Source organism: Acidobacterium sp. FHG110202_01, assembly GCF_059115305.1.
On the sequence record NZ_JBZYWJ010000010.1, the window covers coordinates 227,018 to 284,688 of the forward strand.

Sequence of the window (57,671 nt, forward strand, 5' to 3'; positions counted from 1 at the left end):
GCCCGTTCTCAAAAAGGATCACGTCGATGTGTACCTGAACGGCCACGACCATAACCTGCAGGAACTGAAGCCAGAGGGAAGTGTCCACTTTTTTGTCAGTGGCGGAGGCGGAGCCGGGCTCTATGAGATGAATCCGTACGATCGCTCCGTCTTCCGGCAAAAGGTCAACGGTTTCACGGTTCTTGAGGCCGATGACAAGTCTCTCGCAATCAGCTTTGTAGGCACGGATGGAAGTGAAATCTATCGTCGAACACTCACCAAGTAACGGGCTCTTGAATAACGTGTGGCTGACGCGCCGCGGCTTTCTTTCCGGAGCGGCAGCGACTGTCGCTGAATTTGCTGCGGGCCCCGCATGGGCAACTCTGTCAGGGCATGACGCGGCGGCCGATGTAACGCTGCGCATTGGCAGGGTGGCAGTCGACGTCGCTCCTGGAAAGACGATCCACACTACGGGATATAACGGCAGCGTGCCAGGGCCGTTGATTCGCCTACGCGAAGGTGTTCCCGTCACCGTGGACATCTTCAACGACACCGATACTCCGGAGTATGTGCACTGGCATGGCTTTCCTTTTAGTGCAGCTATCGATGGTACGCAGGACGAGAACAGTTTGCCGGTGCCGCCGCACGGGCATATCCGCTATCGTATGACACCGCGGCCCGCTGGCTTGCGATGGGTGCACTCGCACGTGATGACGATGGACGATCTCACCGCCGGCTTGTACAGCGGTCAGTTCGGATTTGTTTATGTTGAGTCCAATGACAATCCCGGCCGTTATGACCAGGAGATATTTCTCGCCACGCACGAGTGGGAGCCTTTCTTCGTGGATATGGACGATGATGGTAATCCCTCTGCCGTAGAGGAGTTTGGTGAAACTGACTGGGGTCCCAGCATGGTCGAGGTTGGCTACCGCGTCGGCTCTATCAACGGTAAAGCGCTTGGTTACGGCGAACCGATTCGCGTCAAGGAAGGCCAACGTGTCTTGTTCCACATTCTTAATGCCAGTGCAACTGAAAATATTCAACTTGCTCTTCCTGGTCACGAGTTTCTTGTCACCGCACTGGATGGAAACCCCGTGCCGCAGCCTCGTAAAGTTCCTTCGCTCGACCTTGGTGCCGCTGAACGCATCGACGCAATCGTCGAGATGAGCCATCCTGGCGTCTGGGTCCTGGGCTCGACCGACGACGACGTACGCGGCGCCGGTCTCGGTGTTTTGGTCGAGTACGCTGGCCACAGCGGCGTCGCAACGAATGTGCGCGCTACTATTGCGCCGTGGGATTACGCGCAGTTCGGTCTACAGCAGCCGCAGCAACCTGCCGACATAACGCTGCCGATGATCATTGCGCGTATCCCTGCAGGCGAGAATGGTTTTGAGCGATGGACGATCAACGGCAAGAGCTATCGCGCGTCAGATCCGCCCGTGGTTCTGTGCAAGGGCGTGCGTTACCGGTTTGCATTCCACAACACCAGTTCCGATGCACACCCGCTGCATCTGCATCGCAGTTCGTTTGAACTGACGCGTATCGACGGAAGAGTCACCAGCGGCCTGATGAAGGATGTTGTGCTCATCGGCGCCCATCAGCAGATGGAAGCCGATTTGATTCCTGATGAGGAGGGCCTGATGCTCTTTCATTGCCACAACCAGTTCCACATGGACCGTGGCTTTCAGATGTTGTTTGACGTGAGGTAAGTGGCAGCGGTCTTTGTGCGTGATTCAGACATCGCGCGTCACAGGTCTTTTTATGCAAGTTGTCCTGGGAGAGAGTCAGAATGATTGTTGTTTTCCGTGCTGTTTGCGCCGCTGTCCGGCTCAGTTTGCGATCCATTACAGCTGCAGCGGCGATGCTTGCTTTAGCAGCTGCAGCCGACGGTCAGACAATGGCCACGCCAGACATTACAAAGATTCCTACGCTTTTCGTTGTCCCCTACGCTCATCTGGACACGCAATGGAGGTGGGAGTTTCCGCAGACCATCAACGAGTTTCTGCTGAAGACGATGCGAGTGAATTTCGATTACATGGATAAGTACCCGCACTATGTCTTCAACTGGACCGGCGCGAACCGCTACCGTTTGATGAAGGAATATTTTCCCGGCGACTATGCGCGCATCAAAGGATACGTCGCGCGTGGACAATGGTTCCCTGCGGGCTCTTCCGTGGAAGAAGGCGACGTGAATCTGCCCAGTGCCGAAGGAATCTTCCGGCAGGTGTTGTATGGGAATACGTATTTTCGACATGAGTTCGGCAAGGCAAGTAATGAATTCATGCTGCCGGACTGTTTCGGATTTCCTGCCTCGCTGCCCACAATTCTTGCTCATGCAGGACTCACGGGATTCTCGACGCAGAAGCTTGGCGGTCGCTGGCCGGCAAGTCCGGAAGTAGGTGGGCCCGATTCGCCCGAGCAGACACCGGACGGGGTACCCTTTAACGTCGGTGTCTGGGTCGGCCCGGATGGCAAGAACGTTGTTGCGGCGTTGCATCCTGGCGCATACGGTAGCAACGTCTACACCGACCTCAGTGAAGCACCCGATACGTCCATGGAGCAGACGCTCCTTAGCAGCGTGCAAAAGCCGCCGCTCGATCCGGAACAAGCCAGCGCGCTTCGCCGGCTTGCTGCACTCGATACGAACTGGGTGAAGCGCATCGATCTCGATGGCAAAGTGTCGGGTATATTCGCAGATTACCGTTACGTGGGCACGGGAGACACCGGAGGAGCAACGCAGGAGTTCACCGCCAAACTGCTCGAAGCCATCGTGACGAAGAGCGATACTATTCTGCCATCGCTGCCCAAGCTGAACGGAGCGCCGTCATTCCCCGCGCATTCTGTGACGGTGCGTGCAGGAGAAGGGCCGGTGCATGTGGTTGAATCATCCGCCGATCAAATGTTCAACGCCATCACGCCAGAGATGGCTGCGCACATGCCGCGCTATGAAGGCGATCTCGAGCTGACTGACCACTCCGCGGGCTCGCTCACGTCGCAGGCTTATCACAAACGCTGGATCATCAAGGATGAGAATCTTGCCGACGCTGCGGAGAAGGCTTCTATCGCCGCGCAGTGGCTTGGCGCACGCACCTATCCACAACAGAGGTTGAATGACGCATGGATGCTCGCGCTTTCCGGGCACTTTCATGATACGGGCGCAGGTACAGCGACGCCGCGCGCCTATCAATATGCATGGAATGACGATGTGATCGCAGCCAATCAATTTGCCGCGGTGCTCACCAGTGCAAGCGCTGCTGTCTCATCCGGCCTCGATACGCGCACGCAGGGCGTGCCGGTGGTGGTCTACAATTCGCTCAACATTGCTCGACAGGACCTCGTCGAGGCTGCGGTTGTCTTTCCGGGAGGCGCTCCGCAGGCTGTACGCGTCTATGGGCCTGACGGGCAGGAGTCGCCGGCACAGTGGGAAAACGGCAAGGTGATCTTCCTGGCGCGTGTTCCATCTGTTGGCTATGCTGTCTTCGATGTGCGCCCGGCCGCACGACCGGCGACGAGTAACGCGCTGCGCGTATCCGATCGTTCCCTCGAAAATCAGCGTTATCGAGTGCTGATCAACGAGAACGGTGATGTATCCAGCATCTATGACAAGAAGCTTGGCAGGGAACTGCTCTCCGCGCCTCTCAGACTGGCGATCTCCACTGATGTTCCTCGTAATTATCCGGCGTGGAATATGGATTTCGTACAGGAGCAGGCTCCTCCGCGTGCTTTTGTCGGTGGACCTGCGGACATTCGCATCAGCGAGAAAGGGCCGGCCCGCGTTTCACTCGAGGTGACGCGGCAAGCCGAAGGCTCCCGGTTTGTGCAAACCGTCAGTCTTGCTGCGGGCAGCGACCGGGTTGATCTCCATTATGCAATTGATTGGAAAACCGGGGGCTCTAATCTTAAGGCTGCTTTTTCGCTGAGGGCTTCAAATCCGAAAGCAACCTATAGCTGGGATATCGGCACCGTCGAGCGGACCAATTCACGGCCGCGACTGTATGAGATGGGCTCGCATCGCTGGATCGACCTGACAGATAAAAGTGGAAGCTATGGCGTGACTTTGCTGACCGATGTAAAGAACGGCTCTGACAAACCCAACGATCAGACGATTCGCGTAACGCTGCTGCGTTCTCCCGGAGCGAAGCCGACGGCTGATGGCCGTCCGGGCAACTTCAGCGACCAGACGACGCAGGACTGGGGGCATCACGAAATGGACCTCGGCCTCGCAGGGCACTCCGGCGACTGGCGCCAGGAGCAAACAGTGTGGCAGGCATATCGCGTAAACGATCCACTGATCTCGTTTACAACGGAAAAGCATGTGGGCAGGCTCGGCAGGAGTTTCTCCCTCGTGCATGTCAGCGATCCTGATATCCGAGTGCTCGCATTCAAAAAGGCCGAGGAGAGCGATGAGCTCATTCTCCGTATGGTGGAGTTGAACGGCAAGCCCGCGCCGAACACGCGCATATCATTTGCCGCGCCGATTATGTCGGCGCGAGAAGTCAATGCGCAGGAACAACCGCTTGGATCAGCAGAAGTCAGTCGCGGGGATCTGCTTGCATCCTTCACGCCGTACCAGCCGCGCACCTTTGCTCTGCGCCTCACACCACCGCAAGATCTGCTTGCTCGACCGCATGCGCAGCCCGTCGCATTGCACTACGATCTTGCCGTTGCCAGCAACGATGATATGAAGACAGACGGAGGTGGTATCGACGGGAAGGGAAATGCGATGCCAGCTGAAATGCTTCCTGGTGAGATCGATTACGGTCCGGTCAAATTCAAGCTTGCAGCAGCCAAAACAGGTGCCCTGAATGCCGTCACGGCCACGGGACAGACGATCGCCTTGCCTCCTGGCCGATTCAACCGCATCTATCTGTTGGCCGCAGCATCCTCCGCGGACGATCAGAAAGCGCTCTTCCGTGTCGGGAGTCGCGCCACCGAGCTGAACATTCAATCGTGGACCGGCTGGATCGGTCAGTGGGACACCCGCATCTGGAAAAATGCTTCAGACCGTGACTGGGCTGTCTCCGCCAATCACGCTGTGTGGCCTCCCCTCAATGCGCCGAACGAGTCCAGGCCGGCATGGCGCTATCCAGACGACTACGTTGGATTGAAGCCCGGATACGTCAAGCAGGCTGCACTTGGCTGGTACGCATCGCACCACCACACAGCGGAAGGTCTCAACGAGCCATACCAGTATTCCTATCTCTTCGTGTATTCGCTGAATCTTCCGCCGGGCGCTCGCACCCTTACGCTGCCAAACAATGACAAGATCCGCATTTTGTCGGTCTCTGCCGTCGACGACAATCCATCTTTGATCCCGGCAGAGCCACTGTTCGACACGCTGGATCAAGCGGAATCCAGGACGCGTTTGGAGCATTAAATTCGAATCCAACACGTCATTAGCCGTAATGGCGCACACCACAGGAGTACCGTTAAGCCGTTCCAAAGTATATGTCGTTGCCGAACGTGCCAAAATGGGGATAGCTATTATGGCGAACGAAAACAGTCCAGACATTGTCCCCGTCGTTTCAAACTCAGTAGAGCCTTCCGAGGAGCCGGTTCCATCCTTTGGTTCGGCTCTTTCAGAGTTCGAAGAACAGCACTCGCATCGACCTCAGTCTGAAAGAGGTGCCAGCCAGATTGAAGGCACCGTTGTCTCTATTTCTGTGGACTCAGTATTTCTGGATATTGGTTACAAAGTGGAAGGTGTACTGTCTCGAAGTGCGTTTGATAAGAATGCAGAGGGGGTTGCCGTAGGAGATAAGGTCCTGGTTTCAGTCAAGGGCCGCAACGAAGACGGTTATTATGCGCTGTCACGTCTTACGATAGCTCAACCAAAAGACTGGTCGTCACTGGAGGAAGCTTTTGCGCGGAAGTCTTCCATTGCAGGAACAGTGACAGGAATTGTGAAAGGTGGACTCACTGTTGATGTGGGTGTGCGCGCTTTTATGCCTGCCTCCCGGAGCGGGGTACGGGAGGCAGCCGATATGGAAAAACTGATCGGCGAAGAGATTACCTGCCGTATTGTGAAGCTCGAAGCCGCCGACGAGAACATCATTGTGGACCGCCGCATCATTCTGGAAGAGCAGGCGCGTAGTCTCGAGCAGCAGCGATATGCAGAGGTAAATGAAGGCGATGTCATCGAAGGCCAGGTGCGAAGCCTTACCAGTTACGGTGCTTTTATAGACGTTGGAGGAGTTGATGGGCTCCTTCACGTCAGCGACATGTCATGGAGTCGGGTGAACGCTCCGGAAGAAATTCTGTCAGTTGGGCAACAGCTTAGCGTAAAACTGCTCAAGATCGACCGCGACACCAGGCGGATTTCACTCGGGCTCAAGCAGCTGCAGCCTGAGCCTTGGGATTCTGCCTCCGAGAGATACATCGCCGGACAGCGCATTACTGGTGTTGTTACGCGCCTGACCGACTTTGGTGCATTTGTCGAACTGGAGCCGGGAATCGAGGGGCTCATCCATGTCTCAGAGATGTCCTGGGTAAAGAAAGTCCGCAAACCCGGTGATCTTCTTAAGGAAAAGGACACGGTTGAGGTTGTGATCCTTGCTTTGAACCAGAGCGAACGTCGAATTTCGCTTGGACTGAAGCAGGCGCTGGGTGATCCGTGGGCAGAGGTGATGCAGAAATTCCCGATCGGATCAGCAATTGAAGGTGCAGTTACAAAATTGACGAAGTTTGGCGCTTTTGTGCAGCTTGCAGAAGGTGTTGAAGGACTGGTTCACATCAGCGAAATCAGTGCAGAAAGGCACATCAATCATCCACAGGATGTGCTGCGAGCAGGCCAGTTGGTTAAAGTACTGGTGCTTGGCATTGATATGGAAAAACGCCAGATCAGGCTAAGCATAAAGCAACTGGTTCCAACTGATCTCGACCAGTATCTTGAAGAGCACGCGGTTGGCGACATTGTTTCCGGGCGGGTTGTTAACCGGTCATTAGACCAAGCGATAGTAGAGCTGGGAGAGGGCATTCATGGTGAATGCCGAATAGGCACCGTTGCTGAAGTGTCAGAAAATAAAAACGAGGCCAGGCCCGATCTGACCGCTCTCACGGCAATGTTGCATGCCCGCTGGAAAGGGGATGCAAAGCCAGCGACATCCCAGCCGGAATCGCTTCATATTGGAGAAGTCCGCAGCTTTCGGATTGTGAAACTCCATCCCGACACAAAAGAGATTGGTTTAGAGTTCGTCAGCGGATCTTGAATACCATCTCGCTCGTTCTGCGGGCTAAAAGTAAGCTCGACCCCCCGACGCCGGGCATTCTGGACAGAATATGAATTGCTGGCGAATACGATTGCCAGTCGTCGTAAACCTGAGGTAGAGTGATTCCGCAATAAAAACACCATTTCACTTTTAAAAATCGAGGTCGCTCTTGAATGACCTGCAGTTCATGCGATGAAAGCGGTTACACGTTCCCCATAACTTAGACAGGTCTCGTTGCAGAAGTGGAATGGTGAACTACCTCATGAGGTGACTGTCATGCTCATTGCACTCTCCCGCCGAATGCGCAGCAACTGCGAAAACCGTATCTCTCACAAGAAACAGCTACATGGTCAAAAACCTTCGCATGCTTTTCTCGTAGCAGCCGCGATGTTGATCCTCTCGCTTTCCATAACGGCTGCGGCGCAGGTAAACGGTGTAGGGAAAAAGCCATACCTGGGCTGGAGTACCTATAGCCAGCAAACAATTGTAAGCTCCAGCACTGTTATGAACGAGCAGAACATCCTGGCGCAGTCTGACGCGATGCGCGCATCTGGCCTGCAGGCTCATGGCTTTCAATACATCAACCTTGACGCTGGCTGGAGTGGCGACAACGACCAGTATGGCCGCACGCTTTGGAACACGACTGCATTCCCGCATTTTCTTGAAATGATCCAGCACATCCATGCAAATGGCCAGAAGGTGGGCATTTATCTCCTTCCTGGAATCGGTACATCGATCGTCTCTTCAAACCTGCCCATTTATGGGACGCAATACCATGCCCAGGACATCGTGGCGCAGCCGCTTACGGTCGGCAACGGATTCGGCTATGGCTATAAGATTGATTTCACAAAACCGGGAGCACAGGAGTACATCAACTCCATCGTTGATCTCTATGCCTCGTGGGGTATCGATTTCATCAAGCTCGATAGCGTGACCCCTGGCTCCTATAACGACAATCTCAACATCAATAACATTCCAGACGTGCAGGCGATGTCGAAGGCCATAGCACAGAGCCATCGTCCCATCTGGCTTACGCTCTCCTGGGCGCTGGATGAGGACTACCTCAGCGACTGGCAGCAGAACGCGAATGCGCGCCGCATTGAAGGCGACGTCGAATGCGAAGGCGACTGCCCAAATCTGACGGAATGGCAGCGTGTGCTGGTGCGTTTTTACGATCTGATCGGATGGGAGAATGCTTCCGGCCCTGCGCTTGGTTGGAATGATCTCGACTCTCTTGAAGTCGGCAATGCTACTGACGGCATCACAAATACCGAACAGCAGACGGCGATGACGCTGTGGGCGATGGCGAATGCGCCGCTATTTCTCGGAGGCGATCTCACCAGGCTGACCAGCTACGGCAAGAGCCTGCTTTTCAACGATGAAGTGCTTGCCGTGGACCAGTCTGGACATCCGGCAAAGCAGGTGACAGGAGGCTTCACTCCTGTGTGGGTCTCGAACCTCGGAAACGGGAGCTACTATGTCGCGATCTTCAACCTCAATGCTTTTCCCACGCGCGTGACTGTCGATTGGAATGACCTCGGCTTTACCGGAGCGAGTGCGGTGCGCGACCTTTGGAACCATGCAAACCTTGGGTCAAGCTCTCAATCCTACACGGACGTGCTTCCGGGACACGGAGCGCATCTCTTCAAAGTCACAGCAGTGGGCAAGTCTCCATCGCCGCCTTCTCAGATATATGGAGCGCAGACAGCCACTCTGTATGGAGGGACACAGCTTTCACAGTGCTCAACCTGCGCAAGCGGCTACAAGCTGACGTATCTCGGTATTGGGGCGGCCAACTATGCTGTTTTCAATGTCAACGTGAAGAAGGCCGGCGTGTACCGGATGGAAGTCGATTCGATGACACTCGGCACGCGGTCCTTCATCATTAATATCAATGACGGTCCGGACATCACGCTGAACCTGAGCGGTGGAAGCGGAAACCTGCCGTTTCCTACGACCATTCCTGTGCGCCTGAATGCCGGGCTGAACACTATCCAGTTTGGCAATCCGACGAGCTATCCGCCGGACATGGACCGCATCATTATCAGCGGGGATGGCAATGAACCGTATCCGGCCTCTTCAGTCTATGAGGCGGAGAATGCCACGCTGAATGGTTCGGCATCGGGGGGCTTTTGCGGAAACTGTTCCGGCCTGGCTTCAGTGGGCAACCTGGGCGGTTCTGCGCAAAACACTGTCACCTTCGAAGATGTAACCGTGCCGGCTACTGGCACTTACCTGATGGAGATTGACTATATGACGCAGGGGCAACGGTCATTCTTTATCTCAATCAACGGTGGTGCAGCGCAGGAGCTTGACCTGAACGGATACAGCTTCGGCACGCCTGCGAGCACGGTGATTCAGGTGCCGTTACAAGGCGGGTCCAATCAGATTGAATTCAGCAACCCGAACAATTACGCTCCTAACCTTGACTCTATCGTCATTTCACCGCTGAAACCTTGAGCTGTTTTTTCCAGCAACTGGCGCTGGGTTCCCACTTCTTCGTCTATGGCTGAAGGATGGGAACCCGGCGATAAGTTCATTTCCGGCTATCGCGTTTGTAACAGCACATTACGGATATCCTGAGCGACCTGCTTTCCTTGAATTGCTGACCCATCCTTATCGAAATGGACGTCATCCTGATATCGATCGGAATGTTGAGTCATCAATCCATGTTGATCGTCGATGGGAATGCCTGCTGGCTGGGCAAAAGATTGGGCGATACGATTGCGTTCATTGATGCGGCTATTGGTCGGCCCCGGAGACTTCTCGGCTCTTACTGGCGTCGTCGTGGCCCATATCAGAAGGGCACCTGGAGTTATCGTGCGAATTTTCGCAAGATAGTTCGGGAAGGCAGCCTTGTATTCAGCCTCCGAATAAGCCCATCCGTGCATTCCATTATTGAAATGCACCACTCGGAAGGGCACGGACTCCATCGCTGCAAATTCCGTCAACTGGTCTAAGATCCGGGAGTCCCCGATGCTTGCCGACGATGCGAACAGGTAGACGTTCGCTGTGCCAGTTAACTGCCGCTGCACTTCCGGATAGTAGTTTCGCGTGATTGAGTCACCTGCAAGCAAAACATTTGGCAGTTTTGGATCCGGATGAGGCGGCCGCACTTCCCACGTCCATTCGATCTCTTCCGGTCTTGAAGAATGTTCCTGAGCATAGGTTCTGAGCGATATTCCATTCCCTATAGCCAGAATCAGCAACAACGTAAATAAAGAAAGTTTCAATTTCACTCAATATTCCCTTTCCTCTGCCTGATTCGGCAGCGACGCAGCATTCTGCTTAGACGAAGTCTCTCGCGTGCAGTACGACGCGACGCCCTTTTCGCACATTTACATGTATCACTTTCGTCTTATACCTCACAGGAAATGCTTCCTCAGCATTGCCTTGAAGCGTGGCATACGTGAGCTTGCCTTGATCCCATGACAGCGAGACCTCTATTGCGCCTCTGGCGCGGAGGCCACTGATTCTGCCGCGCGGCCACGCAGAGGGCAGAGCAGGCAAGAGATGGATCTCTCCTGCCTGCGACTGAAGAAGCATCTCTGCAATTCCCGCTGCACCGGCACAGTTGCCGTCGATGGCAAAGATATTGCTTTCGGCGCCAGCCACGCCTCCGCGCGAATAAGTAAGCAGCGAGTCTTCCGTGGCTTTGGCAAGCAATCCCATCAGTTGCTTATGAGCGGCATCTCCGTCGAGCAGCCGTGCATAGAAGTTGATGAAATTCGCGCGAGCCCACTCCGCATCTTCCCAGTTTGGCTGGCTGATGCGCCGCTCTATGGTGACGCGCGCGGCCTGCGCCAGTGCAGGCGTAGTGATCGGCGAAATCTGATGCTGAGGATAGAGTGAAATCAGATGCGAGGTGTGCCTATGATTCGGCTGAGCTTCTCTAAAATCTTCCAGCCACTCCTGTAACTGACCGTGCTTACCAATCTGCAGAGGAGGCAGTTGCTCCAGCGTGTTTTTTGCTTTGGCACGGAAGTCTTTATCAATATTGAGAGTCGTAGATGCCTCGATACATGCGCTGAGAAGCGTATATACCAGCACTCGGTCGACTGTAGGCCCCATCGATTCACTGCAGGCTTTCCCGTCAGCATCGAGAAACCAGTTTTCAGGGGAAACAGATGGGCCAGTGACCAGCCAGCCATGCTGCGGGTGTCTCACCATGTAGGAAAAGAAGAATTCGGCGGCTTCCTTCAGCACCGGATAGGCACGGTGCTGCAGAAAGTCCTTATCGGCGGTAAAGCGGTAATGCTCCCACAACTGCAGTGATATCCAGACACCGCCTGTGACGAAAATTCCCCAGCCCAATCCCCCGCCAGGCGCGGAATATCCCCATGGATTTGTAACAACATGTGTTACCCATCCGGATGCGCCGTACATTTCGCGTGCGGTAGTTCGTCCTGACGCGCGCATGATGTCAATCAACTTGAATAATGGGGTCTGGCACTCGGAAAGATTACAGACCTCCGCTGCCCAGTAATTTTGTTCCGTGTTGATATCCAGATGGAAATCGTCTGTCCAGCCCATGCTGGATGCGAGACCGTCATTCCATATCCCTTGTAATGCGAGAGGCAGTGGAGAGTCCGCGCGCGACCCGGCAATTGTAAGATACCGGCCATATTGAAAGAACAATGAAGCCAGTCCAGGATCTTCTTCGCCATTCTCCACCGCCTTCCGCCTCTCATCAGTAGGCTTTTGCTCGGCGGCTGGATTCACACCCAGATCAATGTGTACACGCTTGTAAAGCGACTGGTGGTCCGCGATGTGTGTAGAGCGGAGCTGAATATATGTCCGCTGATTGAGCGCGGCCAGTGTACTTCTACAATGCGCCGCAGGATCGGCGCCGTGAAAATTCGTAGCTGCAACCACGTATAGAGTTACGGCATCAGCGCCCTTGATGTGGACGCTCGTGCTGTCCGCGCTTGCCGTTCCGCCTTCTATAACGGCACGAACACGAACCTCAAACTGAACGCCTTGCGCACCATTGCTATGCAAATGCTCAAAGGCATTTCCGCGGAGGACAAGCGTATTGTCGCCTTCAACGCTGACTGAGCCAGGCAGGACCAGCTTGCCAAAAGATACTTTGCCGTGAATGCTCTGTTTTTTGTTAGAAGTGATACGCATGACCAACGCGTTATCCGGATTGGAAGCAAAGACTTCGCGATGAAACCGTACATTGTCGCGTGTGTAGCTTACGTGCGCGATCGCTTCATCGATGTCTAGCGACCGCCGATAGTTCTGTACTGGCCCGGCATTGTCGAATGCCAGCTCCAGGTTCGCCATGGGCAGGTGTGTGCCGAACGAACCTCCGTGTCCAAGAAGATGTTTCTTGCACAGCTCGCCAGCTTCCGCATATTTTCCTGCAAACATCAGCTCGCGGATATGGCCGAGGTTTTCTAGAGCAGTGGGATTTATGTCATCCTTGCCAACAGCGCCAGACCATACTGTTGATTCTGTCAAAGCGATGCGCTCGATAGATGTACCGCCAAAGACCATCCCACCAATGCGGCCATTGCCGATGGGCACTGCTTCCATCCACCGCTCTGCTGGTTTCTTAAACCATAATTCAGTTTTGGGTACCGGGGATTTCTTCACGGCACGCGCCAACCTGGGAGAAAACATCACCAGGGCGGCAGAGCCTCTTAAAAATTCGCGCCTTGTTGTTGCCACTAAATACTCTCTTCTATGTTCTGAAGCAAAACAATGATGTGCTACTTATGGCGGAGCTCGACCAGTTTTGCTTCTGAGGGCTGTAACTCCACGGTGACTTTGCCCTGCGCAGACTGGAGCGCAGTCCCCGATGCCACATCGATCACTGGAATAGACGATGCCGCGGCAAGCGTTGGATCAATGCGGTCCAGTGAAATGCTGATGGTTTGCGAATGCTGCTGATCGTAATTGAATAAAGCGAGATAGGTTCCATGAGCCGATGATCGGATGAAAGCTGCAGCTGCCTTGTCACCGGTATCACCTTCTATGGGGCGGAATATCTTGCCTTCATTGGCCACAGCAAAAAGATTTCGGTTGTTGTAGATGGCTTGCGCGAACTCGCGTGCTTGTGGATCATCCGCAACTCTGCTGCTGTCCAGAATCATGCCTCCGCTGATGATCGCCGATAATAGACGGCTCTTGCCTTCGGTAATGTTGCGCGCCCCCTGATCGGCCTTCTCGCCTAGAACAACATGATCAGGATCTGCAATATAGAGGTTTTTGTTGGTCCACCAGCCGTATGTCAGCGAATTCAGCATGTATTCCGTCGTCTGATCGCCGCCGCTGATATGGCCTTTCGTGTCACATGAAAGGCGCCGCGCATGACCGTATCCGGAAGGGAAGAGCGGTGCGATGGAGAGACTCAGGAACATGCGGTTGCCTGTCTCGTCCACGATCTGTTTCATACCCGCGTTGTAAGCCTCGGTTCCGGTCTGGATTGCCGGGTCATAATGGGCGCCTTCGAGGGAGCCATGCGAGAGGAAATCGAGCTTCAGATACGTGAATCCCAGCTTTTGAAACTGATTCAGAAAATAGCTGATGCGTGCCTTCTCACCGGGATGAGATGGATCGATGGCTCGACCTCCATCCACTTTAGGAAGCAGGGAGCCGTCCGGCGCTTTGAGAAGAATGTCGCGGTAACGGTATTTCATCCCCGTACCCTCGACATAGGCATCCAGATCGTCGGACCAGTAGGCAAAGGGGGTCCAATAAATGCCAGGTTCAAAATGGACGCCGTCTGCTCCGTGCATGGACTTGATGTTGGTCACGGCATCGGCAAGCTGTACAGCGTCGAGATTCGACCAGAAGGCATCGAGGTTGATGTAAACCACTTTGTTCCTGCCGAAGCCCTGGGGCACGAGAGTGTCCTTCAGGAATTCGGCTGAGGCAAGATAACGATGATCGTTAATCTTCTCTCCGTAAGCAGCCCAGCTGTTCCATCCCATTGGCGCGCCGGCTGGCCAATGGGATGGAGGTTGCACCGCAGCATTCGCTGCTCCGTATGCTTCCAGGCCATTGCGCCAGTCAGCAAAGGAGCCTATGAAGATACGCGGCGAAACCACTCGCGTTCCATGCACGAGGCCGTGCGGTATTGTGTCATGCGTATCCGTTCTTACCCCTGTAGGAGAAGAGATGCCGCCGTAGATATCAATATTTGTCAGATGACCGTTGGCCGCCTCTGCTTCAACTGCTGTCTTCCATATGTCATGAGTTACGGAACCGAGTACGATCCCCTGGCGACTGGCATTATCGTAGATGGCTGTGACTTCTTCGCTCGCATACTTCTTGCCTGCTGCCATACCCGCAACCGTCATGCTGTTATAGCGGAACCACATGTCGTTGTCGAAAGGGACGTGCAGCACCCGCAATGCTGCATCCGGCTTGATCTGAACTGCGTCCGGCCCCTTCAGCACGACAGCGTCAAAATGTCTCGTGCCGATGGCGCTTGCATCAGGGTCCAGTTCGCATTCCATTGCGATCCATGGCTTACCCTCAAAGAACCAGATGTGTTGTGTAAGCGTGGGCTTGCCCGATTGGCCGCTGCGGATCGTATACTCGTGCGCTGCTGAACTGAGCGAGCTTGATGATTTTGCTTCTGTATTGGATTTATCCAAGTCGTGTTCTGAATACATGGAGGTGGACAGGGATCGCCCATCTTCGAGTTGTGCACCGCTGGTGATCCCGAGAAGCTTATGTCCATCGCGCCACAGGACATCCATTGCGCCTGTCTGACGGTGATAGCGCACGGTTACGAATTCACTCTGCAGTATGATTTCTCTCTTATTTACAGAAGAAGACGCCTGCGCAGAACTCATCAATGAGCTACACGCTATCGCACCCATGACCGTAGCGGCACGCAATGCCTTGAGACTGAACCGGAAATCTATGTGTTCCACAGGAACCTTTCGATGCTATTGGCAGATAGTCCAGGAGAAGATGGATGTGAGGCATCCACCTTCTCCTGAGGAAAGCTCTCAGAAGGAATATTTCAGTGAAAGCTGGAAGAACCGGGCATCCGGAGTATTGTTCTGGAAAGTCTTCGGGCTGGAAATCAAACCACCATTGCTGTTGGCAGATCCGCTTGGATTTCCCAGTGTTGGATGATTCAGGACATTGAAAGCATCAGCGCGGAACTGTATGAATTGCTCGCGCCATGTAGTGAAATTCTTGAACAGAGACATGTTCACCTGGTAATAACCCGGCCCATACAGCGTGTTCTGTTTCCCGCCGAGAAGAAGCAGTGCTGTGGCCTTGTCTTGCACCGGACCCTGGAAAAGGACTGGTACACCGTCCGGATTCACCGAGCCTACCGGATGCGTAGCATCTGAGATTGTTTCTCCTGGTAATGGATTGGCTATGGCGCAAGGGTTGATGTAATTCAGTTTTGTTTTAGCCTGCGCCGGGCAGGTGATGTCAGGATTTGTCGAGTTGGGTGTGCCGCCTCCTGAATACGGATCGCGCACAACGTAGGCTCTTGCAGAGCCACCCGCTGCAGTGCTGATGTTTGACTGGGCTGAGAACGGTGAGCCAGTCTGCGCGGCATAAGAAAGACTTGTGGACCAACCGCCGACAAGCTCATTCATCCAGCCCGTGCGGTTAAGAAATGCTCTGCCGCTGCCGAAAGGCAGCTCATAGTTACCATTGAGGGTGAAGCGATTACGAACGTCGAAGACGGAATTTGTGAACTCATCGATGAAAGGAATCAGCGCCAGATTACGATCGCCGATCGCACTGAAGTTGCCGGCTGCATCGCTCGCGTCATCAAGAGCATGGGACCAGGTATAAGTGGCAAGAAAACTCAGGCCGTGAGCATAACGCTTCTCCAGTTTCGCCTGCAGTGAGTTATAGGTGCTCACGCCGGCATAATGGATCTGCCCAATCCCACCGAGGTCTGGAAACGGGTTGAACGGCTGCGTATTCGTTCCCGGACGCCACAAACCAGGCGCCGTATTCGGAGCGCCATAGAGCGACAGGTGACGCGACACATTGGCAACATAGCTGATCGTGGCTGCAAGGTTTGGCGAGATAGCCTGCTGAACCGAGAAGTTGTAGTTGATTGTGTAAGGTGTCTTGATGTTGACATCTGTAGCGTGGAAGCTGGGATACGAAACGAAGTTCTGAAAACCACCGCTGACTTGTGGTTCTAAACCATTTTCCAGCGTAATTCCCTGCGAAGCAACCGATGGGCAATTGCCTGAAACGCAGTCTGGCGCGTAGAAGTTGGCTTGATTCGAAAACGGAAAGTTTGCTCCAAGGTTCGTATTGCCCTGAGCCATCAGGCCGCCATAGAAAATGCCGAATCCGCCGCGGAGAACAGTATTCGGATGCGCCTGATAGGCAAAGCCAATGCGCGGGGCAAAATTCGTCTTCTGTGGATTTGCCAGACGATCGTTACCCGTGTACTGCAGGGTCACATTGTCTTTCGCCAGTGTGTTGACGAAATTTGTGCCGAGATCGACATTCTTGGCTGCCTGCGGCAGTTGATAAATGCCTGAGCCGGTGCCAACGCCGAGCGGACCGGTCACGATGAAGTTGCCTTGTAATCCGCCGACTTCCTTATAGGGTTGATAGTAGTCATAACGCACGCCGAGATTCAGGGTCAGCTTCGGTGTGACCTTCCAGTCATCCTGCACGTAGGCAGCGTCGTACCATTGCGCGTCTTCGATATTCGGAGCGTTTGCAATATCGGCATAATTAGATTGATTGGCCAGGAAGTCCGCTACGCCGTTTCCAGTAAAGCTGACACCTGGTAATCCGGTGAATTGCCCTGTCGTGAAGTAATATTGACCGAGCGAAGCAGGCGCATACAGGTAGGAGAAGCGTAGCGCCTGGAACGAAACGCCAAACTTTACGGAGTGATTGCCCCAGATCTTGGTTACGTTGTCCAGAATCTGGTAAACATTTTGAGATTCGTTGTTAGTTCCGACCGACCCCCACTGTTGGATGGTGCCATTGAAATAACCAAGGGGGAGCCCATACTGGCCGGGGCCGAGACTCGGAACGCCGCCTAGTCCCAGAGCTGAAGCGATCGTGGGATTGTAGGCATTCGGCTGCTTGAACGCCGAATGGTCCCAGTTATATCCAAAGCGAAACTCGTTTGTGAGACTTGGAGTAAAGATGTGAGTTTCGCTCAACATAAAGTTCTGAGCGAAATTGAAATCTCTTTCTCCTCCGTACCCGCTGCCATCCAGGATGGGACCCAGAGGAAGCGCATTCAGAATGATTTCATGTAGATAGCTGTAGCGTGCATAGGCCTGATCCTTCGAGCTGATGTTCCAGTCCAGACGCTGGTCCCATTGAACGGTGTTATCGCTCTTCGAGACATTTTCGATCAGGTTATTGTAGGTTTTCCCGTTATTTGCATTGGGGGCGGGATACATGTTCAGAATTTTCTGGGCAACAGGATCTATCTGATTCGCGCAGAATGCATTGTTCTGGCCATTGCAGGTCAGCGGCTGGGCTGCGTTAGCGGAGTTTGGCTGGTATAGCTGAGTTGGCTGCGCCCCTGTCAGATTTGAATCGAGAAGCTCGGAAAAATTACCCTGCTTCATCAGGGCGGTCGGCACCGTCAGGACATTTGTCTGCCCGATCGAGATCCGGTTGGCTTCAATATCGCCGAAATAAAACAGCTTGTTCTTCCATATCGGAAATCCGAGTGTGGCGCCGAACTGGTTCTGATGATAGGGAGGCGTAGTAAGCGCGTTCCAGTTAATGGCGTCGAGGTTTGTGTTGCGAAGATACTCCCACATACTTCCATGAATCTGATTGGTGCCCGACTTAATGCTCGCATTCATGACTGCGCCGGCCGAGTGCCCGAATTCCGCGCTGTAGTTGCTGGTCTGCAGATTGAATTCAGCCAGGGCGTCTGGAGGAGGCCGCATGACAAAGCTCGAACCATTGAGAAAATCAACAAGGTTTGTGTTGTTGTCCACCCCATCCAGGATGAAGTTGTTCTGCTCGGCACGCTGGCCATTCGCTACAAAATCACCTGTGCCGCTGCCGCGCGTATTTCCAAATGGCGGAGCCACACCGGCGGTCAACTGAGCGATATACACCCAATTGCGTCCATTGAGCGGTGTGTTGTTGATGGTTTCCGTGCTGATCACTTGCCCTACGGTGCCTTCCTGCGTTTGCAGCAACGGAGCTTCTGTCGACACCGTTACTGTCTCCGACGCGGCTCCTGGCTGCAGGGCAAGAACCACGTTCAAGCGTTGCTGGATATCCAGGTGGAGATTTTCCTGCGTAGTGGTTCTGAAGCCGGGAGCTGAGGCGCTTACCTTGTAATTCCCGATCTTAAGCGGAGAAAAGACATAGACGCCGCTGGCATTTGTCGTGGCTTGCAATGCAAGTCCTGTATCGACGTTTGTTACCGTAACCGACGCATTGGGCACAACGGCGCCGGAACTGTCCTGCACAATTCCCGTAATTGCTCCCTGATCAACTTGCGCATGGGCTGCGAGGGATAGGAGCGTACTTATCGCAAACAGTACAAGGGCTGCCCATCGCCCTATCTGTAGTCTTGGAATTTCTTGCTTCACCATAATTTCGGCCTCCATGTATGCGTTTACATAAATACCTCACATACATTGGGAATAAAATTTACATTTTCTATATAAAAACTGTCAAATGATGACCGCGCTCGCCTCAGCTCGTCAAGAAATACGCAGGTTCCCCAACAACAGAAAATTGCTCCTCGTGCGTCTAAACCGATGGGTTGCCGGTACGCCGCACCAGTGTAGCCAGGGCGTTGAGCCCGTGAGCGATAGCGATAGCGAATGCCGGTATTGCACACATGCATGGGGGCGGGACTATCCGTGGTCAGTTTAGTCAGGAGGCGCCGTGAAGATTGTTTGCAGAACTGTTCTCCCGTTGATTCTCGCCGGAGCTGTGATTACGGCTATGTGGGCACAGCAGGCTTTCCGCCAATTTCCATCGGTAGAGTATGGCAAGGCAGTACCCTTGCCAACTGATTGGAACCACTCTGCAGAATGGACGTTTGCCCGTCTCATGTTTCCTCCAGGACCACTGGACGGTTATCGTGGCCGCTTCGATGGACCGTGGCAGGAGGGGCTTTCGCTATGGACGCAGGATTATCCGCGCGCTGACCGCGCATTTGCGAATGCGGTGCGACGACTGACGCGCGTGAATGCCCGATCAGTGGAACAACCTGTGAATCTGGATGACGGTGATGAGATTTACAACTGGCCATGGCTCTATGCGGTGCAGGTGGGTGAGTGGGGGCTGACCGAAGCACAGGCGAAGAAACTGCGCGACTACCTGCTGCGCGGCGGTTTCTTTATGGCCGACGATTGCCATGGAACACAAGAGCAGGCCTACTTTGAAAAGACTATGAAGATGGTCTTTCCGGATCGCGAACTCGTGGACATTCCGAATAATGATCCAATCTTTCACGCGTTTTTTGATCTTGACGACCGCTTTCAGGTTCCTGGAGCGGAGCACCTGGCCACCGGTCACAAGAAGGACGGCTATGTCGCCCACTGGAAGGGAATCTATGACGACAAGGGACGGATCATGGTCGCCTTCTCGCTGAACTCCGATCTCGGCGACTCCTGGGAGTTTCTGGATGACCCCGTCTATCCGAGCAGGTTTTCTGTGCTTGGCACGAAAATCGGCGTGAACTACGTAATATACGCAATGACGCATTGAGAGCCCTGCGCTCCAGTTCCCGACAATTCCATCGACGAATTTTATCCATGCGATGGTATAGCCTGAAGTTCGCCAGAATGCTGGAATCGTTGGAGTAGGTACCCGGTGATTGGAGCTGGCTTTCGCTAAATGATTGAAGATATTTGGCGTCCCCGAGGGGATTCGAACCCGTGTTATCGCCGTGAAAGCTTCGTCCCAAACCGCAACCCCAACGCACCGCTGAGAAGCAGAATGCATCGGTATAAACCTCAGCAATCACAGCGAACATAAAATCTGCTCCTCAAGTGATTACGCTCTTTTGAGAAGAGCGCCTGGTCATTCTGTCAATCCAGAAGTAAGGGATAATGCGACAACCCGGACTGTCGAACAGAGCCATATCTAGGGCTCTTGAATCAGGGTCGTCGGCAACCATCTGGAGTTCATTTCTGAGGTGAATCCCTCCAACAGAATTTAGGCGCGCGCGAATTGAAACCGGACCACCACAAATCGAGGGCTTTCGGTTCGAGATAATAGCCACGCCTTACAGACTACATTGCATATACTAAGCCAGTCCTAGAACCAGCGACGGCGAGTAGACTTTGCTCTGCCAACATCGCGGCTCACTCTATTCGAATTCCGATCAGTGGATAGGGTCATCACGTCTTCCAGTTGTTCTTAAAATTGGGGTAAATGTCGCTTCCGTTGGAACACCGATAACATCCGGGCCGAGCTCGACACGTGTTTGGGGAAGAGCATTGGCCACCATGCGGCCGAGAGCCTGTTGCTTCTGCGCCAAGTTCATGGGTTTGTCCTTAATCGCCTGCGATAACTTATAGAGATCAATGACAGTCACATACTCCTCAGTGCCAATCGTCAATGTTGTAGCGACCAGATTCCGCAGTTCAGGCTCGGATCCAAGCGCGGTCCCTTCCTTGTCGAGCCATGCAATCGGAGTGACGAGCACCGGAACAGCATCTTTGGCTTCTATCTCATGAAGCATACGGTGCAAGGCAGCGGCATAGTTCGCGCTACCCCTATCGCTTGAACCGAACTGAAGCAGATAGTAATCACCATGGTGATCGAGAGCCTTCTTCCAGTCTCCGTGCTCGATGTAAGCGTCAGGGCTCTGATTGGCCGCCGCATCGTTGATGCAGGTGACGTTTGAGGTCAGATCTGCGCAGAATCCTTTGCCCCATCCCTGATTGGTATCGAGCGTGGAGTCGCCCGCGAGTACGATCCGGACTGGCGCGCCATGAAAGATGCTCATCTCTTTAACGCCTACCGGAGGCAATGGTGCCGGCGTGGCCCTGACGTAGCGGGCAAGTTTCGGCACAGCCTTTGCCATGTCCTGAGCGACCATTCTGCCAAAGATGTAGGAACCGTCCCAATTCCAGTGCGTTTTATCTACACCGGTCTTGCCGGTAACGTCCTTGGCTGAGATTCCAAGAGCGTAGGCCCGCTCCGGGCCGAGGCTATCGAGATACGCCACGCTTTCATCGTGCAGGTCGATGAGTGGGACATCCATGTCGTGCGCGACCCGGCGCATGGTCGCGGCATGGGCGGCAAGCGGAGGATGAATTTTGCCATCGTTTCCGAAATACTGACGGGTAATCGGTGTAACCAGTATCGGCTTGATACCTGCCGCACTGGCCTCCTTCACGAAGCGGCGTAAGTTCTCTTCGTATTGCGCCATGGTGGTCTGGGGAGGATAAAAGGGGACGCGCTCCATGTCATTATGGCCAAACTGGATGAGGATGTAATCGGGCTTGGTGAGAAGGCTGTGCTCCCATAGACCCATTTCTCGATAAGTGCGCGTACTGGCCCCCCCTTTCGCCATATTTAGGCATTCCACCTCAGGTGTGAGATTGGCGCAGAACCCACGACCATAACCTGCGTGGTCAGTCTGAGTGGAGTCCCCGATGAGGTCGATACGAATCTTGATTCCGGGGCGGCGTATCGCAGCTGTTACCGGATCAAATGCGCGAGCAGGATCGCCTTGTGCGTGAGTTGGTGTTGCTTCATAAAGGGAACCTATAGCCAGGAGCAGAAGTGCCAGGGAATGTGTGCGCGCAAACAATAGATCGGGTCTCGCTTTCGTTGAGATGGGGAGGGGAATAAGTTGCGGAGCCTGCAGTGGACAGCGGGCTCCGCAACTGTCTGCGGGTGGATCTACCAGAGAATCTTCATTGCTATCTGTAATGTGCGAGCGTCGTTGGGGTTGTCACGGGTGGAGGTGATCTGTGCAAACGTAGTCGTATTCACATAGTTGAGACTGCCCGGCAGTGCAAAGATCGGTGTGTTAGTTACGTTGAATGCATCTATGCGTAACTCACCATGCAGGTTTTCGTAGAAGTGAAGCTGTTTCATAAGAGATGCATTCAGACGGCGTCCTGGCGGCCCAGTAACTTGTGACGGTTTGCTGCCAAGCGGAGTCAGATCTGTCTGACCAATCGTTGTTGCCGAAGGCGGCGTGGAAAAGGCGGCTGCATTGAGGAAGTGTGCGACGGTGCTGTGGGCGTATGGATTTTGACCCGGCACGAGGACCGCGTTGCAGCCGAAACTCGCGCTTGTTCCAGTGGCGCAAGTCACCGTGAACGGATTGCCGTCCTGGATGACGAGGCTCGGGCTGAGATCCCAGTTACCGAGGATGGCACGAACAACACGCGGAGAGCTTGATCCAAACATACGACCTGCTCCGTAGGGGAGTTCGTAGAGTCCGCTGACATGCAGGACGCGTTTGACATCGAAATCCGAGCGCGCCCAATCTCCCTTAATTCCGAATCCGGTAAGCTGCGCAGCACGGTAGCTGCCGATGTCGTTTTCCAGCGGATCGCGGGCATCGGTCATGGTCTTCTGCCAGGTAAAGTTGCCCAGAATGCTGAGGCCGTGGCTGTAGCGATGTTCAATCGTGGTTTGCAGGGAGTTGTAATTGCTAGTGGCATCCATGTGGATATAGCTGGAGCCTGTGCCCAGTCCTGGAAAGGGACGGTAGTTGGTGACAGTTGTGCCTGGCGGCAGCATTGTGAGGACCGGGTTCGCGGATGTTGAGCTGGGGATACCGCCTGCTACGTTGCCGACATAGCCAAGGGTGAAGCTGGTATTGTTCGCGAGCTGGTACTGTATTGCCGCATTGTAGCTTTGCGTATGCGCAGGCGAGAAGTGGAGCGGCCAGCCATATAACGTCAGCGAACTTGCGCTTACGAGAGACAAGTCGAGCGGGAAATTATTAAATGTGTTTTCGAGTGAGCCGATCGCGCCATTAGTGGATAGTGGAGAGTGAGAAGAAGCAGCCGACTGCGAGAGGCTGTACTGGAAGGGGAAGTTTTCGCTGAGGATGTCACCCCCGAGGTCCTCAAAACCGGCATAGAAAAGGCCATAGCCTGCGCGGACGATCAGTTTGGGGGTGATCGCGAAGTTGACGCCGAGTCGTGGTTCAAAGTGTCCAATTGCGGTGCTGACCAGTGGAGAACGGGAGGACTGGACGGTCACTTTCTGAGCATTCATGGCGCTGATGAAGCCTGCAGGAAGTAGACTCGCTTGGCTACTAGGAATGTAGAAGGTGCCGCCGCTCCAATCGCCGTTAGGAACAAAGTTTGATTCGCGAGACAGCTTTTCCGTTGGGGGAGTATAGCGGTCCCAGCGGACGCCAAGATTGAGCGTAAGACGTGGGTTAATCTTCCAGTCGTCCTGCCCGTAGATGCCCATGTAGTAGAAGTAATTATCCTGATTGACCGATGGGAAGTTGGAGAAATAAGCGGCGCCAGCTCCGAAGCCTTTGCTCTGGGTTGGGTCCAGAAGGAACATCGCTTTTCCAGTGCTGGAATCAGTCCCGGTGGGAGTGGATGTAAAGCCGCCGGAGTAGGTCAACTCGCCACGCGAGTATGGAGGTTCATTGAAAGGATAGCCGACGCGTTGCCCTGTAGCGCCGATTTTCAGGGTATGGTGCCCTTTCAGCACCCAGGTCAGGTCATCAGTAATCTGTGGCGTGAAGCCGTACTTCAAGCCGGGAGAATAGGTTGTGGAACCGAAGACCGTGAGTCCACCTATGGAGATGTAAGGCAGTCCGCCGTTGTTGGGAATCTGAGGAATGCCCTGAATGCCGAACTTAGCGGGAATGCCCATCTCGTCGGAATTCGCTGGGGTCCACAGCGCACTTTCTTTGTTGATGCCAGCACGGAATACATTCAGCAGCGTTGGGCTGAAGGTATGGGTTTCAGCCGCAACGATGTTCTGGCTGTGGTCGTTAAGTACCTGATTGGTGCTGGCGTAGCCGGTGAACGGCGCTGCACCTGTCAGGTACTCATAGCTTCCGCTATAGCGGCCAAAGAGGTGGTCCTTGCTGCTTAGAATGTGGTCGACGCGAATATCGAAGGCGTCGATGTTGTCGGGGCGCACAGGAGCCACTGAGTAGTTACTCGTCAGACCCGGAAGGTTAGGCGCAGGCAACAGGTTCAGAAGGTTGACCGCGTTCTGATCCAGCCTGGAGGAAGGGATAATGTTGCCGGAGAACGAATCGCGAACGTAGCCGCTTGCCGTCGGAACGAGTCCCGTCACCGGATCGGCCACGCCTTTCGTCACCGCACGAGTTGTCGCGGGATCAAAGACAGTGCCGAGCGGATAGGTGCGGCCTAATACATCCGTGGGGGTTTTGCCCGTCTGATCGGTCATCAGATCGGACAAATCGGTATAGCCGCTGTTACGCTCAGCCACCGTGGGGACGCTGGCACGGGTGAGAGTGGCCTGATCAATGCGAGTGCCCTCGTAGTCCACGAAGAAGAAGGTGCGATCGATGCCGGAATAAAAATGCGGGATGACGACTGGCCCACCCAGGGTCGCCCCGAACTGGTTCAGGTGATACTTACCCTTCGGCTGACCGGAGGTGCTCTGGAAATAGTCAGCGGCGTTGAGCTTGTCGTTGCGGAAGAACTCCCAGACATCTCCGTGAAGCTGGTCGCTGCCGGACTTGGTAACAGCGTTCAGTACTGCGCCGGCTGCGCGTCCAAACTGAGCACTGTAATCGCTGATCTGAATTTTGAACTCTTCGAGGGCGTCAATCGGTGACAAAATGACGTAGTCCTTGCCATTTGTGTGCGCAATGATGGAACTGCTGTTATCCATGCCATCGAGCAAGTAGCTGTTCTCTGTAGCACGCACGCCATTGGCAGTGAAACGTCCGTGTGCAGACTCGCCTCGCGAATCCTGCTGGCCATTGACTACGCCTGCCGAGAGCTGAGCCAGAAACGTGTAGTTGCGTCCGTTGAGCGGCAATGCCTCGATCATTTTGGAATCCACGACCTGTCCAACCGAGGCATCTTCTGTCTGTAGCACGGGCTGCTGATCGGTGACGTCGACGGTTTCTGTGACTCCGCCCGGCTGCAGCGCGAAATTTACCTGCGCCTCCTGCTGCACCTCAAGGGTCAGGTGGCTGCGGGTCTGCGCGCCGAAGCCCGGCACGGTCACCATCAGAGAATAGGCGCCCGCATGAATCGCGCGGAAGGCATAGTCGCCGGTGGCGTCACTCACGGTTTGCTGATTCAGGTGCGTCGCTTCATTGGTAAGGCTGATCTGTGCCTGTCCAACCGCGGCTCCTGTCTGATCCGTGATTCGCCCCATGATTTCGCCGGTATCGACCTGTGCCAGGAGCCTGCACGACGGAATAACGAACAGAACCACCGCTAACAAAGGCAGGATAAGCCGTCGCCGGTGACGAATGTTTGGAATGTTCCTCATGAAATCGGTGTTCATCTTGAACCCTTTCGAAGTCTCTGGCGGCTACCCATGTCCGGTATCGGATGTTGCAGGAGACAGTCGGCACGTTCCGCGCCGGTGAATCCTCCAGGTTGCCTGCCATATCCCGATGGTTCAGCCAGCAGTTACTGCACAACAAGTCTCGGGAGGGCGGTTGCATGTGACGAAACATTGTTGCAAGTGCGGTACAAGTATGAAATTTCAATGACTTACACAACTCGATCTACGACTGTGTTAGCGGATTTTAATATGGGAGACGAACAGAGCGATTACTCGGATGGGATCACCAAGGCGGGATGTAGGCAGGAAAGGAGCCACAGCAGTAGCCCGTTCTCGCGTAGACGAGAACAGTGCCTGTCTGCGGAAACTGAGGCCACAGGAGAAGATGGAGATTCTTAGCGAGGATGCGTGTGGTAGACGACTACATGGACGGGGCCGGCGTTGCCATTTACGCTGGTGGACCCCAGAATGGCTTCAAAATAGGGCATCGTTCCGTTGGGCTGTTTGATGGAATTGAGGAACGGCATCAGACTCTTGTCGTCCAGAAGGAAGTCGTCAACAGCTTCTCCGCCAGCGACATTGCTGCCCTCGATAATGAGCACATTGCTCTTGTCGGTGAGGCCGGGCAGGAAGGCAACCAGGCCAATTACCTGCTGCTTCGCATCCTTCCACGAAACGGCATAGCTGCTCAATTCCTTACCATGTGGGTGTTTGTTATCGAAACGAAACCCATGCACCGCAACGTCGTTTACGCCCACAAAATCCATGTTGGGCTCAAAGAGTTCCAGCCACGGAGTGGACAGATGGGCGCCGCCGAGAATCAAATTATTCTGTTTTAAATCATTGATATTCAGGTCGCGGGAGTATTTGGGGACGAGGAAGCTATGATAGGCCGCCGCGATATTGCTCAACGAGATGGCGGAGATAACGTCGGTGAAGGCTGTATACCGCCGACTGCCGAGACCAAGCGCGAACGCCTGCTTATCCGGTGGCAGTCCGCGCAGAAGTCGGCTGAAGTCGCGGTTCAAGTACTCCGCCAAGGTGATCTCCTGTCCTGTCATATTCTCCATTACCACTAGGCCGCTATCCGCGGAGACCGAAAGGGTGGGCCGGCCCTTCTGGAAAAGGACACTCCACAACGGATTATGGGTGCTGACTGGAGAGACCGATTCCGTTCTGCGGAAAAACAGAAGAGAGGCAAGCAGAACGCAGAGTACTGAAAGCAGACCGATGATCAGCCAATGCGTCAGCCTGAATGGTGCGATTGGCGGACCCCATACCCGGCCCGACACGGGCTCGGGAGCAGCAGTGGAAGAAATCAGTAGGGCATCGGTTAACTTTGATTCGGCAACGGCAAATGCCGGTTTGGCGACATTGCGGTCTTCGTTGAAACCTGGATTCGGCTCAAACCGAACGACATAGTCGCCCTTCGGGATGACGATGCGGAAGGAATCGCGGTTTTCGTGTTCCGCTGTATATTGATCAAGCTTCTGGCGAAGCCGTACCATTTGGGAACGGACAACTGTATCGACAGCGGGGTCAAAGTCCTCTCGTCGCTCAAATACATGAATTGCAACGGCCCTCTCAGTCAGGTGGCTGGACCGATTCAGGAGAGACTCTTTGGCTAAATACCGAAGTAAGCGTGGCAAACGCGTGGATTTTCGGAACGTATCTGAATGGATGATGCGTTGAACCGTCAGCCAGCGAACATCCCCCGAAAGTTCCGAGAGGTCATCTTTGTGGGTCTCGCTGACAAGCATCCGGGAACCAGAATACATGTCAACGATTAATATTTGGTGATTTCATGGATGTATCAATAATCGAATCGCTGTTCTTTTGATCGGCTCCGCCCCATCTGGGTGGGAAGCAAAGGCATCCGCGGAAGCGTGAGCCACTGCCCCGGCGGGAGGTAACCGCGTGCCCGCGAAAACATCGATTTTTGCCCCCGATTTTCCCCTTACTGGCAACCAGAAAGGACAATGATTCTGTCTAGTCCACCGGTTTTACTTATGGCAATGAATGTTTTCCTGTGCGCGGGCTTGGCCGCTTCTGACACAAGGTTCGCAGCATCCGAGTTCCTTTCCTTCCACCACGAAAACTCGCTTGTATTACCGCCAAGACGCAGCACTCCGCGAGATGAGATCATCCGGAACTGCTCGACCAGGCTCCTGTTCTTCACAGAGAAAAAGGCCGGATCTTCCAGTTGCATAGCTTCATAGGAGAGACCGATAAAATCATGCGGCATCGGCGGATATGGCGGAGTCTCGCCCAACACCAATGCAAAAGGGGCAGGCTCCGCCAAAACAGAAGACCCAACCGTTGCTGCAGCGAGCATCTCTTGAAGAAAGCGGCGGCGGTTCACGTCCAGATGTGTATCTTCTCATATAATATCTATTCAACCGATTGACTAGAATTGATGATCGTTCTGTGCGGAGCCGTTGTCAAGAGGAAACCAACCCAGAAACTCCTTAGCTCTTTCAAGTGACTTCGGATACCACTCCGCTTTCGCCCAGAAAGTATGCCCCGCATCCGGAGCGGTAAAGAGTGAAGCCTCCGCCCCCGATGCCTGCAAGGCTTCAAGCAGCCGCGGAGCCTGGCGGTAAGGAACAGTTTTGTCTGCCGTGCCATGCAGCAGCAAAATGCGGGACGTGACGTGAGGCTTCTCTTTCGCCAGATACAACGGAGATGCCACCTGGCAAAGCTTCGCGTTCTGCGCACATGGGGTTCCAAGAAAGCGTGTCACCATTTCGTTCTGGCTCTCTTCATCCGTAAGGTCGATGACCGCATTGAATGCGACAACCGCCGAGACATCTGTAGACGAAGGGTGCGGCGTGAGAACGTGCATCAGCGAAAGATGCGCACCCGCCGAGCTTCCCATCAGCGCGATGCGCGAAGGATCAATGTTATATTCACGCGAGTGACTGCGCAGCCAGGTAATGGCACTCCGCACATCCTCAAGCGGCGTAGGGAAGTGGACCGCAGGTGCGAGCCGGTACTCAATGGCCATGCCAAACGCCCCGGCAGCAGCAAGGTCTTCTGCCTGGTGATGGAGCTGCTTGCGGTCTCCTGACCACCAGCCGCCGCCATGCACATACACGATCGCCGGAAACGGCCCTTTCCCCGCAGGATGATAGAGATCGGCCACCAGCGGCTGCCCCGATGGAGTCGAGTAGGTGATTCCGTCCTGCATGGTATATGTGGTCTGCTGCTGGCCGATAGAAGTTGCGGCCGTGAGCGATAACAGTATGGCGGCGAGAAAGACAGCACGAAACATCGGCACTATTCTCCTGAAACCTTCACCTGAGCTGCATAAAGCGAGTGGCGCGTAGTGATGAAAAGCGTTTTGCGATCAGAACCGCCAAACGCAAGACTTGTCGGCTTTTCCGGAAGCTCCAGGACGCCCGTCTGCTTTCCATTGCCGTCATAAATAAATACCTGGCTCTCGGCAAGAAAGAGATTTCCCTGCGTATCGCGAGCCACAGCGCTGCCGCCACGAAATATCAGAGGCTTCGCAGTGAGAGTACGATCTGAATGCAGAGTAACCGCCCACGTCACGCCATCGTTCTCGCAGGTGATTGGCATTTCCTGTCCAATACGAATACGTCCAAGTTGCGAACTCTGCAATAGCGCCAGCCAGTTGCTGCCTGCTGCAATGCCTTGATAATCCACACCTCCCTGCAGCAGATCTTCAACTTCACGCAGCCCGGTATGAGTGCCGGTAGGCAAAATAACTTCCCTGATTTCTGCTGAAGGAGTAGTCGAAGCAACTGCCTCCGGTGTTCCATCTGGCGGCAAGATGCGTGCGACCGCCTTCGAGGAAGAGACAGCCAGCAAAGTATCGTGATTAAAGGCAAGAACAATGGGAGCGATAGCTGCATCCTGTACTGCCACGATGCGCTGGTCATGCACCGACCAGCGAAAGATATGCTGCCGCCGTGCGTCTGTAAAATATGGATCACCGTGGCTGTCCACAGCAAGGCCGGTTGCATTGCTGAATCCTTCTGCAAGGCGCTGTGGTAAAGCCCCGAATTGTTCGGGGATTGGTAACGGTACAACGGATGTGGATGAATCCGCCAGCGTAAAGTTTGTAAAGTTATGCGCAGCCACGCGAAGATTACCGGCCGTATCCGCAATGGTTCGGTCAAAAGCGAAGCGGGTTCCGCTATAACTATGAATGTTATGAAAGTGGATATGCGTCGCCGACGATGTGGCAATGGCGACGGGCGCAGGAACAAGCACGCGCGATACGCGATAGATGAACAGGTTGCCGAAACTAATATTGGACACATTGCGCAGCGTCATGGCGACCGCTTCGGCGCCCTCATTCTTTTCCGTTTCCAGTTGCAGCGCATACACATTCCAGTTCTTTACATCTTCAAACTGCGCTTCATTGCGCACATGATGCTCAGAGGAAAGCTGATATACAGTTCCGGGAACGGACGTATGCTGCACCACAAAACCTGCGCGGGCAAAAGTGCTTGCCGTCCAGATGTTGCGGAAGACACCGCCTCCGCCATCGACCCACAGGCTTGGATACTGCGCGTCCCACACACGTGCCGGGTTTGAATCGCCCGTGTGGTCCGCATCATAGGTAATGCTCCACTTCCCATCTGGATCGACAGAACCGTGGCCACCAACAAACTTCACATCATCCACCAGCGACTTGTCTCCTGCTTTCCACAGAAGCCCGGTGGCGCGCTGATTGATAGCTCCAGTAGAGATGCCGATACCGGAGATGATCGTCGTCGCCCCAGTCGGAGCCAGCACCATGGGCACAGGCGATCCTATGCCGTAAAAAGCGGGAGTCGCATCCTGTAGGACAAGCTGCGTTGTAATGGGGTTCAAACCAATAAGAATCGTATCCGGATGTAGTCGAAGAGTGGTTGTCAACAGGTAGCGTCCGCTCGGCAGATAGAGAGTGCGATGCGCGTCGATCGCAGCTTGCAAGGCAGAGGTATCATCGGTCTTGCCATCGCCCTTTGCGCCAAGGTCTCTTGCATTTGCCCATGTCTCGACCGCAGGAAGCTCCGGCACATCAGAAGCTGGGAGTGCTGGCGGTACCATCAGTGGCTCCAGATGTTTCTCAGTCTTGATGCCGGCTTCACGTCCATCAATTTGAATCGCAAGTCCACGAACAAAGCTGCGCACTCGATAGATTGGCGAGGGAGCTCGAACCTCAGCGTCATGTTCGTCCGTCGAAAAGACGGGTGCGCCATCACACGCAACATTCTCGACGCTGACCTGCGAGCGAAAGTTGCGCGTCTCTCCAAGCGTGATTACCGCTCTGGAAATGCCATGCAGCAGACTGTCTCGCATGTAAAACTGCTCAACTGCTCCCGGAACAACCTGGACAGCCACTGGAACATGCTCGAAACGGTTACGCACCAGCGTCAGGCCTGCTTCCTGGGTGAGGATCGCCGCTGTGCGCTGTCCGTCGAAGCTCGAATCCATCAGGAGAAACTGCCAGCCGGGTGAAGTCTTTCCTGTCACGATGCCATACTCGCCGCCATGAAAGTGGAGGTCGCTTGCCTGGTTGCCAATGTCTTCGAGTCCAGCGCGTGCATAGCCGAGGGAAAAATCCATGTGGCTCAAAAAACTGTGTTGCGCAACATGAAAGCGGATAGCAACTGCTGCTGCATTGCCATCTTCAATCTCGAAATCGACATTCATCATGCCGCTATAAAAAGTGCGCGCATTGGCATCGACAATCGGCTGGCCCGGTGCGGGCTTATCGCTGGCAAAGTGGACCATATACTTTTTCTCGCCCTGCTGATAACCCGGCGTGCTGCGACCCAGTACCAGCACTGGCCGTTTCGCCCCAAAACCGATGATGCGGATGCCTGTCCACACATAAACCGTCTTCCCCAGCCGGTACCGTCCCTCAGGCAGAAAGACAATTCCCTGGCGGGTCGTGCGCTCCACCTGATCAATGGCTGCTTGCAATGCCGAAGCATCATCGGCCTTGCCGTCCCCCACTGCTCCAAAGTCCTGGCGCGTTAGTGTGATTGCTTTGGAGTCATTCGGCCTGCTGCTAAAGACAGACATACTACTTGCGAAAGCAGGCAGCGTAATTGTGAATGCAAGCAGCGCGGCGAAAATATGAATTGTTCTGGAGATTGCGATCACCGTTATACTGGAAGCAATCTTGCGCCAAAGTCGAGCACAATCTTGATATGATGCTCTGTAAGATGTATTGCTAGCCATGTATTCAACCGATTGAATCATCCTAAATCAAAGTCGAAGAAACCGCAGCGGAAAATGCAGACCGAAAACGGTCAACCCACACCGCTGAGCCAGAAGAGCCTCGCAGAATATCTGAAGCTCTCACCTAGCACCATTTCCCTGGTGATGAACAATGCACCGCGTGCCCGACTCATTCCTGAAGCGACACGCAACCGCATCATCGAGGCTGCACGGCAGTTCAATTACCGTCCTGACTTTTACGCCAAATACCTTTACACACGGCGTTCGTATACTGTCGCGATCCTTATGCCGGAAATTCGCGAGGCCTATGCTGCCAACATCGCCGCCGGCATCGACCAGGAACTTGAACAGCGCCACTATCTTTACTTCACTGCAAATCATTATGGCAATACGAAAGTCGTAGATGAGTATGCCAGCAGATTGATTGAGCGCGCAGTTGAAGGATTCATCTTCATCAATACTCCTGTCGGCAAGGAGATGAGCCGGCCTATTGTCTGTATCAGCAGCCAGCCACAGCCTGAGAGTGTTGGACACGTCCGCCTGAACAACGTTCTCGGAGGAAGACTGGCACTCGAACATCTGGCCCAGCATGGGCATCGACGCATCGCCGTCATCAAGGGCCATCCCTGGCGTGCTGCAACTGAGCAGCGCTGGCAGGGCATCCAGGAAGCGGCACAGGAACACGGTGTTGCTCTCCGACGTGATCTCGTCGCACAACTCAAATCTGAGAACCGCAGCACTCAACTTTCTGCACCTGCCGAGGGATACGAGGACACCAAAGCCCTGTTGACGCGCAACAAGGCATTTACCGCTCTCATTGCTTTCAACGACGTGACGGCCATCGGCGCCATACGCGCAATCCGCGAAGCAGGACTGCGCGTGCCTGAGGACGTAGCTGTCATCGGCTTCGACGATATTGAAGGAGCCGAATACCTCAGCCCCAGCATCACTACGCTGCGCCAGCCGCTCGTAACTATGGGTCGCCAGGCAGCTACTCATCTGCTCGAAACCATCGAGAAGCCAGGCACCAAGCCGTGTCGCATCATTGTCGACCCAGTGCTTATTCCACGAGAGTCAACTGCGGTTTCGCGTCATTAGAGCGCCGTATCTGCGTAAGACATAGCATTGCCGCAAGTCCGGCACATCCCGCTGAGCCGAGATAGATCAGCCGAAACCCATGCCACTGTGTCAGCATCCCTGCGCATGCACTGGTAAAGCCTATGGAAAAATCGATGAAGCCGGTATAGAGGCTGAGTGCTGTTGCGCGATCGCTCTGTCCAACGACAGAAATCGCCTCGGCCCCCAGAATAGGGAATACCAGTGAAGAACCAATGCCGATCAGCGCTGATGCAACAAACGCCTCTGCCGCACGATGCGAACAGGCAAGCAATACCAGACCGCCCGTCTCAACTAACAGAGAAATGCAGGCCAGTGCAAGACCGGGAAGACGTTTATTGAGTCCACCGCCAAAGACACGCACAGCAACGAAACAGACCCCATACAGCGTGAGCGTAAGCGGTGCGTCCTTCCATCCCTCGGTATCGAAGAAAAGCACTACCAGAGAAGTCAGTGTAGCGAAGCCGGCCCCTCCAAGCGCGAGAATCACACCGAAGGGAAGTACCTTGCGAAAAGTTGCCATCGAAGGCTCCGGCATCCTGTGTTCTATTTTCTTCGCGCCAATTGTCAGCGATATCACGAGCCCCAGAAGCCCGATCACTCCGAGCGAAGCGCCTACCGCGCCAAATCCGAGATGCGCATAAATCCATTGTCCCAACGGCGCGCCAAAAGCCAGTGAACCGTAAGAGCCGACACCGCTCCAGGCAATGACCTGTGCTGCGTGCTGCGTGCCGACGCGATCAATTCCCCAGATCGATCCAGAGGTCGAAATGTAACTTTCTCCCCAGCCAAGCAGCAAGCGCATCAGAGCAATCACAAGAATGCCCATCGCATACGAGCTCTTTAGAAAGCCCGACGGTATGAGCAGCAGACCGCTGGCCCCACACAAGAGCAGTCCAGTCTGCATGGCGCGCCGCGGACCGCGGGTATCGTTAAAGCGCCCGGCAAGGTTGCGCGTTCCCAATGTAGCCAGGTATTGCACGCCGAAAACAGCTCCTACTACAGCGGCAGAGCAACCCATCTCCAGATGAAGAAATTGCGGCAATGCGCTGACGCAAAGACCGACTGTCAGGTAGCCCAGAAACACAAGACTGAAGGTAGGAAGGATCCTGACTGTAACTGAGTTCCGCACTGCGACTATCTTCGCATCTCATGAAAAAAGATGCGGACCTCCTTGATCGAGGCCCGCATTTCAGGAGACTAAAACTTCACTCGGATCAGGGTTTGTAGAATACGGGGGTCCGAGACCGAACTCACCGCGCCAAAACCGGTGATGTTCCCCGTCGAACCCTGGTTCGAGACCGTTAGCCCATTCGGATACGATCCGCTGAAGTTCACCGTCGAGTTAAGGCCCGTGAAATTGGGGTGATTGAAGACGTTGAATGCATCCACGCGAAGCTGCAGGTGCACACGCTCGGTGAACGACAACTCCTTCTGCAGCGACATATCGAAATTGATGCTGCCCGGATTCCTCAGCCAGTTAACCCCTGACTCAAGGCCGAGACTTCCCGGCAGGGGTGCGCCAAGGCAACTCGCATTCAATCGTCCAAACGGGCCGCCCGGAGCATTCGTGCGCGGGTTGCAGAGCATACGCAACCTGGCGCCTTCCGTTGTGGAACCAGTAATATTTGCAGTCGTAGCGCTTGAAATACTGTAGCCCGGCGTGAAGGGTGCACCCGTAAATGCCTGCGCAACCCCTGAAAGCTGCCAGCCGTTCGCAAGCTCTTTTAATATCCATGAGGACGGCGCGAAATGAGGCGAAGTGAGCACGTAGTTCACCGCAAAAACATGCCGCAAGTCGAATGCCGTCGGGCCGTAATTTACCTGGCGGTTGTACTGGTCATTGCGAATATATGTTGTATCAGTAGACGCGATGGAAAGCGCCTTGCTCCAGGTATACGCTGCGCCAAAGAAGATGTACCTGCCGGCACGGCGCTGTGCACTCACCTGCAGCGCGTTGTAGTTGGAATAGCTACTGTTTTCTGAAAAGTTGATAGTGCCATAACCGACATATGGTCGAAGAAACGCAGCCGGAAGCGCATTGCTGCCGAGCAGCGCATTGGGTTGTGTCGCCTGCAGTGTCGGATCCTGATTCTGGGGCAGGAAGGTAGAACCATAAGGAACATAGTTCAAGTTCCGATACACTTGCTGGTGCCGCCCTTGCGTGCCTACATAAGCGATATCAAAAACTGTGCTGCCTGGCAGACTTTGCTGGATGCTAAGTGTATAGTCATACGCCGTGGGAATACGGCCGGCCTTATCTGTCGCATACACTGTTGGCGGCGCCAGAATAGCAGTGCCCGAAGCGATGTCCTGCGCGTAGCCGTACGTCAGTGTGGGCTGTACAGTATTCGGAGGATTAGCCAAGAGGTTGAAGGTCGGATTTCCTTCAATACGGTCATAGTAGATGCCGGCGGCGCCGCGCACGACGGTATTACTTGTTGCCGAGTAGGCAAACCCGAAACGTGGTCCCAACTGCGGCCCCCGATTATCCATTAGATAGCGATTAGAGTCTGTGGCTTTCACCATGCCGTTATAGGGATCGCCTGTCCCCGGGACTTCCTGCGCAAGAGCGAATATTCCCAATGTCTGGCCCGTCGGGGTATCGCAGGCGGCACGTTTTGTTCCGTTGAAGCAAGGTGTATAAAGCCGCGGCACATTCGCCGGATTAAATGCAGCTGGATCGAAGCTGCTTGTCTGGAGACCAGCATCATACTGCGGCTGATACCACGCAAGACGAAGGCCGTAGTCGAGCGTTAGATGCGGTGTAACCTTCCACGTATCCTGCAGGTAGCCTTCTATGTTCCAGTAGCGGTATTTTCCGTTTGAGAACGAGCTTGCCTGTGTAAATGTCTGATAGACACCGAGCAGCGCATTGGCATAGCCATACCCCGTGTCGTATGGATTGCTGCTGCTGTCGCCAAAGTTGTAGATGCCGTTAAATGCTGCACCTGTGATCTGGTCTTTGCGGCTGCGCTCAAAGTAGATGCCAGTCTTGAGGAAATGCGATCCCCAGAGCTTCGATACATTATCAGCAAAGTCGATCACAGTATTGAAGTTCACATAGGGTCCATTCGAAGTGCCAAAGGACGGGCTGTTCGACATATGTTGCCCGCTGAAACTTGAGCTGGGAATCAGGTCTCCCTGAACTGCCGAGGGGTAGAGCAAAGGCAGGTCGATTCCGGAATGAGTGCGCGTCAGTGTGTCATCAGGAAGGTTGTAACGGATCGTGTTGTGCGATGTGCCGAAAAGAAACTGATTCGTGGTTGTAGGATTGATGATCCATGTCATGCCAGCGGCGTAGCTATTGCTTAACGTGGGATGGATGACGGTAACAATCGGAAAGTTAAGCCCGAAGATGCTGCCGCCATAAGGCGTATTGTTGCTTTGCGTGTTGTTGATGTAGTGGCCGAAGAACCTCAGGTTCTGCGTAGGGCTGTAATCCACGCGCAGCACATCTTCGCGGCGCGGCAACTGTCCTGAGATCTGTGAAGTGTAGTTGTAGCCCTTCTGCCCGGAGACATTCGGCTGCGGAAGAATATTCAACAGAGCCTGCCCTGCGCCATAGAGGCGCGATGACGGAATAACATTTCCCGGGAAAGGCTGTCCTGTCTCCGGATCCTTAATAGTGACATGGTTGCCGTTCTGGTCCACCGTCTGCGAGAAGTCGCCGGTCCGCTCTGCAGCAGTCGGCATCGTCACATGCTTGGCAGCAACCGGCGAAAGCTGCCTCTGGAACTCCTGTCCGAAAAAGAAAAAAAGCTTGTTTTGCCCGCGTGGGAAAACATGCGGCACCCACACCGGCCCTCCGATCGTGTATCCGGGGTCGTTATAACGAAATAAATTGCGTGGCAGATGGTTGAGATTGTTCAGCCAGTTGTTCGCGTTCATACTTTCATTGCGGTGATACCAGTAGCCGCTGCCGTGATACTGGTCCGTGCCGCTCTTGGTCACAATCGCGATCTGACCGCCCGAGCTGCGGCCATATTCCGCCTGATAGGAGCTGGTCAATATCTTGAACTCGGCTGTCGCATCGAGACTGACTGTCACATTGAAGCTGTTATTCGCGCCTGTGTCCAGGTCGGTAACGCCATTGATTGTGATCTGGTTCTGATTATTGCGGTTGCCATTGATGAATATGCCCGTCGGACCGCCATTGCTTCCGATGCTGTTGCTTCCAACCTGAAAGTTTGCCGTGCTGATAACGCCCGGCGTCAGCTTCGTCAGATCAAGCGGGCTCCGGCCGTTCACCTGGATGTTTTCCATCTGCTTGGCATCGAGCACATCCGAGCGCTCCCCGCTTTCCGTCTGCAGAAGAGGAGCCTGCGTCGTGACCTCAACCGTCGCCGCAGCATTGCCGATCTGGAGCGCAATCTCGCCGATGGAAATCTTGTCCTGCGCATGAAGCGGGATATCTCTGCGTTCAAAGGACCGGAAGCCGGGAGCTGTCACGCTGATGGAATAGGTACCGGGCAACAGTTCTGCAAAAACGAAGTGTCCGTTGCTATCTGTTATCGCTGTAGTCCTGACTTGTTTTTCCTGCTCAGTAGCGACCACCTGCGCGTCAGGCACACGGAGATTCTGCTGGTCCGTTACGTCGCCGGCAATCGAACCGCCAATGGTCTGCGCGGCTAGTGTGCCTCCGCATACCATCGATAGCAACAATGCTACAAACCCGAGTCTTGCCCCCAAGGAACCGCATGTCATATAGCTGCATCCTCCAAAGCGCTGCATTATTTTGCCTATTCAACCGATTGAACTATCGCGTAACAATCTGCCCGCTGGAGCTAGCTATTGTCAAGCACGTTTTCATAGGCTGGAGAACATGGGGTCAATGCCATGCAGTATGGAGAAGAGATCAGCATGCAGCCAAAAGAGAGTCGACATTGCCGGTACAAAATTAATGATTTGTTTTGAACAAATTCGGCTTTTTGGGGAAAAGACAGTCTTACCAGTCTGGGAGGTCAGCATGAATGTTGCCTTATTCAAGCGATTGAATGTCAAAAAATGGAAGTGCAGCATCAGTTTCGACTATCCGGCGACGGAGACCGGCAAGTGGAACCGGGCAGTCCTGAAATGGCTGAACATCCATTGAGAAAGGCAGACATTGGTGATGTCTGCCCTTTCTCTACTTTGTTGAAGGAACTAAGGAATCTTTACGATGACCGCACTGGTATGCGGCATCGGAATGGTGTAGACGCCATTCACCGGAGCGATGTTCGGGTGTGAAGCGGCACCATGCAGAAGGCCGTCCTGGGTTCCGCTCGCAACCTTGAAAGTCTGCCCTGCGAAGGTGATCTTGTCATCTGAGGTGTATGTCGTGTAGTCGCTCATCCGGTAATCGTTGTTCGTGGCCAGCAGCTGCCAGAGCAGCGCGTGCCCCTTGCCATGGCTGCCGGGGACTATGATGGACACGTTCCCGTCGCCGGATGATGTTTCTTCCTTGTTGATCAGCAGAACGCGCATCGTGCCGTCGCTGGCCTTCACCGCGTATGCCTTGATATTCAAAGATGTGCTGATGTCTACGGGCAACAGCGCTGCGTGGGACTGCAGCATCACCGCAGTCGTCAGCAGGCCATAGTAGATCGGATTGATCTGCGTGATGGTGTAGGTATAGTCAGGAAAAGTTCCGACGCGAGTAAAGTTGAAAGGGCTATAGTATGCGGCCGAATTATGAAGAGTGAAGAGATTGATCCCGCTTACGCCTGCGGTCGCATAGCTCATGGCCTCATCCAGGAACCACAGCGCCGACTGGAAGGTATTGCTGACGCCATCCTGACCTGAGCATGCAACGGAATTCATCTCACCGATGCGGAAGTTACTCAGGCCTACGCCCTTCAGCGTGTCGATATAACCTGCTGGATTGATATTCTCGGGACGCGAGGCGTCGTTCGAGTAGTTGACAGCAGTGTCGGTCAGCAGATAATCATCCGCTACGCTCTTGCCGTTGCAGTGGCTTCCGCCATAGTAGTGCAGGTTGAGCATGCCCAGATGCGAATGCTCCGATGCAATGAAGTCGTTGAGGTTAGTCATATAGCTGCTTGCAAAGCCGGAAAATACAGGCGCCGAAAGAGGAATGCCGGTATTCTGTACCTCAATCGAAGCCGCGGTCTGTTCGAATTCCGACTTGAACTGCGCATAGCTGTATGAAGAGCGCGCGCCGCTTGATACATAGAGGTCAGGCTCGTTGCCGACCTCATAGCTCAAAATGCTGCCCTGAGGCAGACTCTGAGACAGAGTTAAGGCCTGCGAGGCTGCAGTTCCATTGTCATTGTCATCCGCATCGAAGTTGCCTGCGAAGTCGACGCCGGTGAAATACTTCACGCCATACGGAGTTCCAGAGTGCATGGTGTTGTAGAAGGCCGAGAGCGCCGGAAGATCGCTCGATGTTGTCGTGGTGCTGAATGCCTTGTCGCTCAGCTCGCGAATGACCATTGGGCCGTTGCCATACTGGGTCAGGTTCTGCACGAGCCGGACGAAACCGGGATTCGGGGATGTGTTGGTGCCGACCATGTACTGCGTCTCGGTCAGGACCATCGACAATCCCAGGAAAGAAGGCGCGATGGGAGTGGTAGCGGCATTCGGATCAACTGAGACTGTCGCTATGGTCTGGGCATGCGCGGTCCCTGCACCCTGGCCGCCTGTTGCTACAAAACCGCAACAGGAGAGCAGGAGGGCAGGAACCAGGACAGGTTTGGGGAAGTGCGTCATGGGTGAGTGCTCCTGAAGTTATGGGGTTTATGGGATCTTCACTACGACAGCGCTGCTATGAGGCACTGAGATGGTATAAACGCCGCTGGATGGAGTGACCGACGGATGAGTTTCCGTTCCATGCAGAAGACCATCCTGGGTTCCGCTGGAAACCTTGAAGGTTTGCCCAGCGAGCGTGATCTTATCGTCGGAAGTGTAGGTGGTGTAGTCGCTGACCCGGTAATCGTTGTTCGTGGCCAACAATTGCCAGAGCGCGGCGTTTCCCCGGCCTGTAACCGTGAGAGAGACATTCCCGTCGCCGGAGGAAGCCTCTTCCTTGTTGATCAGCAGGACGCGGACAATGCCCGCACTGTCCTTCGTTGCGTATGCCTTGATATTTAAGGATGTGCTGAGATCAACCGGCAACAGAGCTGCGTTTGACTGCAGCATGATTGCGGTGGTCAGCATGCCGTAATAAACAGGGTTAATCTGCGCAATGGAATAGGTATAGACAGGGAATGTTCCCGTATGGGCAAACTTGAAAGGACTGTAGTATGCGGCTGAATTGTGGATGGTGAAGAGGTTGACTCCGCTCACTTTTGCCGTCGCATAGCTCATGGCCTCATCCAGAAACCACAGCGCAGACTGGAAAGTATTACTGACGCCATCCTGACCTGAACACGCAACGGAATTCATTTCACCGATACGGAAATTTCCTCGGCCAACCTGATTCAGTGCGCTGATGTAGCCAGCTACGTTATTCGGCCGCGAGGAATCGTTCGAATAGTTCACGGCCCCATCGGTCATCAGGTAGTCACTCGCTACCGTTTTGCCGTTGCAGTGACTCCCGCCGTAGTAATGCAGGTTGAGCATACCCAGGTGCGCCTGTTCCACTGCAATGAAGTCATCGAGATTGCCGATGAAGTCATTTGCAAAACCGGAAAAGACGGGCGCAGCCATGGCAATGCCGGTATTCTTCGCCTCGATCGCGGCTACGGCCTGCTCATATTCGGACTTGTACTGCGAATAATCGTAGGAGGAAGAGCGCTTGCTGTTCTGAGCGTACAGATCGGGCTCATTGCCTATCTCGTAGCTCAGCAGGCTGCCTGAAGGAAGGCTGTTGTAGATTGTCTCCGCTTGCGACGCTGCCGTTCCATTGTCATTGTCATTCGAGTCGAAGTTGTCCGCGAAATCGACACCTACCCAGTACTTTACTCCGTACGTCGATGCCGATTGCATCGTGCTGTAGAAACTCGAAAGCGCCGGCAAATCATTCGCTGTTGTTGTGCTCGAGAAAGCCTCATCGCTGAGCTCGCGGATCTCTATCGGTCCATTGGCATAGGTAGTGAGGTTTTTTACCAGTTGCTTGAAACCGGCATTCGATGAGGAACTGGTGCCGATCATGTACTGCGTCTCAGCCAGGTCCAGGGAAAGACCAAGAAAGGAAGGAGCGATAGAGGTAGTAGTGGAATTTGGGTTGACGGTGACTGTAGCTATGGTTTGGGCGTTGGCGACTCCCACCCCCTGCCCGCCGGCTATGAAGGAACAGCAACCGGTGAGCAGGAGGATGGCATTGGCGATTCCTCTGGGGGAGGGCATCACAATTTTCCTCCTGCGTCTGGACTGCACTCCTAGAACGAGATCCGTCCGACAAGCTGCATCGTGCGCGCAGGATTGGCGGAGTCAATCTGGCCGAAGCCAGGCGAGTTGAAGATAGGCGCCCCGGCACCCGTTGTAGCTGCCAGCGATACATCCGGAGGCGCAAGGTTTGTGTGATTCAGCAGGTTGAACGAATCCGCGCGCAACTCCAGTCTGAGGCGCTCGAATAATGAAAAGGTCCGCGAAACCGAGAGATTTATGTTCAGCTCGCCCGGCCCGTAGATCGCGTTGCGAGGAACATTTCCCAATCCTGCCGCCAGCACTTCACGCTTCGAAGCTCCGCTGCCGGTAAACAGTGGGCCGCTGGGCGTGAGCGGGAAATCTGAATCGGAGGCGGGGGTAAGGTATTGGAGAGAACCGCCTGTAATGTAGGACTCGTTGAGCCGCAGATGTCTCGTGTCGCCGTTGGGGCGCTGCTGCGTCACATTCGGAATCAGATTGGTCTGCGTGATATTGATTGGCTGGCCCGAGCGTGCAATCACAATCGGGCTGATCTTGATGTTGTGCAGCCAGATTGGCCCCGGCGTGGTGTACTGCAGGGCCAGGTTGAAGACATTGCGATCGTCGAAGCTGCTGGGAGAATAATCGAGCTTACGCAGCGCCGGATCGCCGGTGTATTGCGCGTGGGCCGAAGCCTGGGCTGGCAGGCCGTTGCCAAAGACGCTGCTGTCCGTATCGAGGTTCTTCGACCACGTGTAGTTCATCAGGAACGCAAGACGGGTAGAGAACTGGCGGCGCAAAGAGGCCTGCAGCGCGTTATAACTTGCTGTTCCCACGTCCATCACCGAGGTGAAGGTGCCCAGATTCTGATAGGGCTTAGCCAGCTGCTGCGCGGTCGTAGTGCCGGCAAACGCTACCGCATCCCATTGCGAAATAGGCACCAGGTTGAACGGAACGTTGGTGGGCAGATGCACAGCATGGCTGCCGATGTAGTTCAGCTCAAAGACCATGTTCAGCGGCAGCTCCTGCTGAATGCCGGCATTCCACTGCTCGATCATCTGCATTGGGCTCAGCTTTCCAAACTGCACGCCGGGCAGTTGGAGAGGCTTGGAAGGGCTCGTGCCCACCAATGCATTCTCCGGATGATTCAGGTCGCGCTGGGCAGTAAGAGGAATTCCATCGGAGAGCGCGAAGGACTGTGCTACACCAGTGCCCAGGTCGTTGAAGCTCTGGGTGACGTCATAACCGGGATAAGCGATCTGACCACCCAGCTCCGAAAGCACATTGCCATAGAAGGTGCCGAATGCTGCACGAACAACAGTATGGGGGAGGACGCTCCATGACAACCCGATGCGCGGCGAGAAATCCAGCTTTGGGGTGGTGATATTGAGCGACCGGGAGGCGTTCTGACCGGCAATCAGCAGCTCGCCCGTGTTCTGGTCAATGCGCGAATACTGGTTGCTCGTAATGATCTGGGGACTTTCATATTCATACCGCACGCCCAGGTTGAGTGTCAGAGTCGGCAGAATACGCCAGTCATCCTGCCCGAAGATCCCGAGGTTCGCATTGCGGCGTCCGTTCTCCGGCTGGGGAAGCTCATAGCTCGCCGTCTTCACCTTGCCAAGCAGAAAATCTGCGAGCGCATTTGCAGGATTGCTCGTGGCAGAAGTGGGGCTTGTAATCTCGCCAGTGAAATTCATACTGCCGTTCACATACGAGGCCGGATTAAAGGAATTGAACTGGTTCCAGCGATATGATGCGCCAATCTTGAAGGTGTGCGTCCTCCAGGTCTTCGTAATCGATCCGAAGGGAATGAAGGTATTGGTCACGTTGAGCTGGTTTGTATTCGTCGTAGAACCGATGCCCGTATAGCTTCCGGAAATGGCGATAGCCGGCAGCTGGTTCATCGGAAGCGACGCAATCTGGAACTGCGACGCATCCGTATCCAGGCCCAGCGGCTTGCGATAAGCACCGTTGCGGAAGAATCCGTAGTTCAGGTCGAGAACCAGCGTCGGCGAGAACGTGTGTGTGTACCCAACCGAGTCTGTCCAGGAGCGAATGCAGTTGCAGTCGTAGTTCGAAGACAGCACCGAATCCCCGAAGGTGGGAATCAGCGGCTGGTTGTAATCGGTGCGGAAGATGGAGACATAGAAACGGTCGTTGAGACCGATCTGCTGATCGAGGCGTCCAATGGCGCGGATATTGTCCTGCTGCGACGTCTTTCGCAGCACGAAGTTGCCTGTATTCCTGTTATTGGTCGAATCGTAAGTCCCTGCGAAGTTCGACTGCGGAAGCCGTGCCATAATCAGCCTGGCCGCGGGGTCAATCCTGTTGTCGGGGATGATGTTGCCGGGAAACGGGGCATGTGTCTGCGGATCATAGATGGCGATCTTCGCAGAGGAAAAGTTGCCGGTGCGCCAGTCTGCTGAAGGAACGGTATCGGTCTGCACGCTCGGAGTCTTGATGATCGTCCGGTCGTAGTTCACAAAGAAGAAGGTCCCGTGCTTTCTTCCCCACACGTGCGGAATCGCAACCGGGCCCCCCAAAAGGCCGCCGAACTGATAATACCGGTCCTCCGACCGCGGCACGCCCTTCAGATTATAGAAGTAATTGTTCGCGTTCAGCGCTTCGTTGCGCACCAGGCTGTAGACACCGCCATGAAAGGTATCCGTTCCCGAGCGTGTGTTCACTGCAACCACGCCGCCCGATGTGCGGCCGAACTCAGCGGGAGCATTGTTTGTGAGGATGCGCATCTCGGTGATGCCGTCCGGAGCCGGCATCGGGCTCGTATAGCCCGTCGAAGGCACTACGAGTGAAACACCATTCAGCAGCATTTCCGTATTCAGTGAGCGGCTTCCGTTGAACGAAACAGCCTGTGAATTCAGAGAAGTTCCGTTTCCACCATAGGAGACGCCGGGCACCAGAGCCAGCAGGTTAAAGGCGTCGCGGTTGGCAATGGGGAGGGCCTGTACTTCTGAAGGAGTAATCAGCGTGCTGACATTCGAGGTCGAGCGTTCCAGTTGCTCGCCATTCGCAGTTACCGTGACCACGCTGGTCACTTCGCCCAGCTGCAGCGTTACCGGGATCTCCAGTGTCTGCGAGATTGTCGCCTGAAGATGCTCTACTGTCGTCTTTTTCATGCCGGCAGCTTCGACAGCCAGCGTGTACGAACCCGTTGGAACCTGGGGGGCAACAAAGATGCCTGCGTCGGTTGTGGCTCCCTTATAGACCACAGTGCCGGTGTCCTCATTTGTGAGCACTACACTTGCGCCCGGCACGACCGCTCCTGAGCTGTCAGTCACAGTTCCGCGAATGGTTGCATTCGCACCCTGACTGAAAGCAGCAGGACCCCACCCCAGAAGAAAAATTGCAACAACAATGCCTGCAAATGACCGCACGTACCAGTTTGCTTTTGTATTTTTTGACTTCCTGGAACTGCCCATGAACTTCTTTTACCGCCTCTCCTGAATTCGCCTGGAACACTATTCTTTAAAACAGCGGTGACACTAAAGACACAAACTAACGATTGGCTAGTTCCTTACGGTTAGAGAAGAAAGCATATTACCTCTTGTCCGAGGAATATCCCTTTCATAATCAGTGGTTTGTGCGGGTATTAAGAAGGATTGAAAGACCCGCATGATACGTCGGCGAAGCGTGAATCTAGTGCCCCTCTGCTAGTTGAATGGCATAGAGGCTATCCCGCGCGCCAATGAAAAGCGTTCGGTCGCCTGCGCCACCGATAGCCAGCGCCGTAGGGCGCGACGGCAGCTCCAGCGTGCCGAGACGCTGGCCGTTTCGGTTGAGAACGAAGAGCTGGTCGCCGGCAATGTAGATGTTGCCTGCGATATCTTCCACCACCGATGAGCCGGGAACCTCAGCTACCAGTTCCGCCGACCGGGGCGTTGTGGTGAATCTGTAGACACGCGCATCGTCCTCAGAAACAAGCAGGTGGGGAGTGCCGGGGCGGAACAGCGCAAACTGAGAGGCATAGAGAAGCGGCCTCATGTCTTTGGCTACAGGCAGAATCGCTCCGTCGCGATCGAGCGCAAATCCCCGCTGCGCTGCAAGAAAGGGCTCCAGCGCATGAATCCCGCTGTGGCCGCCCGCTGGCAGAAGCAGCACGCCAGAGCTCGGCGCAATTGGCTCAAGCTGTGTCCCTGCCTGATCTGTGACGTGCCCCGCTGCGTCGAGCAGCAGGTTTCCAGCCAGCACTACAGGCCCTGCATCAGCAGGCAGCTTCAGCATGCTGATATGCCCGGAAGACGCGTTCCACTGCAGGAGCCGGTGCGCCAAGGCATCTGTGAATTGCAGGTCACCGTCTTTCGCAGGAACCAGGCCCGTAATGTCGGTCAAACCAGTCGCCAGCGTCTTCAACGAACGCGGCACAAATACTGCGGGAACATCTGGCGCAGAGCCAGCAATCAATGGCTTAGCTGTAGCAAACGACGCAAATTCACGCACACGCGACCGGACTCCGCTGCGCTCATCAAGAACTGAATGGTCGAAGGCATAGCGCCCACCGGCAAATACGTGAACGTTGGCAAACTCGGCGTCAGTCGCACCTGCAACCGAGATGGCATGATCGGCAGGTCCTAGACTGCGGGAGACCCGGTAGTGAAAGAGATTCCCGAAGAAGAATTCTCTGGCATCCTGAAACATCAGAGCAACGGCATCCTTGCCTTCAAGCTTTTCTTCCTCTGTCTGCAGTGCAAGAATCCGCCAGTTAGCAGCATGAAGCGCCTCGACTTCATTCTTCAGGTGGTGCTCGCAGGAGAAGCCAAAGATACGGCCCGGAACCTCCGTGTCCTCAATGACAAGACCTGCGCGGGCAAAGGTGCTTGCGCTCCAGATAGCGCGAAAAATACCCCCGCCATGAATGATCAGGCTCGGGTACTGCCTGTTCCATGCCTCGGAGCGATCGGGCTCCTTGCCTGGAGGCTCAGGATAGACACGCAGTGGCTTGTCATCCTCGGTCAACGTGCCGCGCCCTCCGATGAACTTCACATCTTCGATCATCGAACGCGCGCCAGCTTTCCAAACAATACCTGCAGCACGGGGATTGAATGTGCCCGTAGAAATGCCGATACCGCTAATGACATCCGTTCCCCCGGCAGGTGATTCGACCAGAGGAATCATCGGGCCGTCTCCGGCAAACTGCGGAGTATAAGGCGCAAGAACCAGTTGCGTGACAAAAGGATGCAGGCCGACGAGCACGCTGTCAGGACGCAGATGCAGCGTACCCGTCAGACGGTATCGCCCCGCAGGAAAATAAAGCGCAGCGTGATCGGTGATGGCTTTCTGTAGCGCCGCCGTATCATCGTGCATTCCATCGCCAAAAGCACCGAGTTTCCTGACATTCGTCCAGGTGGAGACAGGCGGCAGCGCAGGCACATCCGTTGCCGGCATCTCAGAAACGCCCGCATGCTCGCGATGATCGAAATGGAATCCCGCACTGCGGCCATCGGGCCCAAGCTGCACACCGATGCGCAGCCGATCCACAGTGTATGAGCCGCGCGGAGCATATTCTGGTAACCCATCAGCTGCCGCGAAAAACTGATGCACCCCGCGGCACAGCAGATTGTCCGCCGAAATCTGCGACCGCACGTTCAGCACATCCCCTGGATGCAATGCTGCCTGTTCGATGGAAGTGAATGAGCTGTCACGAAGGTAAAGCTCTTCTATCTGCCCATCCGGAATATCAATTCCCACTGGAACGTTGCGAACTGCGACGCGCACCAGCGTCATTCCTGCTTCATGGGTGCGAATTGCTGCGCGGCGCTGTCCCTCGATGACTGAATCCATCAGAACGAACTGCCATCCAGGAGCCGTCTTCCCTGTATCCATGCCGTAATCGCCGCCGACGATGTGAAGATCGCTGGCAACATTTCCCACATCCATGAGCGCCGCGTGAGCTGATCCAACGTGGAATTGCATGTGCGAAAGGATTCCGTGCTGCGCGACATGAAAGCGGATGGCTACAGCAGCTGGATCGCGCTCGCCAATCTCAAAATCGATATTGGACATGCCGCTGTAAAACGTCTCGGAGGTACCGTCCTGCACAGGCGCTCCGGCAGCAGGGCGCTCATGAGCAAAGTGAAAGAGGTAGCGCGGCTTCGCTCCGTCAAAGCCGGGAACGCCATCCGGCAGCAGAAATACAGGGCGCCGCTCGCCAAAGCCAATCAGCCGTATCCCCGTCCAGACATACACCGTCCCGGAAAGCCGGTAACGTCCAGACGGGATAAAGAGAATGCCGTGATGGTGCTCGCTTTGCAGCGTATCGATGGCCTGCTGCAGCGCCGCAGTGCAATCGCGCCTCCCATCACCGAATGCGGCATCGAAGGTCGGCGCATGGTCGTCTTCCGGCCGTGTCAGATAGACCGAAGCATCCTGCTGCCTGATTGCAGCCCACCCGGTCACGGAGAACACGGTGAAGGCAGCAATCAACACAGCAAGCAGTCGAACCATTTCGATATACCCCTCAGGCGCAGAAGAGCCTTCGGCCTGCGAAGAGGGCCGAGGTTTTTAAGAACCATTACACGGCTACCAGATTCCGCGCCCGATTCGCAACCTGCCCGTTAAATCTCTCCAGTCTGCAATAAAGCTGCACTGTAACCGGGCAGCTCAAGAACAGCGGTTCCGTTATGAAGCGGGATGGGCTCGACGCGCTTCGGTGCCCAGTTGCCTGAGGCATCCACTTCCGCGCCGGCAAGCGTCACCCCCGAGGTGCTGTCCAGTGATGGCGCAACCAGACGCCACAGTCCGGCTTTCTGCTTCGAATCTGCACTCTCAACAGGAAGCTGGATGCGAATCTTTGCAGGCGTGGACTCGCGATTGATGAGCGCTGCGCTCACGCCTTTTTCACCATGCGCTGCATACCCCACCAGGTTTTTCCCCTGCGTATCGAAGCTTGTCGAGAGCAATTCCTTCCCCACGAACTGCCCAGCGAGAAGCATTCCATAGAAGATTGGCCGAGCCGTAAAGCCTGACACAGCAGAGCCGGCAATCGGCGTATAGAGACCATTGGCGCCACCATGAAGATTAATGCCGGTAGACCGCTGTTGAGCAAGCTGCAGCCAGAAGTCCACCGCCCACAATGCAGACGCAAACGTATCGCTCACGCCTTTTTTGCCCGCGCCGTAGCAGGTGTTTCCTTCTGACATACGATACGGCAGGCCATTGGCCCTGGCCACCTCAATGGCACGCAACACGTGATCTTCGAAGCGGTGGCCCGGCTCCAATAGAGATTGTGTCGTCAGCTTAGGATCTGTCGGCGGTCCGCCTGCATAATAGTGCCCCGTAAGCAGGGTAATGCGGCTCTTCTCTTCTTCCGCGAACCGCTTCATCCACTCCGGCTGGTAGGAAGTATCCGGGCCTGCAATTGCAACGTGGGGCACACGCCGATGCACAGCCTCGTAGAACTTGTGCCAGTGCTCAATAAACTCCGGATACTGCCAGCGGTCTTTGGGATTGTTATTGTGCTTGAACAGATCGGGCTCGTTGCCGAACTGAAGCGCAATAAGGCGCTTGCCGACGGTCTTCGAGACATACTCCGCCTCATCGGTGGCAAGCCCTGGCTCTGACCGCGCAAGATTCAGACCATAGATCAGCTTCCATCCCGTTGCATCCAGAAACCCGGCGAGATGGTCAATCGCCAGCGGAGTGATGCGATAGATCTTGTCTGTTCCGTGACCCGGATCAGGCCCCTCCGTGCCGTCCGGGGGCAGATCAGAGGCCGTCTTCGGGCTCCAGAAGCTGAACTCGCTCATATTGCCGCCGATGCGCAGCACGCCATCCTTGCCCAGCAGGCGGAAGTGGCTGATCAGTGCCTTCGTCTCGCCAGAGAAGAACCTGGGATGAGCGAGCTGCGAGGTCTCATAGCTCAGGCCAGTAAAATCTACCGGCACCACGACTCCGGTCTTCTCTTTCACAATGAAAGTCGCTTCGGCTGAATTGCCATCTGCAATAGCAAATGCTTTTCCTGTTGCCAGTCCCGCACCGGCAGCAGCAAACGTCTTCACAAAATCCCGTCTGCTCCAGTTCCGGCTGTTTTCCTGTTGCATCTTTTTCTGAACCACCAATCTGCCTTTCCCTGAGTCAAATCCGGATTTACAGTAAATGAGCAGCCGTGGTTAGAAATACCGTCTTAACGGCAAGGTACGGTCTATGGCACAGTAATTGAAGGCTTTAGCGGCCTGTATCATACGCTCGACCCGGAGCGTGACCGCTTCCATGTAAACTGAAACCCAGTAAAATGTTGCCGAAGCAGACGATTCCCGCGGACATGGTGAGTGGGGAAGATCGAAACGAGATCGACCGCCAGCTCGAGCGTCTCCTTACCCACCCTCTCTTCCGGATGAGCAAGCGTCTCCCCGCATTCCTTAAATATGTAGTGAATGAATCGCTGATCCACGGCGAGGACGCGCCGCTCAAAGAGCGCACCCTGGGCGTCGAGATCTTTGGACGAAAACCCGACTACGATACCAGCGCCGACCCCATCGTTCGCGTTACCGCCTCTGAGTTAAGAAAGAAACTTGCTCAGTACTACTATGAGGACGGTCTTCACGATGAAATCCGCATCGAGCTTCCCCCGGGGAGCTACCTTCCCAGATTTCGCCGCCTCGCAGAGATCGAACACACCGCCACCGATTCCCAGATCACAGTCCTTACTCATGAAATTCCTCCACATAAGAACGGCGACGAATCGCATCCCGTAGCCGAAGAAGAAATTTCACGATCCCTGACACCAGTCGCAGCAGAAGTACACGAAGAGAAACACGCCGAACCCACTACTGCTCCTGCGGCTCCAGCGACAAGAAAACGAATGCGGCTGGCCGTACCCGTCTTATTGTCGCTGCTCGCCCTCTCTCTGGCCGGCTATTTTCCTCTGCTACGGCTGCACAGGGCCACGCAACTGGACAAGTTCTGGAGCAGCTTCGCCAACGGGTCGAGCTCCTCCGTACAGATCGTGATGCCGGTCATCACACGCGGCGGCCCCGTAGATCCGTCATCGAAACCCAGCGACATCTCGGTAGCCCCCAATCTCTCGATTGAGGATGCCACCAGCGCCTCTCGTGTAGCGGCAAAACTTGAAAAACTCGGGCTGAATTACCGCCTTATCCCCTCTTCCGAGATCAGCTTTGAAGATATGCGTACTGGGCCGGCCGTATTGATCGGCGCATTGGATAATGTCTGGACGGCACGCCTGGGCAAGGAGCTTCCCTTCATCTTTAAAGAGTCTGCAGACGGGCGCACCGCACAAATCGTCGAGCAGAACACGCAGAACCCTCGCAGCTGGGACATCGATATCGCAACTCCGCATACGCGCTTTGAGCATGATTTCGGCGTCGTCGCCCGCTACAAGAGTCAGCTTACCGGTGAACCAGTGATTATTCTCGCCGGCATCTCATCCCAGGGGACGCAGGCTGCGGGCGAAGTGCTGACCATTCCTGCGAACCTCGAAGATGCGCTTAAAGCAACCGGCAATGCAAAGAACTTCGAGCTTGTGATCGAAACAGACGCCATTGATGGACGGGCAGGTCCGCCGCGTATCGTCGCTCAGAAAACATGGTAAGAAAGCGCAGTCCCTTGCTCTGAGCCTTTACCGCATCAGAGGTCTGAACCTTGAATTCCTGGATTGCCTCGACGCTGACTCCACTCATGCCATCGTCATTGCGTCGCTGACTCATTGATTCGGCAACGTCCATCAGGACGCTTGAGCCCTGAATCAGGCCTCCGGCGATGCGAGGACTGCCGCCAGGGGTGGAAACTCCTGGAGTGAGTGCAATGAAAGCATAGGTGCTTCTGGGCCCTCCGCCAAGGCTCAATAGCAATTCATGGCACAGGTTCCGGTGCACTTACACGACACTTCCTCAGGCAAACCATGAAACAGGGGATTTGAGCTAAGGCATTGAAAGGATTTGGCGTCCCCGACGGGATTCGAACCCGTGTTATCGCCGTGAAAGGGCGGTGTCCTAGGCCGGGCTAGACGACGGGGACGCTGTTTGGCATGCGCTTGACGGGCGATGCCGGACAGGAAATACCAATTCTGACTTTATCAATCCTGCAGCCTGGTGTCAAAGAAGATCCCCAGAGTCCACGGTATGTTCCAGTACCCATATTGCTGACAATTCAGATCGTTGTGTGCGGTATTCTGCAGTTTCCATGCGGCGCTATAAATATCTGGATCTACTGACGATTGGCTTTGTCGTCGTCCTGCTCGTGTCAAACCTGATTGGGCCGAAAATCTGCCAGTTCGGCCCCTATGACCTTCCGATTCTCCGTTCACTTGGCGCCATCCGGGTCAGCGGAGCACAGCTTCTGTTTCCCATCACCTATATATGCGGTGATGTTTTTACAGAGGTCTACGGTTATGCCGCGTCGCGCAGAGCGATCTGGATGGGCTTTCTTGCCATGGCATTGCTTTCCGTTATGGGCGCGGTCGCCGTTGCGCTTCCGCCTGCCGACGACTGGCATAACCAGCAGGCATTTGCGACCGTCTTCGGTCTTGTGCCCCGGTTTGCCATTGCCAGCCTGATTGCCTACTGGGCGGGTGAGTTCACCAATTCCTACACGCTGGCGAAACTCAAGCTGCTCACTGGCGGGCGCTGGCTCTGGACACGCACCATCGGTTCAACGGTCACCGGGCAGGCAGTGGACACAGCAACGGTCATCATCATTGCCTTCTGGGGAACTTCGTGGCGGACGATCGGCAGCGTGATCTTCTGGTCGTACCTGACGAAGGTGGTTTATGAGACCCTGGCCACGCCGGCGACATACATCGTGGTGGCCTGGCTCAAGCGTTCCGAGGGTGTGGATACTTTCGACGCGCAGACGGACTTCAATCCATTTTCGTTCCGACGCGTAGAGGCGAATGCAGCCGAAAGAGAGAATGCCCCACGCTGATACAAGGGGCGGAGACGGACCTGGTATCTATCGGCTCTGAGCCGCTTCGACAGTGTTCTTTGCAATAGCAGCGTCAATGGAGCGCACCATCATGGCAGCCACGTAGGCTGCGCCAAAGCCGTTGTCGATGTTGACCACGGCGACGTTGGGTGCGCAGGAGTTAAGCATTCCAAGGAGAGCTGTGATTCCGCCGAAGGCTGCGCCGTATCCGACGCTGGTGGGTACCGCAATGACGGGAGCGGCGACTAATCCACCCACCACGCTCGGCAATGCTCCTTCCATGCCTGCGCAGACGATGACAGCGCGGGCTTCCATTAAAGCCTCACGCTGGGCGAGCAGGCGGTGCAGTCCGGCAACGCCGACATCAAAAATGCGCTCGATTCGCAGGCCAAGGTATTCGGCAGTGACTGCGGCTTCTTCCGCAACGGGAATATCGCTGGTTCCCGCGCACAGAACGGCGACAGGGCCGGACTGCGATGAGGCGCCGGTCTGCTTCAGCCCGATAATGCGGGCCTCTGAATGATATGTCGCTTCCGGGACCATTTCTTTGACCGCCCGCCACGCAGCAGCATCGGCACGGGTAGCAATCACGTCTCCGCCAGCGAGGGACATGCGGGCAAAGATCTCAGCGACCTGATCGGGAGTTTTTCCGGCGGCGTAGATGACTTCGGGCAGACCGAGACGGAGCGAGCGGTGGTGATCGATCTTGGCGAATCCCCCGGCATCTTCATAGGGAAGGTGATTGAGCTTTCCCAGGGCTTCCGATGGCGACAAGCTGCCCTGCTCGACTTGCTGGAGGAGTTTCAGGATGGCTTCGCGCGTCATGCTTCCACCTTTGTTTCCGTCGCTGAGGCCAGCGCTGCCTGCATTACCTGCTTCAGCGGAACACCATGCTCGCGCGCAGCACGCAGGCAGTCTTCATATTCGGGCATCAGGTTCAGATCTTCGCCGTTGCGCGACCCAATCTTGATGTGAATGCGGCCATACTGCGTTTCGACTTCGATGAAACGGCGATCGAGAATGACGCGGTCCTGTTCATGCACGCGAATGCCCAGCGTCGTTGTCTCTTCAAGCAGGAGCTTTTCCAAAGTGCTGCGCTGCTCAGGCCGGCAGAGCACGGTCAGCAGGCTGCCCATGCGGCCTTTCTTCATCGCAACCGGCGTACACATCACATCGAGCGCACCTTCTTCGAGAGCGCGATCCATGGCGTGCGCGATAAGCTGCGGAGTTGCGTCATCAACAGCGCATTCAAGGACGTTAACGCGGTCGCCCGATGCGGTCGCTGTTTCGCCGAGGCTCAGTCGCAGCACATTCGGGAAGCGCTCCGGGTTCCGCGTGCCTGCTCCATATCCGATGACGCTCGCTGCAATGACAGGGACATTGTCGAACTCGCAGCTCAGCGCCTTGAGTAGTGCTGCGCCGGTAGGTGTGGTCAATTCTTTTTTCGGACCGGCGGAATAGATCGGAATTCCTTTGAGCAACTCTGCGGTTGCTGGCGCGGGCACAGGAAATGTGCCGTGTGCGCACTCAACAAAACCGCTTCCCACATTGACTCCAGAGCAGTACCACTTTTCAACTCCAAGCGAAGTGAGACCAGCAGCAGCGCAGACGATGTCCGTGATGGTATCTACTGCGCCCACTTCGTGGAAGTGGACATCTTCTACCGGAATGCCGTGGATTTTCCCTTCCGCTTCGGCCAGGTGCTCAAAGGCGCGCAGAGCCAGCGCGCGGGTAGCGTCAGTGAGAGCAGCATGGTGGATCAGTTCACGAATCTGTTTCCAAGTGCGGCCATGGCTGTGCGAGTGATGGTGGTGATGCTCATGGTCGTCATGATGGTGGTGATGGCCATGCTCGTGAGGGTGTTCGTGGTTATGCTCGTGCCGGTGCTCGGCGATCTCGCCGCTGGCTTCGTCGATCACGTCAACTTTAGCCGCAGTGATGCCGCTTCTGTCCACGGATGAGAATTTTAAAGTTGCGCCAATATTCAAGGCGCGGGCTGTTTCTTCAAGCAGAGCGCGCGAGACTCCAGCATCAACCAGAGCACCGAGCAGCATGTCTCCGCTGATGCCGGCAAAACATTCAAGGTATCCGATTCGCATCGCTGTTTATTTTCCTGCTGCTTTTACCAGCATATCGACGGGAAGGATCTCATTCATGGAGCCGGAGCGGTAGCCATCGCAATCTACGGCAACATAATGAAAGCCGGCGGCGCGGACAGCCTTGCCCATCTGTTTGAAGGTTTCAGGCAACAGCGCCGCAGCCATTTCATTCTCTGCAATTTCGATGCGCGCGATATTGCCATGATGGCGCACACGGAAGTTGCGCAGGCCGAGAGCACGCAGAGATTCTTCCGCATCTTCGACCATGCGCAGCGCTTCAGGAGTCACGCGTCGTCCATATTCAATGCGCGAAGAGAGACACGCCGCTGCCGGCTTGTCCCATACGCTCAGGCCTGCTTCACGCGCGAGCGTGCGCACATCGGCCTTCGTCAAGCCTGCGTCGGCTAATGGAGCAGCCACAGCATGTTGCTGGGCCGCGCGCTGTCCGGGGCGGAAATCTTTCTTGTCGTCCGTATTCAGCCCGTAGGCGACGGCAGTGAATCCGAGACGCTGGCGCTCCGCTTCGAGCACGGTGAAAAGCTCGTCCTTGCAGTGGAAGCAACGATCGGCACGGTTAACAGCGTAGTCTTCGTGCTCCAGCTCGTTGGTGGAAATAGTCTGAAGCGGAATCGCTTGTTCCTGAGCAAATGCAAGAGCATCGCGATAGTGGCTGCGCGGCAGGCTGGCAGAGTCGGCGATGATGGCAGTCATGCGCTCACCTAATACATGGTGCGCGGCCCAGGCAAGATAAGCCGAATCGACGCCACCGGAATAGGCAACGATGATGCTGCCGAGCTCGCGCAGTCGCGTTTCAAGCTGCTGCCGTTTTTCCGTAAGCTCCATACTCAGCCCAGCCATTGCGGGTTCTTGAACGTGCCGTCAAAGTTATGCGAGGTTTTGTAAAGCTCGAACTCGCCCCTCTGCGCCACTGTTTCGGTTTTCTTCAGGATGGCGCTGACCTCGGCCTGGTCGAGGCCGCGGAAATTCTTTGCCGTATCGAGCGCCTGCTGCAATATCTTCATCGAGTCGCAGCCGGTAATGACAACGCTCACCGGCAGATGCATTGCGTAGCGCAGGCACTCGACCGGAGTAACGGTGTTGCTCTTGAGCAGAACGCCGTCGCCCATCGGTTTCATGCCGAGAATGCCCATGTTGTGCTTCTGCGCCACAGGAATGACTTTGGCGGCGAAACTGTCATAGTGCGCGTCCATGGCGTTGAGCGGCATCTGCACCGTGTCAAAGGTATAGTTGTGCTTCTCGGCGGTTTCGAGCATGTGGAGATGAATCTCCGGGCTCTTGTGACCAGTAAAGCCGATGAAGCGTACTTTACCTTCCTTTTTCGCTTTCTCAAGATATTCGAGCGTGCCGCCCTTGGCGAAGATGCGCTCCGGATCTTCCATGCGGATGACTTCGTGGATCTGGATGAGGTCGATGTGGTCGGTCTGAAGACGCCGCAGCGATTCTTCAAGCTGCTGCTGCGCAGACTGCACAGTACGGCCATCCAGCTTTGTCATCAGAAAAGCTTTTTGCCGGTAGCCGTCCTTGAGCGCAATGCCCATGCGCGTTTCGCTCAGACCGTCGTTGTAATCCCAGCAGTTGTCGAGGAAATTGATGCCGGAATCGAGTCCGGTGCGAACGATACGCGTAGATTCATCTTCGGGAACAGAGCTGCGGCCGATGTGATGGCCGCCCAGTCCGACGAGGGAGACTTTGGCCCCCGTGCGGCCGAGCGTGCGATAAGGCACGCCGGAAGCATCGACTGCCTGGGCCGGTTGAGCGAGCTTCGATGCGAGCGCCGTGATCGCGGCGGACTTCAGAAATTCGCGCCGTTGCATGGGAGTGCTCCTTTTCATTCATCGTACTCCTGAGTACGGAAGGATGACGAATCGCAGACAACGGTTGGTCTCTCATTTCCCGACGGGGTACTCTTAATAAGAGATGGCAGTGCTCCAGTTACGATCGGCGCTCAGTCCGGAAGAACGGCAACTGAAGCACAAGCTTATTCTGCGCGACGCAATGGCGCTCTCCAGCCTTTTTGCCATTGTTATCGTTTTGTTCTTCGTCACGTTTCTCCTGTTCCGTTCTTTTTCCACGCACCGTGAGGAGTTGAAGCAGCGCTGGGTGGCGCGCGGCGAGGCCGCTTTGCATGACGGAAAACCAGGAGCTGCGTTAACGTCGCTGCGCTCCGCGCTCGCCTACGATCCGGATGATAAGCAGCTTCAGATTGAACTCGCAGAGGCGCTGGCCGATTCCGGCAGAACTCAGGAAGCCGTGGCTTATTTCAACACGCTGCTGGAATCGCTTCCGGGCAATGGCAGAATTCATCTGGAGCTGGCACGGCTTGCAGCCAAGCAGGGAGAAGCAGAGCAGGCGATCGAGCACTACCAGGCAGCATTAGACGGTACCTGGGAGGGCGACGGCTATATCCGGCGTCGCGAGACGCGGTTGGAGCTGGCAAAGTATCTGATCAGTCAGAAGCGCAATGAGCAGGCTCGCACACAGCTGCTGATCGCTGCGGGAAATGCTCCGGATGACTCCGGCATCGAGGTCGCCATTGCGGGACTGCTGGAATCGGCCCAGGACCCAGCCAATGCGCTTGAGCTATATCAAAAAGCGTTACAGCATAAGCCCGTGCCGTTTGCCGCGCTTGCCGGTGCAGGCGAGACCGCATACTCTCTGGGAAGATTTCAGGCTGCGCGTCCGTATCTTGAGCGCGCGCTCAATCACGCCGCCTTTGACAAGCTGCCGGCAGACCAGCAGACTGCATTTCGCAATATGCTTGCCGATACTGACCATATTCTGCTGCTTTATCCTGGCTCAGATCTGAGCGTACAGGCGCGTGCAGCGCGGGTTCTGGCAAACCGCAAAACTGCGCAGGACCGTCTGTCTGCATGCTTGAGCGGAAAGACCGAGGTGCCGCCTCCCTTGCAGAGTCTTGCAGACAAGTGGCAGAAGCTGCCGAAGACCATTCGCGCGATCGAGCTTGAGCAGAATCCCGCGCTTGAACAAACCGTCATGCAGCTTATCTACGAGACGGAGCAGGTTACCAGCCAGCTCTGCGGCGCGCCCACAGGCAATGACGCCCTGCTGCTGAAGATTGCGCAACATCCGGAGGCGGTGGAACAGGAATGAGCACGAAATCTCTGCAGGAGCCTGTGCTCGAAAAACCGCATGAGCTGACGCGGGCTGACATCGAAAAAATCGCTCCCACGCGCGATGAGCGGCTGTTCCTCGTCCTGTCGATTTTTATCGGTGTGCTCTCCGGGCTTCTGGTCGTTTCGTTCCGCATCGCCATTGAGTGGATCAAGATTCTTACGCTCGGCTCCGCGCCTCACGGCGGCCAGTTACGGCTGCTGCTTGCTCCTACGCTTGCCGGGTTGTTTGTCGCCGCCCTGGTGCAGCTGTTCTTTCCCGCGGCGCGAGGCAGCGGCGTAAACCAGACCAAGGCCGCTCTCTATATCTACAACGGATATATCTCGTTCAA

Annotated in this window: 33 protein-coding genes and 1 tRNA gene (2 of these 34 running past the window's edge); 12 read left to right on the forward strand and 22 right to left on the reverse strand. The window is 55.2% G+C overall.

Features of this window, described 5'->3' with window-relative positions:
* From AC5S16_RS20560 to AC5S16_RS20580, 5 genes are all read left to right on the forward strand, one after another.
* Positions 1-265: the final stretch of a metallophosphoesterase gene (locus tag AC5S16_RS20560; RefSeq protein ID WP_493931989.1), read on the forward strand. The gene continues 1,148 nt to the left of window position 1, outside the view; 265 of the gene's 1,413 nt are visible here — the last part of the coding sequence; the start codon falls outside the window, past its left edge; it ends in the stop codon at positions 263-265.
* The gene (locus AC5S16_RS20565) at positions 228-1,688 is read left to right on the forward strand and encodes a multicopper oxidase family protein (RefSeq protein ID WP_493931990.1); all 1,461 of its coding nucleotides are present in this window, start codon (positions 228-230) and stop codon (positions 1,686-1,688) included. Before AC5S16_RS20560 ends, AC5S16_RS20565 begins: the two co-directional genes overlap by 38 nt.
* A gap of 80 nt (positions 1,689-1,768) precedes the next feature.
* Positions 1,769-5,356: an alpha-mannosidase gene (locus AC5S16_RS20570; RefSeq protein WP_493931991.1), complete on the forward strand. Its 3,588-nt coding sequence runs from the start codon at positions 1,769-1,771 to the stop codon at positions 5,354-5,356.
* 109 nt (positions 5,357-5,465) lie between these two features.
* Complete coding sequence (locus AC5S16_RS20575) at positions 5,466-7,187, forward strand: 30S ribosomal protein S1 (RefSeq protein ID WP_493931992.1); 1,722 nt, start codon at positions 5,466-5,468, stop codon at positions 7,185-7,187.
* A 387-nt stretch (positions 7,188-7,574) separates the two neighbouring features.
* Positions 7,575-9,647: a CBM35 domain-containing protein gene (locus AC5S16_RS20580; RefSeq protein ID WP_493931993.1), complete on the forward strand. Its 2,073-nt coding sequence runs from the start codon at positions 7,575-7,577 to the stop codon at positions 9,645-9,647.
* 86 nt (positions 9,648-9,733) lie between these two features.
* Here AC5S16_RS20580 and AC5S16_RS20585 read toward each other — a convergent pair whose 3' ends face one another.
* The 4 genes from AC5S16_RS20585 to AC5S16_RS20600 form a co-directional block, all read right to left on the reverse strand.
* Complete coding sequence (locus AC5S16_RS20585; RefSeq protein ID WP_493931994.1) at positions 9,734-10,426, reverse strand: SGNH/GDSL hydrolase family protein; 693 nt, start codon at positions 10,424-10,426, stop codon at positions 9,734-9,736.
* Between the two features lie 49 nt (positions 10,427-10,475).
* Positions 10,476-12,815: a glycoside hydrolase family 95 protein gene (locus AC5S16_RS20590; RefSeq protein ID WP_493932047.1), complete on the reverse strand. Its 2,340-nt coding sequence runs from the start codon at positions 12,813-12,815 to the stop codon at positions 10,476-10,478.
* An 89-nt stretch (positions 12,816-12,904) separates the two neighbouring features.
* On the reverse strand, positions 12,905-14,998 hold the full coding sequence (locus AC5S16_RS20595) for an alpha-galactosidase (RefSeq protein WP_493931995.1): 2,094 nt from the start codon (positions 14,996-14,998) through the stop codon (positions 12,905-12,907).
* 159 nt (positions 14,999-15,157) lie between these two features.
* Positions 15,158-18,724, reverse strand: a complete 3,567-nt coding sequence (locus AC5S16_RS20600) for a TonB-dependent receptor (protein ID WP_493931996.1) — start codon at positions 18,722-18,724, stop codon at positions 15,158-15,160.
* 298 nt (positions 18,725-19,022) lie between these two features.
* Between AC5S16_RS20600 and AC5S16_RS20605 the strand changes: the two genes are divergently transcribed.
* The gene (locus tag AC5S16_RS20605; RefSeq protein WP_493931997.1) at positions 19,023-19,850 is read left to right on the forward strand and encodes a DUF4159 domain-containing protein; all 828 of its coding nucleotides are present in this window, start codon (positions 19,023-19,025) and stop codon (positions 19,848-19,850) included.
* Between the two features lie 619 nt (positions 19,851-20,469).
* On the opposite strand, the gene AC5S16_RS20610 is transcribed toward AC5S16_RS20605, so the two are convergent.
* The 6 genes from AC5S16_RS20610 to AC5S16_RS20635 all read right to left on the reverse strand — a co-directional run bounded on the left by AC5S16_RS20610 (position 20,470) and on the right by AC5S16_RS20635 (position 31,622).
* Entirely contained in the window at positions 20,470-21,906 is a 1,437-nt protein-coding gene (locus AC5S16_RS20610; protein WP_493931998.1) for a GDSL-type esterase/lipase family protein, read from the reverse strand.
* 92 nt (positions 21,907-21,998) lie between these two features.
* Complete coding sequence (locus AC5S16_RS20615) at positions 21,999-25,559, reverse strand: TonB-dependent receptor (RefSeq protein ID WP_493931999.1); 3,561 nt, start codon at positions 25,557-25,559, stop codon at positions 21,999-22,001.
* A gap of 413 nt (positions 25,560-25,972) precedes the next feature.
* The gene (locus tag AC5S16_RS20620) at positions 25,973-27,085 is read right to left on the reverse strand and encodes a hypothetical protein (RefSeq protein WP_493932000.1); all 1,113 of its coding nucleotides are present in this window, start codon (positions 27,083-27,085) and stop codon (positions 25,973-25,975) included.
* 449 nt (positions 27,086-27,534) lie between these two features.
* A complete protein-coding gene (locus tag AC5S16_RS20625; protein ID WP_493932001.1) occupies positions 27,535-27,939 on the reverse strand; it encodes a hypothetical protein in 405 nt (134 codons plus the stop codon).
* Positions 27,940-27,984: 45 nt separating this feature from the next.
* Positions 27,985-28,851 (reverse strand): alpha/beta hydrolase fold domain-containing protein, encoded by an 867-nt coding sequence (locus AC5S16_RS20630; protein WP_493932002.1) that lies wholly within the window; start codon positions 28,849-28,851, stop codon positions 27,985-27,987.
* A gap of 5 nt (positions 28,852-28,856) precedes the next feature.
* Positions 28,857-31,622: a glycosyl hydrolase family 28-related protein gene (locus AC5S16_RS20635; protein ID WP_493932003.1), complete on the reverse strand. Its 2,766-nt coding sequence runs from the start codon at positions 31,620-31,622 to the stop codon at positions 28,857-28,859.
* Positions 31,623-31,835: 213 nt separating this feature from the next.
* On the opposite strand from AC5S16_RS20635, the gene AC5S16_RS20640 reads away from it, so the two are divergent.
* On the forward strand, positions 31,836-32,879 hold the full coding sequence (locus AC5S16_RS20640) for a LacI family DNA-binding transcriptional regulator (protein WP_493932004.1): 1,044 nt from the start codon (positions 31,836-31,838) through the stop codon (positions 32,877-32,879).
* On the opposite strand, the gene AC5S16_RS20645 is transcribed toward AC5S16_RS20640, so the two are convergent.
* Complete coding sequence (locus tag AC5S16_RS20645; RefSeq protein ID WP_493932005.1) at positions 32,842-34,029, reverse strand: MFS transporter; 1,188 nt, start codon at positions 34,027-34,029, stop codon at positions 32,842-32,844. The two genes, AC5S16_RS20640 and AC5S16_RS20645, sit on opposite strands and share 38 nt — an antisense overlap.
* A gap of 68 nt (positions 34,030-34,097) precedes the next feature.
* Positions 34,098-37,604 (reverse strand): TonB-dependent receptor, encoded by a 3,507-nt coding sequence (locus AC5S16_RS20650; protein ID WP_493932006.1) that lies wholly within the window; start codon positions 37,602-37,604, stop codon positions 34,098-34,100.
* Between the two features lie 262 nt (positions 37,605-37,866).
* Here AC5S16_RS20650 and AC5S16_RS20655 point away from each other — a divergent pair, with 262 nt between their 5' ends.
* Positions 37,867-37,992 carry a hypothetical protein gene (locus AC5S16_RS20655; protein ID WP_493932007.1) on the forward strand — a complete coding sequence of 42 codons (126 nt, stop codon included), beginning with the start codon at positions 37,867-37,869 and terminating at the stop codon, positions 37,990-37,992.
* Positions 37,993-38,042: 50 nt separating this feature from the next.
* On the opposite strand, the gene AC5S16_RS20660 is transcribed toward AC5S16_RS20655, so the two are convergent.
* The 5 genes from AC5S16_RS20660 to AC5S16_RS20680 form a co-directional block, all read right to left on the reverse strand.
* On the reverse strand, positions 38,043-39,608 hold the full coding sequence (locus AC5S16_RS20660; RefSeq protein WP_493932008.1) for a glycosyl hydrolase family 79 C-terminal domain-containing protein: 1,566 nt from the start codon (positions 39,606-39,608) through the stop codon (positions 38,043-38,045).
* A gap of 27 nt (positions 39,609-39,635) precedes the next feature.
* Positions 39,636-41,186, reverse strand: coding sequence for a glycosyl hydrolase family 79 C-terminal domain-containing protein (locus AC5S16_RS20665; protein WP_493932009.1), 1,551 nt, complete (start codon positions 41,184-41,186; stop codon positions 39,636-39,638).
* Positions 41,187-41,218: 32 nt separating this feature from the next.
* Positions 41,219-44,584: a TonB-dependent receptor gene (locus AC5S16_RS20670; protein ID WP_493932010.1), complete on the reverse strand. Its 3,366-nt coding sequence runs from the start codon at positions 44,582-44,584 to the stop codon at positions 41,219-41,221.
* Positions 44,585-44,846: 262 nt separating this feature from the next.
* Positions 44,847-47,651, reverse strand: coding sequence for a glycosyl hydrolase family 28-related protein (locus AC5S16_RS20675; RefSeq protein ID WP_493932011.1), 2,805 nt, complete (start codon positions 47,649-47,651; stop codon positions 44,847-44,849).
* A gap of 110 nt (positions 47,652-47,761) precedes the next feature.
* A complete protein-coding gene (locus AC5S16_RS20680) occupies positions 47,762-49,246 on the reverse strand; it encodes a glycosyl hydrolase family 79 C-terminal domain-containing protein (RefSeq protein WP_493932048.1) in 1,485 nt (494 codons plus the stop codon).
* 191 nt (positions 49,247-49,437) lie between these two features.
* Here AC5S16_RS20680 and AC5S16_RS20685 point away from each other — a divergent pair, with 191 nt between their 5' ends.
* Positions 49,438-50,757: a hypothetical protein gene (locus AC5S16_RS20685; RefSeq protein WP_493932012.1), complete on the forward strand. Its 1,320-nt coding sequence runs from the start codon at positions 49,438-49,440 to the stop codon at positions 50,755-50,757.
* 347 nt (positions 50,758-51,104) lie between these two features.
* On the opposite strand, the gene AC5S16_RS20690 is transcribed toward AC5S16_RS20685, so the two are convergent.
* Positions 51,105-51,182 (reverse strand) — tRNA-Glu (locus AC5S16_RS20690).
* A gap of 165 nt (positions 51,183-51,347) precedes the next feature.
* Between AC5S16_RS20690 and AC5S16_RS20695 the strand changes: the two genes are divergently transcribed.
* Complete coding sequence (locus AC5S16_RS20695; RefSeq protein WP_493932013.1) at positions 51,348-52,088, forward strand: queuosine precursor transporter; 741 nt, start codon at positions 51,348-51,350, stop codon at positions 52,086-52,088.
* A gap of 27 nt (positions 52,089-52,115) precedes the next feature.
* Here the strand turns inward: AC5S16_RS20695 and larB are convergent, their stop codons facing one another.
* Genes larB through AC5S16_RS20715 form a run of 4 tightly spaced genes read right to left on the reverse strand, consistent with a single transcriptional unit; the run spans position 52,116 to position 56,022 of the window.
* Positions 52,116-52,913: a nickel pincer cofactor biosynthesis protein LarB gene (gene larB, locus AC5S16_RS20700; RefSeq protein WP_493932014.1), complete on the reverse strand. Its 798-nt coding sequence runs from the start codon at positions 52,911-52,913 to the stop codon at positions 52,116-52,118.
* Positions 52,910-54,187, reverse strand: coding sequence for a nickel pincer cofactor biosynthesis protein LarC (gene larC, locus AC5S16_RS20705; RefSeq protein WP_493932015.1), 1,278 nt, complete (start codon positions 54,185-54,187; stop codon positions 52,910-52,912). Before larC ends, larB begins: the two co-directional genes overlap by 4 nt.
* A 6-nt stretch (positions 54,188-54,193) precedes the next feature.
* Positions 54,194-55,045 (reverse strand): ATP-dependent sacrificial sulfur transferase LarE, encoded by an 852-nt coding sequence (gene larE / locus AC5S16_RS20710; protein WP_493932016.1) that lies wholly within the window; start codon positions 55,043-55,045, stop codon positions 54,194-54,196.
* A complete protein-coding gene (locus AC5S16_RS20715; protein ID WP_493932017.1) occupies positions 55,033-56,022 on the reverse strand; it encodes an aldo/keto reductase in 990 nt (329 codons plus the stop codon). Before AC5S16_RS20715 ends, larE begins: the two co-directional genes overlap by 13 nt.
* A 109-nt stretch (positions 56,023-56,131) precedes the next feature.
* On the opposite strand from AC5S16_RS20715, the gene AC5S16_RS20720 reads away from it, so the two are divergent.
* The gene (locus AC5S16_RS20720) at positions 56,132-57,319 is read left to right on the forward strand and encodes a tetratricopeptide repeat protein (protein ID WP_493932018.1); all 1,188 of its coding nucleotides are present in this window, start codon (positions 56,132-56,134) and stop codon (positions 57,317-57,319) included.
* Positions 57,316-57,671: the start of a chloride channel protein gene (locus tag AC5S16_RS20725; RefSeq protein WP_493932019.1), read on the forward strand. It continues 1,381 nt past the right edge of the window; 356 of the gene's 1,737 nt are visible here — the first part of the coding sequence; its start codon is at positions 57,316-57,318; its stop codon lies off the right edge, out of view. Before AC5S16_RS20720 ends, AC5S16_RS20725 begins: the two co-directional genes overlap by 4 nt.

What these genes read in the sequence shown, in the direction of transcription:
- AC5S16_RS20650 (WP_493932006.1), bottom strand. Translation starts at nt 37,604, where the DNA reads ATGACATGCGGTTCCTTGGGGGCAAGACTCGGGTTTGTAGCATTGTTG.
- AC5S16_RS20575 (WP_493931992.1), top strand. Translation starts at nt 5,466, where the DNA reads ATGGCGAACGAAAACAGTCCAGACATTGTCCCCGTCGTTTCAAACTCA.
- AC5S16_RS20715 (WP_493932017.1), bottom strand. Translation starts at nt 56,022, where the DNA reads ATGCAACGGCGCGAATTTCTGAAGTCCGCCGCGATCACGGCGCTCGCA.
- AC5S16_RS20640 (WP_493932004.1), top strand. Translation starts at nt 31,836, where the DNA reads ATGCAGACCGAAAACGGTCAACCCACACCGCTGAGCCAGAAGAGCCTC.
- AC5S16_RS20635 (WP_493932003.1), bottom strand. Translation starts at nt 31,622, where the DNA reads ATGTCTGTCTTTAGCAGCAGGCCGAATGACTCCAAAGCAATCACACTA.
- larC (WP_493932015.1), bottom strand. Translation starts at nt 54,187, where the DNA reads ATGCGAATCGGATACCTTGAATGTTTTGCCGGCATCAGCGGAGACATG.
- AC5S16_RS20580 (WP_493931993.1), top strand. Translation starts at nt 7,575, where the DNA reads ATGTTGATCCTCTCGCTTTCCATAACGGCTGCGGCGCAGGTAAACGGT.
- AC5S16_RS20665 (WP_493932009.1), bottom strand. Translation starts at nt 41,186, where the DNA reads ATGCCCTCCCCCAGAGGAATCGCCAATGCCATCCTCCTGCTCACCGGT.
- AC5S16_RS20595 (WP_493931995.1), bottom strand. Translation starts at nt 14,998, where the DNA reads ATGAGTTCTGCGCAGGCGTCTTCTTCTGTAAATAAGAGAGAAATCATA.
- AC5S16_RS20570 (WP_493931991.1), top strand. Translation starts at nt 1,769, where the DNA reads ATGATTGTTGTTTTCCGTGCTGTTTGCGCCGCTGTCCGGCTCAGTTTG.
- AC5S16_RS20695 (WP_493932013.1), top strand. Translation starts at nt 51,348, where the DNA reads ATGCGGCGCTATAAATATCTGGATCTACTGACGATTGGCTTTGTCGTC.
- larE (WP_493932016.1), bottom strand. Translation starts at nt 55,045, where the DNA reads ATGGCTGGGCTGAGTATGGAGCTTACGGAAAAACGGCAGCAGCTTGAA.
- larB (WP_493932014.1), bottom strand. Translation starts at nt 52,913, where the DNA reads ATGACGCGCGAAGCCATCCTGAAACTCCTCCAGCAAGTCGAGCAGGGC.
- AC5S16_RS20565 (WP_493931990.1), top strand. Translation starts at nt 228, where the DNA reads ATGGAAGTGAAATCTATCGTCGAACACTCACCAAGTAACGGGCTCTTG.
- AC5S16_RS20620 (WP_493932000.1), bottom strand. Translation starts at nt 27,085, where the DNA reads ATGGTACGGCTTCGCCAGAAGCTTGATCAATATACAGCGGAACACGAA.
- AC5S16_RS20680 (WP_493932048.1), bottom strand. Translation starts at nt 49,246, where the DNA reads ATGCAACAGGAAAACAGCCGGAACTGGAGCAGACGGGATTTTGTGAAG.
- AC5S16_RS20660 (WP_493932008.1), bottom strand. Translation starts at nt 39,608, where the DNA reads ATGACGCACTTCCCCAAACCTGTCCTGGTTCCTGCCCTCCTGCTCTCC.
- AC5S16_RS20600 (WP_493931996.1), bottom strand. Translation starts at nt 18,724, where the DNA reads ATGGTGAAGCAAGAAATTCCAAGACTACAGATAGGGCGATGGGCAGCC.
- AC5S16_RS20630 (WP_493932002.1), bottom strand. Translation starts at nt 28,851, where the DNA reads ATGTTTCGTGCTGTCTTTCTCGCCGCCATACTGTTATCGCTCACGGCC.
- AC5S16_RS20615 (WP_493931999.1), bottom strand. Translation starts at nt 25,559, where the DNA reads ATGAGGAACATTCCAAACATTCGTCACCGGCGACGGCTTATCCTGCCT.
- AC5S16_RS20675 (WP_493932011.1), bottom strand. Translation starts at nt 47,651, where the DNA reads ATGGTTCGACTGCTTGCTGTGTTGATTGCTGCCTTCACCGTGTTCTCC.
- AC5S16_RS20685 (WP_493932012.1), top strand. Translation starts at nt 49,438, where the DNA reads ATGTTGCCGAAGCAGACGATTCCCGCGGACATGGTGAGTGGGGAAGAT.
- AC5S16_RS20655 (WP_493932007.1), top strand. Translation starts at nt 37,867, where the DNA reads ATGAATGTTGCCTTATTCAAGCGATTGAATGTCAAAAAATGGAAGTGC.
- AC5S16_RS20590 (WP_493932047.1), bottom strand. Translation starts at nt 12,815, where the DNA reads ATGTTTTCTCCCAGGTTGGCGCGTGCCGTGAAGAAATCCCCGGTACCC.